Origin of the sequence: Acholeplasma granularum ATCC 19168 (assembly GCF_000526235.1) — a bacterium.
GTDB lineage: Bacteria > Bacillota_I > Bacilli_A > Acholeplasmatales > Acholeplasmataceae > Acholeplasma > Acholeplasma granularum.
This window is the reverse complement of the sequence record NZ_JAFR01000014.1, coordinates 1-57,121: the sequence shown is the minus strand read 5'-3', so window position 1 is coordinate 57,121 and position 57,121 is coordinate 1. Positions and strand designations below refer to the sequence as shown.

Genomic DNA, 57,121 nt, shown 5'->3' with positions numbered 1-57,121 from the left:
CATAATCTGGTGCACTACCTAATTTAGAGTTTGGCCAAACGTGTTCTCTATTACCATATGAGCCAAAACCTGTGTAAATGTTATAGTTTTTACCTTCAAATGAGTCAACTGTTTTAACCTGTTCTGTTGAACCTGTTGCACGACCATTTGATTTAACCATAGTTGTTAAAATAGATTTCATCTCACTTTGAGATTTTCCATTTAAACTTGCGTAATATGTACTATAATCTCCTGGAACAAATACTTCTTCATCCTTAACTCTTACTACAATATCTTTAGTCACTTCATGACCAAATAGATCTTGTGTTCTATAAGTAACTGAATAATTACCAACTTTAGTTACATCTACAGTGTTTTCAGTAATTGTAACTGGAATAGTTATGCCGTCTACATCTTTTGCTGATACGCCATCAAGGAAGTTAGGTAGTGTAGAGCCTGTTACAAGTTCATAATCTTTAGTACCTAAAATAGAAGGTGTTAGATCTTGATAACTTCCAGTACCTGCTTTATATACTGCTAAATCGTCAAATACGATTCTAGCACTATTTTGAGTACCTTGGTTTGCATCTACATATAATCTATAAATACTATTATCTAAATTATTTACTTCAAATGTTTTATTTGTTGCATCTGGGTTTAATAATGGCAGAATATCTAAAACATCTACCCAGTTGGTACCTTGTTTTTGTTGTAATTTAACTTCTTTAACTAAAGCTAGGTCTTTATCACTATATAGTCTTGCCATAAAACTCATTTTTGTAATAACTTCTTTAAAATCAAATTCTACCCATCCAAGTGTTTCAGATGATGAAGTACCTGAAATGATTAGACCTTCGCCGCCTTGGCCAACGTTTGCACGACGTTTTTTAATAGCAAAAGAACTATTTGATATTGAATCAGTTAATACTGAATCTATTGCTGGATCTGAATATCCATGTGATAAATCAGTAGATGGAAATTCAAATTTATATAATGCATTTGTACTTGAACCAAATCCAATAATTCTTAATTGTGCTACTTTTGTTGATGTTTTATTGTTTTCATCTGTTGCTTTATAAGTAATCTCATAACGACCCGCTTTAGTATAATCCACTTTAGAATCATCTAATATAACAGTTAATGCTTTATTATTAATATCTTTTGCAGTAATACCAGTTAATAAATTTACATTTGATTCATCTACTTTGATTTCAACATTTTTAACACCACTAATAATTGGTGAACCATCTGTTGGAACTTCTTCATTAGGTACTTGATTAATACCTAATACAGTTATATTAAAATCTCTATAAAGTTCAACTTCATTAAATACGATTGTTGCTGTAATTGTAACTTCTGTATTTTCTTGTCTTCTATAAATGACCGCTTTATCATCTACAATTGATACAACTGATGGTATATTTGAAGACCACTCAAGTGTTACTGTACTAAATTTATCACTTAAACTACCTAAAGTAATATCCTTTGTTACACTATTTATGCTATCACCAGTTTCATATGTGATATCAATTGATGCAAGTGCTTCGTTTAAAAAGTTTTGATTCTTTGTAAGTTCGTCATCACAAGCTACCAGCGTAAATACTGATATTGCAAAGAGTAGAATACTTATAATTTTTTTCATGTGCTTTTTTACTCCTAGTTATTTTATTGCAACACACCAATATACCTAATAAATTATTATAATGCAAGCGATTCCATATTTTTTGCATAGATTTTACAATTAATTATAAATAACAATAAATAAGCGCTTCTAAAGTTTTTGATTTAGAAGCGCTTATACTCAATATTAATTTAGGTCACCATAAATAGCGTTTTTTACTGCTTTTACTGCGTTTGTAGATAAACTTGCATCCAACATGTAAATTGGTGTATTTTTAATGATATATTCAAAATGTTTTAGTGCACTATCCCAAAGTGCTTCTTCACTTGGTCTGAGTGTGTTTTGCATTAATTGTTTTAATGACTCTTTTTCGTTTAACTTATCTACTTTATCTGTAATACCTTGTTTTAGGAAAACAATTGCTTTTAAAGGTTTTTTATCATTTGTATTCGATGCATATTGTCCACTAAATGGTGTGCCATATACAAAGATACCTTCATTTGTTACCTCAAGCAGTGGCTTATCATCATTTACCCATGAAACATCATCTTTATAAAGATGTTTCCACATTTTAGCGTGTGTTGATTTCCCTGTACCACTTGGTGCGGCAAATAAGATGCAATCGCCTTTATAGTTAATTGCCGAACCGTGTAGTGGAAGAAGGCCATGACGCTGTGCGAGTTCTAAAAAGATCATACCAGTATATACATATTCTGCTGTTGCAGCATCTGTAAATGTATCTTCATCAATCCATATTTCAATATTTTTATAGTCATTATCATATAACATATAAGCTTTAACACCTGATACGGATTTAGAAAATATTCTAAAATTACCTTCTGTTGGCTCTTTTAATTCAAGTGCATAATTTAGTCTTATTGTATGGTCTACTTTTCTTGGTCCTTCATAAAGGTAATGTTCGATATTATTTTTAAAGTAATTATCATATCGATATTCAAATTGAATGACCATGTTTGCTATTAAATAAGTTTTCATGTTTATACCACCATTTCTAAACGTACGATTTGATTATATCAAATTTATTAAAATATATCGCATAATTGTAAGAAATCACATTTAATTTAATTTAATAAAAAGGTATCCTTACCTTAGGATACCTTTTTATTATACTTCTTTAAATTGTGTAAAATCAATTTCTGTTGGTGTTGCACGTCCAAAGACATCAATATCCACCATCATCTTTTCTTGGTCAGCATCTACAGCAGAAACTCTACCAATTTGACCTTCAAAAGCACCAGAGATAATTTGAACATGTTTACCAAGAAGGTGTTCATAATTAGGTTTAGAAATAATGTTTGCTTTTAGAAGAATCGGTCTAATTTCTTCTTCTAATAAAGGTACTGGTTTGGTACCACCACCGCTTGAACCTAAAAATCCAGTTACACGTGGTGTATTTCTAACAACGAACCATGAATCATCTGTTACTAACATTTCAACAAAGACATAACCAGGATAAATTTGTCTAACCTTTTCTTTATCTTTGCCATCTTTATTTTTTTCAATATAAGTCTCTTCTGGGACAATAATCTGGAAGATATAATCTTGCATACCCATAGAGTCAACACGTCTAGTTAAGTCATCTCTTACTGCTTTTTCATATCCGGAGTAAGTTTGAATAACATACCAACGTTTTTTTGGACCTTTAGTTACCATTATAATAAGCCTTCTAGTAATCTTAGTATAATAATATCTAGTGCTGATACAAATGCTGTAACAACAATAACAAATATTAATACACGAGCTGCATTATCTAAAAACTCAATCCATCCAGCCCATGTTATTTTTCTTAACTCCGGAAAAGCTGGTAAGAAAAATGGGTATATAACAAGTGCAAGTCCTAATAATGCAATAACTAGTACTGCCCAAGCAAAGATCATATCATTTGGTGATCCACCTAATACTGGGAAATTACTTGGAATATGAAATCCTTGTACATTTCCAATAATCATGATTGCTAATCCTGCAGTAATTGTTGCGAGAATTCCAAGAATTAAAGATTCACCCTTATATTCTGTGGATAAAATTTCCATTAATTTATTTTTAGGTTGTTGTTCCTTTTTTTTGATTGCCATAAAATCAACTCCTATTTGCTTTCTTTGTGCAATGTATGTTTGTTACATGTTGGACAATATCGATTAAGTTCTAAACGCTCTTTCGATGTTTGTTTATTCTTTGTAGTTGTGTAGTTTCTGCTTAAGCACTCGCTACATACTAAAATTATTTTTTCTCTCATTAAAAAACCACCTTTTTTTAGTGGTTTTTATCATGTGTCATCTTATTTTACAACACATAAACCACCTAAGTCAATGCTAAATTATTATATCATATTTCATCTTTAATTTTTACTTTAATTCGATATATGGCATTTTTTATACTTTTATTAGATTTATTTAAACTTTCAGCAATATAATCTATTGTCTGATGTTGTTTAAAGTACCTGTGATATACCTCTTTTTCAAAAGGTGCCAGATAGATATTATCTTCTTTAATAATTATTATTTCTTCTGTGAATGAGCCTTCAAATAATTCAGGCTTTTCAAATAATATATATTTGGGTGTTTTATTTTTAAGTTGGATGAATCTTCTAAATAAAACAAGTTCAAAATATTTAGTAAATGTTTTATTTCTTGATTCATCAAAGTTATTTATACACTCTAATAAGACGAGGATTGATTCTTGATAAAAATCATCATGATCTTTTTGTTTAATATAGAATTTATGTATATTTTTAAATATAAGTGGGCGATACTTTTGAATGATTAATGCTAAAGCATCATCTGAGCGACTTGTTCTATATAAATAAATTAGCTCATAATCATTCTTATACATAGATCACCTAAACTGTTTCATAAAGTAGTAGCGCGGTTGCTACACTCACATTTAAACTATTTACTTTGCCTTGCATTGGGATGGATACCAACATATCGCAACCTTTTTTAATTAAAGGTCTAAGGCCGTAACCCTCATTACCCATGATAATTAAAATGTTTTCATTTTTTGGTATTTCTTTATAGCTTTTAGTTGCTAGTCCATCAGTACCAATTGCAATAAAGTTATTTTCTTGTAGTTTTAAGATTGTTTGATATAAATTGGATACTAATATTAATTTAACATATTCAATTGCACCTGATGATGTTTTAGCAACAGCACCTGTTAGTGGCACTTGATGTTTCTTACTTAAAATTACACCATCAAAATTAGTTGCTTCAACACTTCTTAAAATTGCACCTAAGTTATGCGGATCTTGAATTTCATCAAGCATTAAAAACTTTTGTATTTTAGAATTGTCTAAAACTGCTTCTAACTCTAAATATTCATAATCTTTAGCTTCAGCAACTACGCCATTATGAACAGCATTTTGAGTAAGGTTATTTAAAAAACCTTTATTTGTTTTTTCAAATTTAATATTGTTTTGAGTTAAAAAATTCATAAATTTAAAATCACTTGATTTTTCATCAATATATAATTTATAAATTTTTCTTTGGTTTAAAATCGCTTCTTTTATGACGTTTTTGCCATAGATAATCATAAGTTTCTCCTTAGTTTTAAGAAAAAGTGCAAGTATGCACTTTTACTTCATTTCTGAGATGACATGTACAATACGTTTAACAATCATTTTTAGCCACTTGGATAGGTTCGTTAAAATATACATGAGTGGATAACTTGAATAAATTAGTACGATAAGTAATAGATTTTGAGGTAAGGTTAAAGGATTTGAATGTGTAACGTTTGTTATTGATAATATTGGTTTAATCTCTAATAGTTCAGGTAATAAGAACACTGCAAACACAGCTAACGATAATACGGTGAAGAATAAAATACTTCTTCTAGCATTTAGTGGTTTAGATACACTATATAAAACCATAAATGATAGTGCTGTTGCAGTTAATGCAATTAGGGTAGATATACCACTATGCTCACCTTGAGCTATGTTTAAATCTAAACCTAATGAATATGCAAGTGCATAAATTATTAAAGCATTAATTAAAACAACAAGGGCACCAGGTAATGCATCTTTAATGATTTTAGCAAGGAAGTTTCCTTGTATTCTTTGATTATTATATTCTAAAGCAATAAAGAAGGATGGAATACCTATAACTAGCATCTCCATAATAAGTAGATGTGATGGTTTTAGTGGGTATAATGCTTCATGACCCATTAAACCTCTAACAATAATTAATACACTTAAAAATAATGTGAAGAATGTTTTTGTTAAGTATAGTTTTGATACTTTTTGAATGTTATTAATAACTCTTCTACCTTCACTAACAACCTTTGGCATGTTTGCAAAGTTTGAGTCCATTAATACTAAGTGGCTAACGTTTCTAGCTGCTTCACTACCAGATGCCATAGCAATGGATGTATCAGCTTCTCTAAGCGCTAATATATCGTTTACGCCATCACCTGTCATTGCAACAACATGACCATTATTTTTCATTGATTCCACTAATAACTTCTTTTGATTTGGACTAACACGTCCAAAGACTGTATATTTATTAGCAATTCGTACAACTTCTTTATCTGACATATTTTCTAGTGATACATAGTTTTCTGCATTATTAATACCAGCACGTTGACTAATTCTAGATACTGTTAATGCATTATCACCTGATATAACTACTACATTCACACCATTATCTTTAAAGTATTGAATAGTATCTGGTGCATCTTGACGAATTGTATCTTCAATCATGATCAAAGCAATAGGTTCTACTTTACCAGTAATTTCTTTACCTTCGATCGGATTATCTGTTCTAGCAACTACTAATACACGGTAACCTTCTTGTGCTTGTTTTTCTACTTCACTTGATATGTTATTATAATCTTCTTTTAAAACAAATTCAGGTGCACCTAGTGCAAATGTACCGTATTTTTCAAATTCTACAGCTGAGTATTTTCTAGCTGAAGAAAAAGGAATGAGTGCTTTATGACGAATACGTTTTTGATTTCCAAATCTTTCGTATAATGCATCACTTGTTAGGTTAGAATCATTTTGTGCATTAAGTATTGCAGAAATGAGTTGTTTTAATGTTAATCCTGGAATTGTTTCATATTCAATAACAGATTTAACAGTCATTGAACCATCTGTAATGGTACCTGTTTTATCTAAACATAGTGTATCAATACGTGCAAGCATCTCAATACAATATAATTCTTGAACTAAGGTGTTATTTTGACCTAGTCTTACAACCCCTACTGCAAGGGCTACAGATGTTAGTAAGAATAATCCTGAAGGAATTAATCCAATAATTGCTCCAGCTGTTCTTTCAACTAATACAGGTTGAATAATTTGATCATAATTACCATTTAACCCTAAAAAGTAAAGACTTGCTGCAATCGGTAAAATTAAAAATCCAATTGTACGAACAATTAATTTTAATGATCTAAAAATATCAGATTTTGGCTTTCTATATTTCTTAGCTTGGTTTGTTAGTTTTTCAATATAGATATCATTACCAATTGCTGTTGCTTGTGCATACACTGAACCTGAAATAACAAATGAACCACTATATAAAGTGTCTCCTGCTTTTTTAACTATTGGATCAGATTCTCCTGTTAAAAGGGATTCATTGACTTCTATTGTTCCTTGACGTACAACGGCATCAACAATAATTTGTTTACCTGCACTTAATTTTAATATATCATCAATTACAACATCAGATATACCTATTTCTTGTTCAAAGGAATCTCTAACAACTAATGCAGTTGGTGCACTTAATAAAGATAGTTTATCAATCATCTTTTTAGCATTTACTTCTTGGATAATCCCAATTGTTGTATTTAATGCAACAATTACGATGGATACAGTTTGTGTAAACTGTGCGCCAGTTATTAATAAAATAATTACAATTCCTAAAATAAGTAGGTTAAAGAAAGTAAAAACGTTGGAAAATATAATACTTCCAATTGTTTTTGTAGAACCTTTATCAGAAAGGTTCACCAAACCTGCTAAATGGCGTTTTTCAACATCATCTGTTGTCAGACCTAATAAAACATCCGGATTATATCTTTCAATTACAATCTCAGATTTTGTCTTTATTCTGCTTGGTGTCTCTGCTTGATTTAAACCTTTTTTGTTATCGCCTATTCCTAGTGGATCACCCTTCATTTGAAGTGGCTCTTCAACAATAACAGTTTGAGGTCCTTTTTTTGATTTAGTTTTTTTAGTTACTTTGTCAGAATCCTCTAAAAGGGCTAACAACTCATTTTGTACGTTTTTTGCCATCTTTTCACCTAACCTTTATGAACTCTATTGCAAGTTTAATCAAATATTTACAACGTGGTTCATCCTTTAAGGATAAGTAGCCTATTAAACTTTCAAAGCCAGTAGCCTGTTGGTATGTTACCATTTCCATTTGTTTTCTGGCATTGTGCGTTCTATTTCTACCTTTTTTATAAGCACTAATTTCATCTTCACTTAATATATTTGTTTCTAAAAAGTGGTTAATAATACTTGCTTGAGATTCATTTGATGCATACTTAACCTTGTTTTTATGTAATTCATTTAACTTTGTAATACCAGATTCAATTAAATATCTTCTAATTTCTAATTCATAATATGCATCGCCTAGGTATGCTAGTACAAGTCCATTCATTAAATAAATCCTTTGTTTAATAAATGACTTCTATATTTATCAGCAAGTGCATAGTTTTTTTCTATTCTTGCTTCATGCCATTTATTGAATATTTGTATATCTTCTGATGTAATTAATTCAAATTTAACTTCTATGCCTAATACAGTAAGTATTTGAATGATTGTGTTAAATGTTTTAACACTAAATGCTTTATTTAACAACTTTATTTGTTCATCGATTAATGATATAACCCTTGGTGTTTTAAAATCATCATTCATATATGTTTTAAAGGTTTGAAGAACTTCTTCATCAAGCGATTTATCTACAATACTTTCCATATGTATGTGAAAATTCCACTTATTAAGTGTATATGATATTTTATCATAAGACTTTTGATATTGTTCAATTAAATCATCGCTAAATTGTATGGGTTGACGGTAATGATGCGCAAGTATCATTAAACGGTAACTGTTCGGATTATAACTTTTTATTAATGTATCAAGTTTAATGTCATTACCTAAAGATTTACTCATTTTTTCATCAGCTAAATCAAGTCTACCTACATGCATCCAAAATTTAGCTAGATGGTGGTGGTTATGTGCCATACTTTGAGCAATTTCATTTTCATGGTGTGGAAATTTAAGGTCAAATCCACCGCCATGAATATCAAGTTCTTGATCAAATAGTTCATGGTTCATAACAACACATTCAGTATGCCATCCTGGACGTCCTTCTTTCCATGGGGATGGGTATTTAATACCTTCTGTTGTAAACTTCCATAAGGCAAAATCATATTCTTTTTCTTTATCTGTTTCATTTTCAATACGAATACTTGATTTTAGATCTTCTAATCTTTGATTAGATAAAATACCATAGTCACTAATTTTATCTACCCTAAAGTACACACCGCTACTTGCAACATATGCAAAACCCTCATCTATGAGTTTTTGAATAAATTCAATCATTTCTTTAATATAATCGGTTGCATGTGGTGTATAGTCAAATGTGTTGGCATTCACCTTATTAACAACCTCTAAAAATCTATTAGTGTATTTACTAGATAGTTCTTTTTCAGAAACATTTTGTTCTTTAGCTCGAGTAATTATTTTATCATCAACATCCGTGATGTTTGATGCATAAGTTACTGAATAATTTAAATAGTTTAAATATCTTTTAACCATGTCAAAAAAGATAACGGGGCGACCATTACCAATATGTATATCATCATATACCGTTGGTCCACATACATACATATTGACATGACCTTTTTTGACTGTTTCAAATGATTCAATTTTGTTTGTAAGTGAATTATATATTTTTAACATAGTATCATTCTTTCTTATTATATGTTTATTATACTAGATTTTAGGCCATTTTCCAACAAATTAGACGATTTCACGTAATGCCTTTAATAAGACCACCATTGCCCAAGTATCTTGTTTACAATAATCTATTAATCCTTGTTTTCTTTGCTCAAACTCTAACTTTTTCATTTTTGGAAAATTACCGTAAACGATGACTGCTTCATCACCATTTTTGACGTCTAAATTTGCATAACTTAGCTCTGGAACAAAAATAGGTAGTACCTTCTTTATTGAAAATGATCCTTGTAAATCTTCATGATAATAGTTAAATCCTTCCTTTTTAGGAATTCCCCAATTATCATATAATTTATGGTGTCCACCTTTAAATACGTACCATAAATCAAATGTTCTATCAATAATGTTATTTAATTTATCACTAAATTCAGGATAAATTTTAGCCAATTCTTTCATTCTTGTACGTTCAAAACTATCGTTCCATGCAATAATTGTTCCTTTATCCTTAATGAGTTCACATAAGTATTTGGTGAGTTCATAACGTTTATCATCATGAGTCGTTGCAAGATAGTAATATGAATCATTATCTTTATGGCTAATACCTGGTTCATGTTCTATGTGTAAGTTAAATTGGAATACGGATTGATCATATGCTTTTTCACCTTTAAAACGCGGTAAAGGTGAACCAAATGTTTCAAAGTCCAAGTGATAAAGCGGATATTCAAACTTACTTAAGATAAGTTTGATACGTTCTTTATCCATATATGTTTTTTTAGTGTTTACAACATCATATTGTATTTTATTTTTTTCTCTAGTTAGCCATGAATAAGGTACATCAAGTACTTCTTTCATATCCATTTTTAATAAATCTTCTGGTTTTTGCTTATCACCTTTATCATCTGTAAATCCATGATGATTTCCAATATATGTAAATATTGAGTTTTTCTTAGGTACATCTTTATAACATATATCATGAAACATGCATTGATGTTTACCTTTTCTAGGACATAAAGGAAAGGGTACAATTTGCATATGGTCTAATCGATATAAAACTTCTTCAACATCTGCTTTAAAGCTTTCTAAAAAGTCTTTAGTTAAATCTGTAACATCAATTAAACGAATCAGATAATTTTCTTTATCAATATCTTTTTCATAGTTGGGTTTATTATCTATATTTGTACCATCAAAGATGTACTGGTGATTTAAAACTGCTAAATAATATTTGATTGGCTTTTTTATGGATTGGGATTTTTCAATAACATATCTTTGGTAGGTAATGTCATAGATATATGCGCCAATTGCATGCATTCTTTTTAAAATATCAGATTTCTTTTTGTGATATTTTTCACCTACATCAAGCCCTAGTGCTTCTCTAGTCATTAATATGCCTTCTGGACTTAATTCAAAAAAGTTATACTTCACTTTTTGATCTGTATAAGTTAAGTCAACAAATTTAGCGGATGTTGTAGCTTTTGCTTCAACTACACGCACTAAGTTATCAGTTTCTTGGTAAGCATCCAAGAAACTGTAAAATTTATAATCTTCAACCGGTGCTTCAAAACGCTTTTGTTCATGTGTATCAAAACTGGCTATAACGGGTGCTTTAAATTTATGTTCTACATAATCAGCAGCTAGCCTTTCCATTTCATTAAAGTAAGGCATCATAACTTCTAATTTAGGATTTTCTTTATTGACTAAATCTTTAATTATTTCTTCTTCATTTTCCTCATCATATTCAACATCCATCATTTGATTATATAATGCTTCTTTTTTAAATTCGTTTTCTTCAGTTAGTAGATCACTTAAATCATCTGTAAAAGATACGGTCGCATCTTTATTACCTTTTTTATATATTTCAAATAAAGGGAAAAATCTAGGACAGTTAATACCCTTAATAAATCTAGTTTTTGATATTTTATTAATTGTATGTTTCATTTACAAATTACGACCTTTCTTTTATATTTATTATACACTAAATTTTTGAAAGAAAAACACGCCTAAACTTTAGGCGTGTTATGGTTTTTATCTATTAATTAGCTTTATAGTTAGATATAACAAATTGAGAATCAATTAAATCATTAACATTTGTAATGACTTCGTAATTTGATAGATCAATTACATTAGAATCAATTGTGATTTGTGCAGTACTTAACACTTTAACTTCTAATAATTTATTTACCCAAGTATATGGATATATTTCAAATGTTGATGCATTTTGCGTACCATTTGTAGTTGTAAGTAAAATCGTACCACTAGCTAATAGTTTTGTTGAGGATGTTGTTGCAGTACCTGAAATTAAGCTTGCATATACTCTATTTAAAGTATCTGATACACTTAGTATGATATTTCCACTATATACTACATTATTTAATCTAGATTTAATCATTGATCCAGCAATACCACCAACATATAATGTATCTAGTTTTTCATCTGGAGTTTCTTCATGTTTGTTATGGTTAATCGTAATACTTGCGTTTGTTACTAACTCTTGTGTATTACGGTCACTTCTGTAACTTCCAAAGATACCACCAACATAAACTAAACCTTTGCTAAGTGCTTGTTTATCTTGATCTACATTTAAATTAATCTCTGTGTCTGTAACAGTTATTTTTTCAATGCCTTTACCTTTGTCTTGTTCAACAAGACCAAGTGCTCCACCAATATATGTACCGGTTGTTGCTTGTTGTTCACCAGTGGCTGTACCATTAACACCGTTTTGAGTAACATCTATTTTAGAATTATTAATTGTGATGTTTGAAAATGTACCTTGAACAGATGCACCAGCTAAACCAACATATAAGTTTCTATTTGTTGTAGATTGATTTAAGTTGTGAACAACTTTTATACTTGAATTGGATATTTCTACATTGTTCATTACAAAGTCATTGTTTGCAACTTTACTTACTAAGATAGAAACATAATGAATTCCAATATAAGGTTTTTCTACATTATCAATATGGATGTTATCTACTTTAAGGTTTTCTATGGTTGCATTTGAAACATAACCAAAGATTGATAGGTATGATTTGTATACATCATTTTCATTTGTTAATTTAATGTTTTTAAGTGTGAAGTTTCCACCATCAAAACTACCTCTAAATGGGGATCCTGAGTTAAATAAAGGTGTAATTGAACTATCTTGAAAATCTATATCATTTTTTAATACATAATGTTTTTGATAATCCATTTTTGTAAACTCTTCTTTAGTAGTTACAGGAATTGGATCATTTTTATAGTCACCTTGTTTTTTTGTTGTTATCGCGTTTTCTTTAAAATATAGTTCAATATCTTTATTATTTTTTGTACCTAATACAGTTATATGATATTTAGTTTCATTTGATAAACCTTCAAATGATACTGTTTTAACTTGACCTTGATCAAGTGAAACCAACTGTTCTTTATAATCTTCACCTTGCTTTTGAATTCTTACTTTAAAATCTCTTGTATCAAGTTCTTTATCTGGGTCTTTAACCTCAACTCTAAAACTTGCTTCAATAGATCTTTCTGTAATAGATGTGATGTATGCTCTAGCATTTGATTGTGGAGTACTCGTACAAGATACTAATAAAAATAATAGAGCTACTGTTACAACTGATAAAACCTTCTTCATTTGGTTTCTCCTTTAAGAATTTGTAGGGTTTGTTTGATTCTTTCTTTAACAATATCTTGACCTAATAATGAAAGTTGAACTGGTAGACTTGGACCGTGAAGTTCCCCTGTTGTTGCCACTCTTAAAGGCATGAATAGTGCTTTACCTTTAATTTGTGTTTGCTTACCTGTTTCTTTAATTACTTGTTCAATTAAACTTGAATCAGTAAAATCTATTGTTTCAATAAGTTCTAGAAACTTATTTAATAACGTTTCATTATCAAAGTCTTTTATTTCATTTAGTACTTCCTTGTTTAAATTGAAATTTTCATGGAAGAATTCATCATAATATTTAGTAATTTCAGCACCATTGTTTAAACGGTCTTTTAAAATTGTTAATAAACTTTCAAACCATAATTCATTTTTTATTTCAACACCTTGATTCATTAAAAATGGTCTTGTAAGATCTTTAAGTTCATCAAGTGTTAGCATCTTGATGTATCTTGAGTTAATATATGCTAACTTTTGTTTATCAAAATAACTTGGTGCTGCACTTAATTTATGTTCATCAAATAAACTAATAAGTTCTTCTTTTGAAAGTATTTCTTCATCATCTTTAGGAGACCACCCAAGTAGACTTAAAAAGTTTAACATCGCCTCAGGAAGGTATCCTAAGTTTTTATAGTCTTCAATAAATTGGATAGTATTGGTATCTCTTTTGCTGAGTTTTTTTCTATCTTCATTTACAATAATTGTCATGTGACCAAATGTTGGGTACTCCCAATTAAACGCATCATATACCATGAGTTGTTTGGGGGTGTTTGTTATATGTTCTTCACCTCTAAATACGTGGGTTATTTCCATATAATGATCATCTATTACAACTGCAAAGTTATATGTTGGAATACCATTGTCTTTTAAAATGATCCAGTCTTCAACATCACTTGATTCAAATTTTAAGGTACCGCGAATGACATCATCAAAACTATATGTTACATTTTCAGGTACTTTAAAACGAATTGCATAATCTTCAGAACCTTCTTTATAGTCTTTGTAGGCAAACCCTTTATCAAGTAGTTCATGTGCATATTTTTTATATAGGTCTAGGCGTTGAAGTTGATTATATGGACCAAAATTACCACCAATATCTGGACCCTCATCCCAATTCATTCCTAACCATTTTAAATTGTTTAATTGTGATTCTATGCCACCTTCAACATTTCTTGCTACATCCGTATCTTCGATACGAATTAAAAATTCGCCACCATAACGGCGTGCAAATAAATAGTTAAATAATGCAGTTCTAGCATTACCAATGTGTAAGTGTCCTGTTGGTGATGGTGCATAACGTGCTCTAACCTTTTTCATGTTTTACCTCATTTCGCAACCTTTATTATAAATTATTTCACATAAATAAACAAGTTTATTTTAGATTATAGGTAGATATACCTATATTTTTTGTTATATTAATTCAATTAAGTAATTATATATATTTTTAGCTTGATTTTAAGGTTAATTATTTATAGAGTTTATCTATGTTAGAAAAATAAAAACTCCTTATAAAAGGAGTTTTTAAATCTAAATTAACGTTTAGAGAATTGTGTTGCACGACGTGCTTTTCTAAGACCGTATTTGTAACGTTCTTTAGCTCTTGGATCACGTGTGACTAAACCTGCAGGTTTTAACACTTTACGTAAATCTTCATCAACTTCCATTAATGCACGTGTAATACCTAAGCGGATTGCTCCAGCTTGTCCAGTAATACCACCACCATTAACGTTTGCTCTAACATCAAATTTACCAACATTTTCAGTTAATTCTAACGGTTGTAACACGTCTAGACGTGTTGCAGCTGATGGAATATAATCTTCAAATGTTCTACCATTGATGATAAATGAACCCTTACCAGGTGTTAGGATAACACGAGCAACAGATGATTTTCTGCGTCCTGTACCTAAGTATTGAACTAAATCTTTTGCCATGTTGTTATACCTCCAAACTTTCTGGTTGTTGTGCTTGATGTTTATGTTCTGGTCCAGCATATACAAATAGCTTTCTAAACATATCTCTACCAAGTGATGTATGTGGAATCATACCTTTAACTGCTTTTTCAACTAAAGCTGTAGGCATTTTTGCCATTAATTCTTTAGCTGGTGTTTCAGTTAAACCTGAATTATAACCTGAATGTTTATAATAGATTTTATCATTCCATTTGTTACCAGTTAATTTAATTTTGTCTGCATTAATAACGATCACATAGTCACCTGTGTCTACATGTGGAGTGTAGGTAGGTTTATGTTTTCCTTTTAATACACTTGCAACCTTAGTTGCTAAACGACCTAAAGTTTTACCTTCAGCATCGACAACATACCACTTACGAGTGATTGTTGATTCATTTGCCATAAATGTTTTCATTTTCTTTAGCTTTCTCCTTATATTTTAAAATCTTATAAGGGCTGTGGAATATAAGTTTTAAAACGTACCGTGAGATATATTATAATAATAGTTATTATTTGTCAAGTGGTTACCCTTAAATATGTGAATATTTTACTTATAAATTTTATTTTATTTTTTTATCTTTTTTATCCTTATAAAGATTTTTATCCGATGCTTCATAAACTTTAGAAAAATCTAGTGGAATTTCTACTTTAGTAATGCCTAGACTAATTTTTAACTTCAAGTTTTCTGGAAGGTTTTCTACAGTTGTTTTTTCTAATCTTTTATTTAAATTATTTATCTTTTCATGTATTTCTTCTAGTTTATATCCATACATATAAACTGCAAATTCATCACCACCAAAGCGGCATATTAATGTATTAGTATCCAGTACTTCTTTTAAGATTCCACTAAATATTTTTAATATTTTATCACCGATTATATGACCACATGAATCGTTAATTAATTTAAAATCGTCAATGTCCATTAATATAAAATAATGTTCTTCATCAGCATTTGATTCTACATTTTTTTCAAACATATCTAGAAAGATTTGACGTCTTAATAAACCCGTTAAATCATCATAATTAGAAACATATTCTAATTTTTTTAAGTACTCTTTTTCCTTTGTTATATCGGTTTTTATTGATAAGTAAAAAACCGGTACATTGTTCATATCTTTTAAAGTAACTATTTTAGTCAACTCAATAAATATTTCACCATTTTTCTTAACATTAATAAATTCTCCAGTCCATGGTTCATATCTTTCAATACTCGATCTCATACTCTTATATGTTTCTTTAGGAGTCTTACCACTACTAAATATTTTAGGGGTTTTACCTATAACCTCAGCTTCTGAGTATCCGGTTAAAGAAAGAGCTTGCGGGTTTGCATAGATGATATTTTTATTCATATCGGTTAATACAATAGCTGTTGGATTTTGATCGAAAACTAAACTTAAGAGTTGTGCACCACTTTGATAATCCAAAGTTTTAGCGATATTTTTATTAATTGATAGTTGATCGTGTATTTGAATTATTAATATCATAGCAATCGTACGTATAGTAAATGAAAATGCTGATAACCACAAGTCACCAAAGGTATTAAATAACATTTCAAATGTGATTGCAGATTCCACGATAAAACGAATTGCTTCAACTATGAATAATAAAACGATTAAGGTGCTTATTTGTTTAGATGCATACACTTTCTTAACATCGATTAATATAACCCTTGATAGTAAAGTTATAGCAACTATATAACCTGTTGCAACTATACCAATTTCATCACCAAAGAAAGTTATTATAAAAGTACCTATAAAGAAGATGATTGCTGTAGCAATCCTTCTTTTATGTTTATAGTCTTTTAATACTTTCATGTAGTTTAAAAAGAATACGCCAATAACTAAAAAAATAGTATATTTCAATACTTTTTGTATGATGAGTGGTGAATTGTACTCAACACTCATCATAAAGCCTAGTGTCACAATTAAATCTAAAAATAGTAATAGATTTAACTGATTGTAGTCAATTCTAACAATGCTTCTTTTATGCGTTCTTATAAAAACTCTTTGGACTGTATAGCCAAATATAATAAGCAAGCTTACAAATATAATCAAATAAATTTCTCCCTAACTTAAATGATATAAGCTCTAAATTTTAAAAACCTATATTTATGTATGAATTATAGCATAAAAGCTCATTTAAACAGTGAAATACTATAATTAAAACAACATCTGAATAATTATGTTAAAATGAACAAAAGGAAGTGAGTTTGTGAAAGTTTTAAATACGAATATTCAAGTTAAGAAGGTTTCAATAGAAAATCATAATCTTAAAGGAAACTTTAAGATGTTACCTATTTATACCAAACAAATCATTAAGGAAGATGACTTAAACTATACACTCATTTTAGGGTTTAGTGTACTAAATAGTAAGGAAAATCCTTTTCCAATTGATATGACTGTTCATTTAGCATCGACATTTACTTTTTCTAATGAATCTAGTGAGGAACAAATCGAAAACTTCATGCAAATTGCTGCAATCCAAATTATTTATCCTCACCTTAGAAGTTTAGTATCAAGTATCACTGCAAGTAGTTATCTTCAGCCACTACTTCTACCACTTATTAATGCTAATTTATTTCAAAATGTATAATATAATAAAAATAAATTTAAAAAATTAGATAAAGAAAGTCAAGACTTGTTTGATTTCTGTTTATTTCTATTTTTGAACAAAATTAAAAAACAGATTTGACATAAAAAAGATACCTTATTCATTTTATGATTGCAATGAGTTGATTTGATTTCATAGGATTTATAATGATTCTATTTTATGTTTCAATGCGTTTAATTCTAATAATTTTATGTAATTATCATACATGAAGACCTCGCTTTCAATGGATTATCAGCTAATCTCATTTTAATCGAGGTCTTCATTTTTTATTCATTTTAAATTGTCCTTTAAAAAATCATGTGGCCCACTACACTATAATTTATATATCTCTTTTAACAGGATATTGGTTATTTTATAACTTCATATTATCAATTATAAACACTAAGATTTATAGTTTGACTACATCCTTTAACGGCTTCTTTAACCATTTTCCTTTAGTAAAATCAGGAATAGATACCGGTGCACTACCAAGTGTAATAGATTCTTCAGATAAAACTGTTACAGCCATCCAAGATGCTGCATCATATACATCAATTGGCATTTGACTTTTATTTACTACCAAAGAATCTGATTTGGAAAATTATGCGATTAGTAAAGCTGATGACAAATCAGACATTGATGTTTCACAATTTAAAGACTTAGATGTTTTATAGATTATGATATAAAAAAAGAGACTAATTAGATTTATGAAGGGTATCCTCCTTTAATAATTAGTCTTATTTTTTATTATATTTTTTCTATTAATACAGCTGTACCAGACATAGATATTGTAATACCACCATTTTCTCTTGTTGTAGTTTCAATATCTACACCAATAAGTGCATTTGCACCATGTCTAATAGCTTTTCTAATAAATCTTTGTTTAACATCTTTTTTTACTTGTTCAATGCGATCTGATATTGCATCAAATCTTTCGCCAGTAAAACCTTTAAACATATCATTAAAGGATGATACGGATGTTGACCAGCTTACACCAAAGGTATTTTCTTCAAATAAAATATCTATATATTTAACTATTTTATAACCTTCTAACGTTGGTGTTGTCGAAATAATAAAATCTTTCAAATAAATTACCCCCCCTTTTTAAGCAATTGTTCGTTTTTTAAAGTTTCCGAATACATTTTTTACAGGTGTAACAATGATAAATGCTTTTGAATCTAAGCGGTTAATTAATTGATGTAATGTTGTAAATTCATAACTTGAAATAATTACTTTGATTAATGTCTTATCCTGTTTAGAATATCCACCTTGTACATTAATTAATGTAACACCACGATATATTTTAGAAATAATATCTGAAACAATTTCTCTTGGGTCATTTGTAATAATTTCTACCATTGTAAACTGATATGCAGTATGTAATTTATCGGTTACGATTGTTGTAATAATGAGTCTAAGTATTGTATAACTAATAACTATTCCAGCGGCTGCCATTGCTTGTGTAACACCTGGTAATACACCTCTAGAGATTAAATCTGGAGCTGTAATTAAACCTCCCAAGAATGCAGTAACAATGTTTAGTACCATAGAAATAAATCCAACACTCTTACCTTTTTTTAAGGATAGATACTGGGCAACTATATCAAGCCCACCTGTAGATGTACCATATTTTAAGGCCCCACCTACACCAACACCAATTAGAATACCACCTAATATCGTTGCAGTTAGTGCTTGAGACTCACTTGAAAGACCTAAATCTAATGACGGTATAAAACCTAACATTGTTGCTTGAATAATGACAGAAATCATTGAATATATTACAAACTTTTTAGATACACCAAACCAACCAAGTAACATAATTGGTATGTTTGATATGATAATAAATGATCCTAAGAATAATCCTTCCCATCCAGAGGTATCCAATCCTAAAGTAAACTTCATAAAATCACGAAGTAATTGTGCAATACCAGGTATACCGCCGGTATACATAGGAATAACACTAGCTTCTAAAAACCATGTGACCCCAATACCATAAATAATGGTAAAAAAGATTACAGCGAAAGTTCTAATAATTTCAGGTTTGATATTCCTTTGAAATTTGGGTGAATTTAACCACTCTTTTATTTTGTTCATTTAAAATTATCCTATAATTTCATTTAATTTTTTTTCTAAGTCAAAGCGTTCAAATAACACTTTGGCTGTACCGATTTGTTGTTCACTATATTGACCAAATTGAATCACACTATCTAATCCTTGATGCTCTATGTTTAATTGCTCAAATATTTTTTTAGCAGTTTCTGGCATATAGCTTTGTAGGAATACTGCTAAAAATCTTATGGTTTCAACTAAATTATATAATACATGACTTAATTTTTCATGCTCATTATTTTTAAAAAGGTTCCATGGTTCAGATATATCGATGTATTTATTTGCTGCACGAGCAACAATCATTAATTCTTCAATTGCATCGCCAACTCTTAAATCATTCATTAATTCTTTAATTTTTGGTAGTAGTTTTTCACACTTTTCTTTTAATGAATAATTAAATGGTTCATCCATTAATACTTTTTTAACTAAACCATTTTGATATTTATTAATCATACCGATTGTACGATTAACTAAGTTACCTAGAGTATTTGCTAAATCCGAGTTGTTTCTTTCTATCATTAACTCATATGTAATATTACCATCTTGAGCGTAAGGTATTTCATGTAATACATAATATCTTAATGCATCCACACCAAAGTGTTGTACAAGTTTATCAGTATATAGTGTATTACCTACAGATTTACTCATTTTATTTTTATCTACTAAAACCCATGGGTGACCAAATATCTTTTTAGGTAGTGGTAAGTCAAGTGCCATTAAAATAGATGGCCAATAAATTGCGTGAAATCTCATAATATCTTTACCAATTAAGTGAAGATCTGCTGGCCAATAATCTTTCATTTCATTTGATTCTTTATTTAAGTTATAGTTGAGTCCAGTAATATAATTGCTTAATGCATCAATCCAAACATAAATTACATGGTTTGGATTCGATTTAACGGGAATACCCCACTTAAATGATGTTCTAGATACACTTAAATCTGGTAATGGTTCTTTTAAGAAATTTTGTAGTACTTCATTTCTTCTTGATTCTGGTTCGATAAATGTAGGATTGTCATTAATATATTTTACTAATCTATCTTGATAGTTACTTAATTTAAAAAAGTAAGTATCCTCACTCATCCAAATAGGAATATCTCCACTTGGACCAACACCATCTACGATATCTGTTTTATTTAAAAATGCTTCATCAGCAATAGAATACCAACCTTCATATTTACCTAAATAAATATCACCTTTTTCAATTAAGCGTTCAAATATATCTTGTACAACTTCTTTATGATATTTATCTGTCGTACGTACAAATTTATCATAAGATACATTCACTAAATCAAAGATACGTTTAATTTCTGATGAGATCATATCTACATAATCAGGTGTGTCTAGATTTTGATTTTTAGCGTTATTTTCTATTTTTTGGCCATGCTCATCAGTACCCGTTTGAAAATATACATCATAACCTTCTAAACGTTTAAAACGGGCAATTGCATCGGCTAAAATGATTTCATAAACGTTTCCAATATGAGGGATTGCTGATGCATAAGCGATTGCTGTTGAAATATAATATTTTTTGTTGTTCATTTTATTTATTTTCCTTTCCATAAAAAAGTCCTTAGACTAAAAATTAAGTCTAAGGACGAATGATTAAATATCCGCGGTACCACCTTAGTTCTGTTAAATATTAAAATTTAACAGCCCTTTAATCTTTTAACGCAAGATTTACGATTTACTCTACATATCGAATAAATTACTTCACTAAGCCATATGTACTGTGTGTTTGTCTTATTTCACCTGATTAAGACTCTCTTTTTTAAACATTAAACAGTACGAACTCTTATTCATCGTATGATGCAATTATATTTATATTATAATATAAAGATTATAATAATGCCACCTAATTATAAATGTATTTATTTTAAACACAATTTAAGTTATTTAGTAAAAAAGAAGTAAGTTAAAAATAAAATTTACTTCTTTATTTTGTATAGTTTATAGATTTCAGATTTATGTACTTTTAAATCTTTAGCAGCTAGTTTAAGTGCTTCTTTTTCATCATTTCCTTGACTTATATAATAATCTACTAACTCTACCGGATCTTTTGAGGTTTCTATTATCGTTAAATCACCTTCAACAATGATGACATATTCTCCTCTAGTATCCAGTTCATGCTCTAAAATTGAATTGATATCTCCTCGGTAAATTGTTTCAAACATTTTAGTTAACTCTCTACCGATGCTTAAGTTTCTATTACCCAATATACTTAAGATTAATTCTAATGTCATTTTAATACGTAAAGGAGACTCATAAATAATTAATGTTTCTTTTCTATTTTCATAATCTTTTAAAACATTTGATGCTTCTTTTTGTTTTCTTGGTAAAAAACCAATGAAAGTAAAAGGTTGTGGGTTAATACCTGATGATGCAAGCCCTGCTAAAACCGCACTAGCACCTGGTATACTTACAACATTAATATTTGCTAGGACGGCACTTTTTACTAATAAAAAGCCTGGGTCATTTACAAGAGGGGTACCTGCATCCGAAACGAGTGCAACCGATTCTCCTTGCTTTAATTTATCAATGATTTCTATTAATCTTTCTTGTTCATTAAATTTTTGATAACTTAACATTGGTGTTTTAATATTATAGTGTTTAAGTAATATACCTGTAACTCTTGTATCTTCGGCTAATATTAAATTAACACTTTCAAGAATAGATACAGCTCTAAAGGTCATATCTGATAAGTTACCAATAGGTGTGCTTACAATATAAAGGGTTGGTTGATTAACTGTAAAACTTACCTGAGTTTTCATTTTTGATAATTCCTTCCTTCGTATATTGAATTCATCTCATCAGAGTAGACACCTTTTTCTTTATATTGAATCAGTGGTGGTAATACAATTAAGTGCGCACTACCTTTAAACTTAGCTTCTATTAGTACTTGATTGGGTTCATGATTTATACTTGGATGAACAAATCTTATTCTTTTAACTTTAAAATCATATTGATTTAAAGTTAAAATGATTTCCTCAAGCCTGTCTGCTTTATGAACCATAAAAAATAATCCACCGTGTTTAATATTTTTCTTAACGCTTAAAATAAGTGTTTCTAAATTTAAGTAAATTTCATGTTTAGCTATTTGCATATCCGTATCTAGACTTTGTTTGGTCTCTTGATTGACTTTAAAGTAGGGTGGATTTGATACAATAATATCTGCTTTTTTCTTATGGTTAAATACCTTTAAATCACTATTAATGACTTCTAATCTATGACTTAAATTGTTATTTAATATGTTTTCTTTTGCTAATAAATATCTTTTTTCTTGTATTTCAACACCTAAAATATGACCATTAAAGCGTTTTGACAAATAAAGCATAATGGCACTATTGCCAGTGCCAAAGTCCATAATTAAATTTGTGTTTTTAGGTATTCTAACAAAGTCACTTAAAATGATTGTATCTAGATTAAAGGCTTTACCTACATCTGATGAAATCATTAAGTCTGTACCAAGTAAATCACGCTTTACCATGTATAATTAACCTTTCAAAATCAATTGAAAATGCATTAAGTGCCAATTGAATGTTTATTGGTAGTCTTAAATCTTTTACTGTTTTATGAATAAGTAATATTAAACTAGACGCTGTATTTGAATTAATTGATTTAACAAGTTCAAGTAAGCTTTCTTTCATAAATTCATATTGAACTTTTTGATTCATATGCAAATGAATAAGATCTAGAATAATCGATGAGATTGTATCTAAAATGAATACTATGTAACTTTTTTCATTAGAAAGTGTTTGAGAAATTTGATTCATTAAATGACTTAAACTTTCACTTGGATTTTTAATCCAATCTTTAAAGTTTTCGATATAGGATTGAGCAAGTAAGTAAGTGGGGTCTGCATAAAGTGCGATTGCCTCATCTAAATCTTTTGTTAGACGACTGATCATGTAGGCATGTTTTTCTTCTATCTCATTATCCATAAGTATTTGAATAAATTCATGACTTTGACCATCTGATAATCTAATAACTTGACTTCTTGAACGAATGGTATCAAGTATTTGACTCATATCATCTACAAGTAAAAAGCCAATTGTTTCATTATCTTTAGGTTCTTCTAAAAATTTAAGTAGTGAGTTTGATGCAGAAAGTGACATAGTTTCTGCATTTTCTATAATATAGACTCTAGGTCCATCAGTTAGTGATGTTTTAGAAAACTCACGTTGGAGATTCAGTATTTGTTCTTTTTTGATACTTAGTCCTTCTTTTTCTATATAAACTAAGTTTGGATGATTCAAATGTTCTAGTTGATGTTCTAAATTAGGATTATCTTGATAGTTTTTAAAGATTAAATATGCTAACTTTTTAACAATACGTTTTTTTGTCACACCTAAAGAGCCACTTAATAAATATAGGTGGGATAATCTATTTTTATCTATAGTTGTTTGAAATTTAGCAATAATATCTTTCATATTCTTTCTAATATGTTTTCTAAAATGATTTTGTAGATTGCATCTATGGTTTGGTTTCCATCAATGACTATAATTCTATCTTCAAACATTTTAGCAACTTCTAAATATCCTTTTCTAACTTCATAATGGAAGTTTTCAGTTTCTAAATCTAATCGGTCAGTTTTATCTTTTCTATTATTTTTAATACGTTTCATACCTAAATTAGGATCAAGATCAATATAAAATGTTATATCTGGTAAATAGTTTAATGCATAACTATTAATTTTACTTATAAAATCCATGCCTAGTTTTCTACCAAATGCTTGGTATGCAAATGATGAATCAATATATCTGTCACATAGAATGATTTTATCTAAGTTTGGAATAATTGTTTCATTTAAGTGTTGTGCTCTACTTGCTGCAAAAAGAAGTGCTTCAGTTTCTTTTGTAATATCTGTATTTGCATTATCTAGTAGTATTTTACGGATTTTTTCTGCAACATGTGAACCACCTGGTTCACGTGTTGTAATAACGTTTAATCCTTTGGATGTTAATTCATTTTTTAATTGTTCTATGAGTGTCGTTTTACCTGTACCTTCGCCACCTTCAAATGTTATAAACATGGTAAAATCCCCCTTTTTATGTGTTATTTATAGTAAATGTGGCTTAAATATAATCCACATGCTGGAGCAGTCGTTGCTGATTTATTTCTATCTTTTGTTTCTAGTAGTATTTTTAATTGATCTTTAGGTTTTTTACCTTGTCCGATAGCAATCACATTACCCATGATAATACGTACCATATATCTTAAGAAATGATTACCATGTATGGTAAATATATAATGTGTTTTGGTTGATTTATAGTCAAAACTATAAATTGTTTTGACTGGTGGTTTATTTTCTTTATTGGGACTAAAACCACTAAAATCATGTGTTCCAATAATTGTTTTTAGTTCATCTTTAACTAGATCTATATTAAAGTTTTTGACATAAACCTCATAATTTCCTGTAAATGCTGTACTTGGTTTTTTAGCTATTTTATAAACATATTTTTTTGATTTAGCATCAAATCTTGCATGAAATGTATCTTTAACTTTTGTAACTTTTAAAAATCTAATATCTAGAGGTAATCTTTTATTAAGAGCATCTACCCAAGCACTACTTTCTAAATTAATATCTGTATCAAAATGAAGCACTTGATATTTAGCATGAACACCCTTATCAGTTCTAGATGCTGCAAATGTAGGTATATTAATTTGTGTCATAAGTCTTAAAGCTTTTTCAACAACTGTTTGAATGCCTGTTTGATTTATTTGTTTTTGATAACCACTATACTGTGTGCCATCATAACTTATTACTGCTTTATAACGCAAAACGCATCACCAACAATCCACTCATAATCATCATAATAAAGATTAAGATGAAGATATCTTTAAATTTAATTTCGTATACATCTAGTTTTGTACGAGGTGCTCCGATAATATAACCTCTAGCTTCCATTGCATTACTTAAATCATCAGCACGGTCAAAACTTACTACAAAAATAGGAATTAATAATGCTATAATCTGACCTATTTTTTGACGTAGCGTACTTTCGTTAAAGTCAGCACCACGTGATGTCTGTGCTTTCATTATTTTTTCTGTTTCCAGTAATAATGTTGGAATTGAACGTAGTGTTAATGAAATCATCATAGAAAATATATATGTTGGTACTTTAATATATCTAAGTGGTTTCATTAAAGATTCTAATCCATCATTTAATTCTATTGTTGATGTTGTAAAGGTTAGTAGCGATGCAATAACCATCACTGCAATAATTCTTAAGAAAATAAACCCACCTCTTAAAAGACCTGAAGGATATACTTTAAAATTATAATCGAAATTTAAGCCCACTGTTGGTATGTATGCTATAACTAAAAATTGAATTACAAATATTAATGTTACATATAGAAAAAACCATGTCGTTCTAAATTTTATTTTAGGTTTTAAATAGTGATATAAAAATGTAAATAAAATTAAAACCGGAATACTTATAATACTTAAAGTCATGGGTGCATCAAGTAATGGTGATTCATTACTTGGTTGAATTGTAAATAATTGAATAATAAACGTAAATGTCATTAAAAATACAATTGTTTTTAAACCTTGAAGTACTTTACCTATACGTATTCCAGATAAGAATACTAAACTCATAGAAAATACAAATAATGCAATCATCCAAATAATATTTTGTGGTTCTAAATTTATAGGCACTAAAAATATTGTAATAATAAGTAATATCATACTCATTATTTTAATTCTTGGATCGAGTCTGTGTAGAATAGAGTTACCTGCTATATATTGACCAATTTTAATATTCATTATAAAACCTCCTTTAAATATTTAAGGAGTTCATCATTTGTTAATACTATTTTTTTTGGAATGCCTATAGTTTCATTTAAATGATTTAAAACTTTCATAGGTGTTGGATAATCTAAGTGAAAGGATTTAAAGTCTTGATGCATAAATAATTCTTCTTTTGAACCATCAAATACAATCTTTCCTTTATCTAAAACAATTATGCGTTTAGCATAAGTTGCTACAATATCCATATCATGACTAATCATAACAATAGATTTGTTTTGTTCTAAATGAATTTTATTAAACATTTCCATCATATCATCTTTGCCTTGAGGATCTAGCCCTCTAGTAGGTTCATCAAGTACTAAAATATGTGGCTTCATAGCTAAAATACCAGCAATAGCAACTCTTCTCATTTGGCCACCTGATATTCTAAATGGAGATTCTGTGTAAAGTGATTCATCAATTCCAACTTCTTTTAAAGCTTCTTTAGCATATGAAAGTGCAAATGGTTTTGTATCTTTAAAGTTTGATGGACCAAAAGCAACATCTTTTAATATATCAACTTCAAATAATTGGTATTCAGGAAATTGAAAAACTAAACCTACCTTTTGGCGTAAATGATTGATTTTAACTTTCTTTTTACTAGGTAGTGTTGTACCTAATATATTAATTTGACCTGAGGTTGGTTGCATTAAAGCATTAAGATGTTGAACAAGTGTGGATTTTCCACTACCTGTTTGACCCACAATTGCTATAAATTCACCTTTTTCATCGATTGTAAGGTTAATGTTATTAATTGCATGGTATTGTTCCTTAAAGCCCTTATATGCGTATCCTACGTTTTTAAATTGTATGTCCATAGTGCATCTACCAATTTTTTATTATTTTTTAAATCATCATCTTTTATAACATCTAAATATATTTGTAAACCGAGTGGAATCGTTAATTTTGATTGTTGTAGTAATTCTTTATTTAAAAATAGTTCTTGAGGTTTACCTTCTGCAAGTAATTCACCATCTTTTAAGATGATGACATAATCACTTAATAATGCGAAATCAAGATCATGAGTAATTGTAATAATTGTTTGATTTCTATCTTCATTAAGTTTTTTAATTAAGTTTGTAACTTCTAATACACCTTCAGGATCTAACATTGAAGTTGATTCATCAAAAATAATTAAATCTTTATGCATTGCAAGTGCACCAGCAATAGCAACTCTTTGTTTTTGTCCACCACTTAATTGGAATGGTTCTTTTTTTAAATAATCTTGCATGCCAACAAGTTTAGCATATGTTTCTACACGTTTGACAATCTCTTCATGAGGTAGTTGCATATTTTCTAATCCAAATGCGATATCATGACGTACTGTGACACCAACAAATTGATTATCTGGGTTTTGGAATACGATACCTACTTTTTTTCTTACCTCATCTACACTAGATTCATTTAATAATATATTATCAATATATATATCACCTGATTCTGCTTTGATTAATCCTACAAGTAATTTAGCAAGGGTAGACTTACCACTTCCATTATGACCTAAAATAGATACCCATGATCCTTTAGGTATCTTAAAAGATAAGTCTTTGATTAATTCTTTAGTTGTATCATATGTAAATTTTAAATTTTTTACGTTTATCAAAATAAAAACTCCTTAAACTGGCTTCTATTTATTATATCATGTAGAAGTTATTTTTTTAGATAAGTTTTACGTTATAATAAGATTATGGGAGGTTAACAATCATATGTTATTTGAATTAACCAATAAAAATTTTGATGAATTTGTAATAAATTCTTCTAATTATGTTTTAGTAGAGTTTTTTTCTCCTACTTGTATGAGTTGTCTATCTTTAGAAACTTTACTAGAAGATATTTCTGATGACTATTATGGTAAATTAAAAGTTTATAAAGCAGATGCAGAAAAACTTGAAGATCTTGCAGATAAATACGACATTTTTTCTTTACCAACAATGTTACTATTTAAAGATGGAAAACTACTTAGAGAACTTCAAGGACTACATAAAATAGAAAAGATTGAGGAATGGTTAGATTTATGATTAATTGTATCGTAATTGGTGTGGGTCCTGCAGGTATTTCAGCAGCTCTTAATTTAAGAAAATTAAATAGAACTGTGATGGTTTTAGGTAAAGATAGTGATCAACTTTCAAACCTAGATGTTATTGATAATCTTTATGGCCAATTACCCATATCAGGAAAAAAATTAATAGTTAAAGGCATTGAACAAGCTAGACACTTAGGTATTGAAGTTAAAAAAGAAATGGTTTTAAATGTTGAAAAGATAGATGATCATTTCTTAGTAACTACAAACAATAATAAATATTTAAGTCAAACGGTCATGCTTGCAACAGGTAAACCACGTGTTGAAATAAATATCCCTGGTTATGATTTATTTAAATCTAAAGGCATTCACCTGTGCGCCACTTGTGATGGGCTTTTTTATAAAAATAAACCGGTTGCTATTATAGGTGATGGGTTATATATGGAACAAGAATTATCTGTACTTGAAAACTATACACGTGATATTAGAATATTTTCAAATAGTACTTTAATTACTTCAAAAAAATATCCTGTAATTACTGATAAAATCATTTCATTTGAAGGGGATAAACGACTTACAAAAATTAATACAGAAAATAATTCTTATGATGTAAGGGGCGTTTTTCTTGCTATTAATTATCCTAGAGCTGTTGAATTATCTTTAAAACTTGGTGTAATTATGGATGATAGTAATATTTTAGTTGATTCCGATATGTCAACAAACATTAATGGATTATTTGCAGGTGGTGATTGTGTGGGTGGACCACTTTATTTTCCTAAAGCAATCAATGACGGATTAAATGCTGCATTAGGTATTTCTAAGTACTTAAAAAATAAAGCATAAACAAGTTTAAATCATAGATACATCAAAAATATTTAATATACTTGATAATAGTTCACTAATTATTTATCCTACATAACATATTAAAAAAACATATCTATATGTCTTAGATATGCCATTTAACAATATAAAGTTTAAAGGGATTGTCTATTTTTTTAGACAATCCCTTTTTATTTTATAGATCTAAATCATCTACTTTATCTAAGTAGGCTTTAATTGGTTCTAAGATTTTATTAATTGTACCTTCTTTAAAAGGGTTAGGAAGATTAGCTTTATTTAGTAATTCAACAAAACTATAAGCACCACCTAATTTACATAGCTCGTAGTATTTATACCAAGTTTCTTTAGCATCCTTTTGATTAATACCCCAGAAATAAAAGGCAATTACTTGAGCAAGTGTATAATCAATATAATAAAAAGGATCTTGGAATATGTGTCCTTGTTTATACCACCATAATCCCTCATTCATCGGATCTTCTTCATCATATATTTTCCATGGTTGATATATTTTTTCAAGTCTATTCCATGTTTGTTTTCTTTCATCTGGGCTCATCGTAGGATTTTTATAGACCTCATGTTGGAAGTGATCAACTAATACACCATAAGGTAAAAATTCAATGCCACCTGATAAATGACTAAACTTATATTTTTCAGTATCTTCTTCAAAGAATAAATGAATATATGGCCATGCTAGAAATTCCATGCTCATTGAATGAATTTCTGCTGATTCATATCCTGGCCAGCGATATTCCGGAATTAATTTTCTAGATGTATAAACTTGAAAAGCGTGTCCTGCTTCATGTGTTAATACATCGACATCTCCAGATGTTCCATTAAAGTTAGCGAAAATAAATGGGGATTCGTATTTTGGAATATATGTACAATATCCACCACCTTCTTTACCTTCTCTACTTTCTAGGTCTAGTAATTCTTTGTCTACCATGTAGTTAAAAAACTCTGATGTTTCAGGACTTAATAAATCATACATAATTTGAGCTTTTGAAACTTGCCAGTTTAAATCACCTTTAGGATTTGGATTTCCAGTTAAGAAGTTTAATCCTAAATCATATGATTTCATATCTTTAATATTTAATCTTCTTGATTTTCTTTGTTCTAACTTTTCTACAAATGGGACTAAATCTTTTAAAACTTGATTTCTATATAACATGACATCATTTGCATCATAATCAACTCTTTTTAATCTGTCATAACCAAGTTGTATAAAGTTTTCATAACCTAACTTTATAGCTATTTGATGGCGGACATTTATAAGGTTATCATAGATTTCATCAAATCCTTTAGAATTGTTTTTATACCATTTGGATACTGTAATTGTTGCTTCTTTTCTTACTTGTCTATTTTTACTTGTTACAAAAGGTTGCATTTGGCTTAGATTATAAATACCACCCTCAAATTCAATTTGAGCACTAGATTTCAACTTAACATATTCTGTTGTAAGTTTATTTTCTTTTTGTAAGAGTTCAATTACTGAATCACTAAAAGTTTTTTTACTTAGTTCTGCCTTTTTAAATAATAGACTACCTAATTTTAATTCAAGTTCTCCTCTATACTGAGACTCTAATAAACTATTTGTAAATTTAATGCTGTAAGAGTCTATTAAAGGCATTGTTTCGTTAAAAAACTCTTTTTCCTGATCATAAAATTCATCTTTTGTATTCATTGAGTGTCTAATGAGGGCAAGTTGAAATGTTGAATCAATTTCATCAATAAAATTATGATAATCATTTACAGCTTTTAATGCTAACTCAAAATTAGCTGCACTTACTAAATCATGAGTAAGTTTTTCTAGGGTACTTTGAATCAATTGGGTATCGGGTCTTTCATACACATATTCGTTAAATTTCATGATTCGTCAACTCCTTTTTTAATTGTCTTTTTATTATAACACTATATATTTATTTTATGAATTAAAATAGATGTCTACATATTCTGGTCTATCTATAAAAGGGTTTCTATTACCTTGATAAGTGTATATGACTTCATTTCTATTCGTTTCAAATTCAGAAACTGGATCACTTTCATGCCATGAAAGTAGTAAAGATAGTATACCCATTTGTGCACCTTCAACTGTATATGCACTATCAAGAATATTATCTTCTTTTAATGTTAATATATCTGGATATCTTACAAGCATATAAAACAGTATACGTGCAACATCACCTTTATATTCATCCCCAGGATAATATGCATCTGTACCAACAAGACCATAAGTTGACGCTTGATCAAAATATCTATTTGATCTAGAACTATTTACACTTGGATTAATTGCTCGTAAGTTATGAACATCACTACCTTGATTTTTTGAAGATCCAGAAACTCTTTGGATTCCTAGTCTAGAGTTTGGCCAAACATGTTCCCTAGCCCAGGTTTTTCCTCCATCCCAATATCTAATGATTTCATGACCAGAGTAAATTCCATCTAGGTGGGTTTTATTATTTCTTGTAACTAAATCACTTTCTTCTAGAATAAATCTTGCTTCATCATAACTAATTAATCTTTGATGTGTATTTTTTAAGATTGATTGTAACTCTAGTTTAAAGGCACTTGATGTTAGTCCATTTAATGTTGCATAATAAGCATTTATACCTTCTATAGATAATACATTAAATGCGGGTGGTTTTAAGCGATTTCTATCTTTTTCAAATGCGAGTTTAATCTTTTCTAAATCTTCATTATTTTCTTCTTTTATGACTTCAACAAGCGATTTCGGAGTTAAACTATCATATATTTTTAAATCATCTATAAATATTTGTTCACCACCTGTTAATTCAGATGTCTTATGAAGTTCTATTCTAATTTTGATAAGTGAATGGTTATTTATTTTATGTTTATACTCTGTAACATCTTTTGAAAGTTCAAATATTTTTTCTTCTAATATGACATCTTTATCATCAAGAATAATTAACTTGATATGGTGGTTTGTTGATTTTGCAACAAATGAAATCATTTCTACATTAGAAAGTGTAAATTGTGTTTCAATGTATGGTGTATTTGTTGTAGATGTATTATTTCTTAGTTGAATACTTTTACTACCAGATATTGGATTTGTTGTTGAGACTGCACCATTTAAAATATGAAATAGTTTATTTTCATCTCCTACAATTTTGGGAGTTGTATTGTTTGAGTAATTTGTTGATGTTGTAAATGATTCGCCTTCAAAATCTGTTTCATATAGACTTTCTGTATAATCATATCTTAATTTGACTTCAAATAATTTATATGTAAGCTCTGTTTCAAAGATTGCTTCTACAATTAGAGTAGAGGTATCTAGTAGTGTATTTTGATATGTACTTAAATTAATTTTATTATCTAAGACAAATATAGGTTCTTCATTGTTTATAGAAACATTATAATAGCTTGCATAATCTAGTTTTACCCATTCTAATGTATCTTCATTAATGGTGTAGTTTTGCTCTATAATGTCTACATATTTTGCATATAAAGTTATGTCTGTCGTAACCGAATTATTAAAATCATATACATTATTAAATTCAGGATCTATATACCAACCATAAAATATTTTATTTTCCTTTACAGGATCTAATGGTTTACCTAGTATAAGACTATCACCAATGATTATAGGTACAATATAAGTATCCGAGTTTGTTTCAAAAGTCACTTGATGATATCCATCTTTTGTATCAAAAACAGTGTATAATTCATAGTCTTTATTAACTAATGTTTCATAATCAAATTCTTCATTATTTGACTTGTCTTTTAATCCAACAAGTATTAGTCCTTGTATTTCATATTCTGGAATAGTTATTTTATTATTTTTTGTAACTTCTTGAGTCTCTACTTCCAAAGTGTGTGAGTTTTGAATCATTACAGTAAATGTTTCTTGTGGAATAAATTTATTTATTAATTCACAGCTCGATAGAATTAATAGTAAGCTTAAGAATATCGTTATATTTATTATTTTTTTCATGTTATCACCTTCTTGTTTTACTCTTATTTTACCATAAGATTCATTTAGATTAATTAAAAGGTAGCCTCAATTGAGGCTACCTTGATTATTGTTTAATGCTATTCTTCTTCATTATTTTTTTCTTGTTGCTTTAAGGCTTTTAACTCTGCTTTTTTCATACGCTTATCAGCCTTTTTTTGAATGGCTTCTGCTTTTTTATCAGCAAGGGCTTGGCTTTTTTGTTCCGCTTCTGCCTGTTTTAATTCACGTTTTTCTTTGTCGTTAAATCCTTTTTGTGTAAGATATACATTTTTACCTAAACGTACCTCATCAGGTGATACGAAATCTAATGTAATATATTGAACTTCATTAGCTGATCTTTTAATAATTTCATTACGATCTTGTATGATTGATACTTTACGAATGCTTTTTGATGCAAAAACAACTTTACCATCAAGTTTTGTTGAAGGTCCATCAATTGCTTTGTAGTTTTCTGTAAGTCCATCTTGATTCATATGCCATGCACTGCCATGTTTGAAAATCAAAGTCTCTCCATTATTTGATTTATAAACAAGTTGTTTTTGATTTGTTTTTGAAGCATTTTTATGAACAACATTTTTTGACTTTGTTTTTTTAAATAATATGATTACTAGAATAAGAATTAGTAATGCTATTAACGCTACAAAAGCCCATTCTAAAATACCATATGTACTAAATTCTAATAGTTTAAATCCATTGGTTAAATCCATAATTATATCCCTCCCTAGGTTTAATTCAAATCTCATCTTATAATTATTATAGCACGAGTGATTTAATTATTGTGTAATTACATAACTATTTCATATTAAAATAAAAACCTTCCAAGGAAGGTTTTATATTAAGTATTAGATGAATTCGATGATTGCCATCGGTGCAGCATCTCCACGACGAGGTACTGTCTTAATGATTCTTGTATAGCCACCTGTACGGTCTTGGTATCTAGGTGCAAGTTCGCTAAATAGTTTTTGAAGAGCATCTTGTCCTTCTTTAACTTCTTCAAGACGAACTGTTTGTGCGGCTTGACGACGTGCTGCTAATGTACCTTTTTTAGCTAATGTAACCATTTTATCTGCAACGCGTTGTACGGATTTAGCTTTTGCTTCTGTAGTCGTAATACGATCATTGATAATTAAATCAGTGACTAAGTCACGTAATAAAGCTTCTCTTTGATCAGTTGTACGACGAAGTCTTGATGGTATTGCCATAATAATTACTCCTTATCTTCGTCTGAATCAAATCCGAATTTTGCTTCTTTTGCTGAAGAGTGTTCGAATTCAAGTCCATGTTCTGCTAGTTTTTCTTTTAATTCTTTAAATGATTTTCTACCTAATGAGCGTAAGCGCATCACTTCTTCTTCAGATAATTTTAATAATTCACCAACGGTTGTGATTCCACTACGTTTAAGTGAGTTAAATAATCTTACAGATAAATCTAATTGTTCGATTTTTGTATCTGATTTTTTGCTTGCTGGTTCTTCTTCAACATCGCGAATAAAGTCATATTCACTTGCTTTTTCTGAAATATCAACAAGTACTTGGAAATGATCCACTAACATCTTAGATGCTAATGCAAGTGCATCTTTTGCTAAGATGGCACCATTTGTTTCGATTTCAATTGTTAATTCATCTAAATCACCACGTATTTTTTCTACATTATAGATAACACGTTCAACTGGTGTATATAATGAGTCAATTGGAATGACATTTAATTCATATTTTGAATATTGTTTGTTTTGATCACTTGGAACATAACCAATGCCACGTCTAACAGTCACTGTCATATTTAACTTAGCACCTTCTGCTAATGTTGCAATATGTAGGTCTTTGTTAACAACTTCAATGCCATCTACTAAATTAAAGTCACCTGCGGTAACACTTGTTGGACCTTCTGCATATAACTCTAATCGTTGTTCATAATGTGGATCTTGTGAATCAACTGAGAATACAACCTTTTTTAAGTTAAGGATAATTCCCATTACATCTTCATATACGCCATTGATGGTTGAAAATTCATGTTCAACTCCGTCAATTTTAACATTAACGATTGCAGCACCTGGTAATGATGATAATAAAACACGTCTAAGTGCATTACCTAAGGTTAAACCATAACCGCGTTCTAATGGTTTTATTAAGAAACGGCCCAAGTTACCTTCTTGAGATATTTCTTCGACAGATGTTGGTTTTTCAAATTTTAAATCTTTCACAAGCTTACCTCCTAAATGGTTTTTTATTAGTTACGTGGACGTTTTGGTGGACGGCACCCGTTGTGTGGAACTGGCGTCACATCTTTAATCGCTGTAATTTCTAATCCTGCTGCTTGTAAGCTTCTAATTGCAGCCTCTCTACCTGGTCCTGGTCCCTTGACGAATACTTCAACACGAGCCATACCATTTTCCATTGCACCTTTAGCAGCTGCTTCGCTAGTTAATTGTGCTGCAAATGGTGTAGATTTTCTTGAACCTTTAATACCTAAAGCACCAGCACTTGACCATGAAATAGCATTACCTGCTGGGTCTGTGATAGTAACGATTGTATTGTTAAAAGTTGTATGAATATGTGCAATACCTGAAGGTATATTTTTTCTTACTCTTCTTTTAGTAGTTTTTCTTTTTTGAGCTGCCATAATTATTTACCTACCTGTTTCTTTCCAGCAATAGCTTTTGGTTTGCCCTTACGTGTACGCGCATTATTTCTAGTGTTTTGTCCACGAACTGGTAATCCTTTACGGTGTCTCATACCACGGTATGAACCAATTTCCATTAAACGTTTAATGTTTAATGTAGATTCTCTACGTAGGTCACCTTCTGTAACGATTTTTGCAATTTCGCTACGGATTGCTGCTAATTGATCTTCATTTAAATCTTTTACACGAACATCTTCTGATACGTTGGCATTTTTAAGTACTTCTACTGCAGTACTTGAACCAATACCATAAATATATTGTAACGAGATTACCACTCGTTTTTGGGTTGGTATATCTACCCCTGCAATTCTTGCCATAGTTTAATCTCCTTAACCTTGTCTCTGATTATGTCTTTTATTTTTCTTATTGATCACGTAAACGCGACCTTTACGGCGCACAATGATGTCATCTGCGCTACGTTTTTTAACTGATGCTTTAACTTTCATTTTAATTGCTCCTTATTTTCTACGGTATGTAATACGACCGCGTGTTAAGTCATATGGTGATAATTCAACTGTGACTTTATCACCAGGTAAAATGCGTATGTTGTGGATACGGATTTTACCAGATACGTGAGCGATAACTGTATGTCCGTTATCAAGCTCTACGATAAACTTTGTATTTGGTAAAATTTCTTTTACCCTTGCTTCTACTTCGATTAAATCTTCTCTTGCCATAATTACTCCTTCACTTTAGTTAATACTTCATAACCATCTTTAGTTACTACAACAGTATGTTCAAAATGTGCACTATAGGACTTGTCTTGTGTAACAGTTGTCCAATTATCTTTTAAGATTCTGACACGTTTAGTTCCAATATTAACCATTGGTTCCACACAAAATGTCATACCTTCTTTTAAAGTGACATTATTATTTTCAACACCATAATTTGGTATAGCTGGTTCCTCATGAAGACTACGACCTATGCCATGACCAGTAAATTCTTCAACAATTCCATAACCATGAGGTTTAATTGTAGATTCAACGGCATGACTAATATCATTAACAGTTGCACCTGGTTTGATTACTGATAACCCATTCCATAGTGCTTGTTCTGTAACCTCAAGTAGCTTAGTAACACTTAAAGGAACTTCTCCTACTGGGAAAGTCCAAGCAGAGTCTGCATGATAGCCTTTATAATTAACACCTAGATCAAGTGATAAAATATCACCTTGTTTCAATGTCTTCTTTTTTGATGGAATACCATGAATCACAACTTCATTCACGGACGCACAAATGGATCCGGGAAATCCTTGGTAATCCTTAAAAGATGGTGTTGCATCATTTTCTAATATGAATTTTTCTGCAAGAATATCAAGCTCATGTGTGGTGACACCAGGCTTTATAAAGGGAATTAAATATTCTCTTGTACGTGCTAAGATGTCACCAGCTGTTCTCATGAGTTCGATTTCTCTAGAACTTTTAATTGTAATCATTTTTGCTCCAGAATTTCTAATACATCGTTTGTAATCACTTCAAGGTCGCGATTACCATCAACATCGACTAACAATCCAGTTTGTGTATAGTACGCAATTAAAGGATATGTTTCTTTATTGTAGACTTCAAGTCTTTTCATGATGGTTTCTTTGCTATCATCTTTTCTTTGAACTAATGTAGCACCATCTTTATCACAAATATTCGGTACTTTAGGTGGGAAGTTATCAATGTGATAAATTGAACCACATACTGGACATGTACGTCTACCGGTAATACGTCTGATAATCACTTCATCTTCGCTTGTAATGTTTAAGACAATATCAATAGGCATTTTGAGTTCATTTAACATAGACTCTAAATATAATGCTTGTTCAGGTGTTCTAGGATAACCATCTAAGATAAATCCATCCTTAACATCACTTTCATTGAATCGTTCTTTAACCATTCCATTTGTTACCTCATCAGGAACTAATTGTCCCTGATCGGTATACTTTTTAGCTTCAATACCTAATTTAGTATTGTTTTTGATGTGGTATCTAAACATATCACCTGTAGAAATATGCGGTATGTTTAACTTGTTTGCTAAAATTTTTGCTTGAGAGCCTTTCCCAGCACCCGGAGGTCCTAGAAAAATCATCCTTGTTTTCATTTTAGAATAAACCTTGATATGTCTCTTGATTTGCTTGCGCTTCTAATTGTTGTGTTGTATCTGCTGCAACCCCAACAACAATTAATAGCCCGGTACCACCTAAGGTTATACTTGATGCTTCTGCACCAACAAAACCAAATACCCAAGCTGTAACAATTGGTAATGCAGCTAATACAACTAAGTATACTGTACCAATAACTGTCACTTTAAATAGTATTCTAGCAATATAATTTTTAGTATCATCTCCTGGTCTTACACCTGGAACATACGCATTAGATTTAGATAAGTTATCTGCAATCTTATGTGGGTTTGTAACCATGAAAGTATAGAAGAATGAAAATGCGATAATTAAAATTAAGTAAATTACAAAACCTAATGGTTCTTGATAGTTAAATATTGCGTTAATCCAAGATGCAACTCCTGAATTTGCTGTATCACCTAAGAAACCAATAATTGAAAGTGGCACTGATAATAAAGTGGATGCGAAGATAACTGGTAATACCCCTGCAGAGTTAATCTTTAATGGGATATTTGAATCACTTCTTGCTTTACCACCTTGACGGTTTGAGTAGTTTATAGGTATTTTTCTTTTTGCAATATTCATGTAAACAACTCCTAATAGAATTGCTACATATAACACTAAGATAAATACATAAGTTACTATATCAAGCCATTGTCCTGTACCAAGATATTTATTTGATAAGGTTGTAATCATAATTGGAATTGATGTTAATACACCAACCGCAATAAGCATAGATGAGCCATTTCCAATACCTTTAGCTGTTATTAAATCAGCTAGCCAAATTGTAAATGCAGAACCTGCAGTTACAACTAAAGCCATATAAAAGTATGTAAAGAATGAATCACTTACACCAACTTGAATTTGTGATCCTCTAACACCGGTACCTAATATTAAGAGTAAGCTTTGTGCAAATGCTAATACAATTGCTAAGTACTTAGTCATACGTTGTGTTTTTTGTTTACCAACGTCGCCTTGTTCTTGCCACTCTTTCATTTGTGGAACTACAGATTGTAGTAATTGAACTGCAATAGATGCAGTGATATATGGGGAAATCCCTAGTGATAACACACTAAAACGTGCCAATGCTTGTCCTGTATAGCTGTTTAGAATGCCCAAGAATCCAGATGACCACCCTGCTTGTGAAGAAATTAAATCGACATTAAACAGAGGAATCGGAATATAACTTGCGACTCTAAATATTAATATAAGTAATAAGGTTATGCCTAATTTAGCCATAACTGAATTATTTGCTAATACATTTTTTATGCGCTGCCACATTTTAGATCACCTCGGTTGTTCCACCAGCTGCTGTAATTGCTTCAATAGCACTGTTTGAGAATTTATTTGCTTTTACAGTTAATTTCTTTTCTAATTTACCGTCAGCTAAAATCTTAACGCCTGATAATGTCTTTGTAATTAATTTTGTCTGTAATAGTAATTCAGGTGTAACGACACTTCCATCTTCGAATACATTTAATTCTTTTGTATTGACGATAGCATATTCTTTTCTTGTGTGATTGTTAAATCCACGTTTTGGAATACGTTGGAAGAAAGGGATTTGTCCCCCTTCAAATCCAGGGCGAGTACCGCCACCAGAACGAGCGAGTTGTCCTTTGTGTCCTTTACCAGAGGTTTTACCTGTACCACTACCTGGTCCACGTCCTAAACGTTTCTTAGCATGTCTAGCACCTGGAACTGGTTTTAAGTTGCTTAATATCATAGGTTATTCCTCCTTACTCTTTCTCAACAATAACTAAATGGCCAATTGTTTTAACCATTCCGTTAATTGCATCATTTTCTACTTTTGTAACACTTTGTCCAATTTTTCTTAAACCGAGTGCGTGCGCAGTTTTTACTTGGTTTGGACGTCTACCAATTAAAGATTTGTTTAATGTAATTTTAATCATATGCTTACACCAAATTTTCTAGTGCAATACCACGTAGTTTTGCAACTGATTCTGGTGTTCTTAATGATTCTAATCCATTGAATGTTGCACGCACAACATTAATTGCAGTTTTTGAACCTAATGATTTAGATAATACGTCATGTACGCCAGCTAAGTCAAAGATTATACGAGCCGCACCACCAGCAATAATACCGGTACCTGGTGCTGCAGGTTTAATTACAATTTTACCACCACCGAATTCACCAACAACTCCATGAGGAATTGTAGATTTAATTAGTGGTACTTCAATTAAATTTTTCTTAGCGTTTTCTACTGCTTTTTTAATAGCTTCAGGAACTTCAGTTGCTTTACCTGTTCCAAAACCAACAGTACCTTGTTTGTTACCAACAACAACTAGTGCTGCAAAACGGAAACGGCGTCCACCTTTAACGACTTTTGTTACACGATTAATAGCTACGACTTGTTCTTCGAAAACTACTTCTTCTCTTTGATCTGTAAAATTTTGTGCCATGATAGACTCCTTTCCTAAAATTCTAAGCCAGCAGCTCTTGCTGCGTCTGCTAATGCCTTAATGCGTCCGTGATATAAATAACCACCACGGTCAAAGACAACTTTTGTGATGCCTAACTTTAATGCTTGTTCAGCAATAACTGTACCAAGCTTAGTTGCACCATCGATGTTTGCACCTAGATTTAATGCTTTTGTATTTGCACTTGTTAATGTGTGTTGTGCGGAATCATCTATAATTTGAACATATAACGCGGTATTGGAACGGAATACATTCAATCTTGGACGTACTGGAGTACCGATGACATGTTTTCTAATTCTTAAATGTCTTTTTAGTCTAGTTTCATTAGAAGATTTTTTATTAATCATATTCTATACTCCTTATTTCGCAGTTTTACCAGCCTTACGAGCAACATATTCGTCAACATAACGAATACCTTTACCCTTATAAGGTTCTGGTTTTCTGTATTCTCTAATTTCTGCAGCAAATTGTCCTACTACAGCTTTATCAATACCATTTACAGTGATTTCTGTATTTTTTGGAACATCTAAAGTAATACCTTGTGGAATTTCTAACTCAATATTGTGTGAGAATCCTAATTGTAATACTAAAGTATTTCCTTGAAGTTGAGCTCTATACCCAACCCCCTTGATTTCTAATTTTTTAGAAAATCCAGTACTTACACCTGTAATCATATTAAATAAGATTGCACGTGATGTACCATGAATTTTTCTTGTAAACATTTCATTGTTTGGTCTTGAAACTTTAAGTTCAGAACCTTCTAATGAGAAGTTTAATACTTCGTTGAATTGTTTTTCAAGTTGTCCTTTAGGTCCTTTAACAGTAATGAAATTTGTTTCACTAATGTCAACGGTAACGTCTGCAGGAACAACGATAACTTTATTGCCTATACGACTCATTTATGTTTTCCTCCTTAATTACCAGACATATGCAAGCACTTCGCCACCAATTTGTTGTTGGCGTGCTTCACGATCTGTTAAAATTCCTTTTGATGTTGAAATAAGTGCAACACCTAAACCATTTAATACTCTGGGTAAATTGTCTAAGCTTGCATAGACACGAAGACCTGGCTTCGATATCCTTTTCAATCCTTTGATGACACGTTCATTACTATCTGAATATTTTAAAGTTACTGTAATTTTTGGGAATTTATCCTTAGAAACTACAAAGTCTTTAATATATCCTTCTTGCTTCATAACATTAAGTATTTCTACTTTAAGTTTTGAAGCAGGAATGTCAACTTTAGGATGACGCGCTTTATTAGCATTGCGGATACGCGTTAATAGGTCCGCAATTGGATCAGTCATAACCATGTTTCTTCCTCCTTACCAGCTTGCTTTTTTAACACCAGGTATTTCGCCTTTGTGTGCTAATTCTCTAAATGTAATACGAGAAATACCAAATTTTCTCATATACGCTCTTGGTCTACCATCTAATGAGTCTCTATTTCTTAATCTAACTGGTGAAGCTTTTCTTGGTAATTGTGATAAAGCTTCATAGTTTCCAGCAGCTTTTAGAGCTCTTCTTTTTTCAGCGTAGATTGCTACAATTTCACGCTGTTTTTTATCTTTTGCGATTTTTGATTTTTTTGCCATAATCTACACCTCACTTCTTAAACGGGAAACCGAATGCATTAAGTAAGCTTTTAGCTTCTTGATCGGTTTGAGCCGTTGTTACAATAATTATATCCATCCCACGTACTTTATTAACTTTGTCAATATTGATTTCTGGGAAGATAATTTGTTCTTTAACACCTAATGTGTAGTTACCGCGACCATCAAACGCATCAGCGGATACACCACGGAAGTCTCTTACACGAGGTAATGCAACAGATACTAATTTTTCTAAGAAGTAATACATTCTGTCACCTCTTAAAGTAACTTTAGCACCAATTGCTTGGCCTTCACGTAGTTTAAAGTTAGAAATAGATTTCTTAGCTTTAGTAATTACAGGTTTTTGACCAGTTAGTAAAGTTAATTCTTCAACTGCTTGGTCAAGTAGTTTTGAGTTTGAAACTGCATCACCCACACCCATGTTTACAACAATCTTTTCTAATCTTGGAGCTTCCATAACTGAACGGTAGTTGAATTCAGAAACTAGTTTTTGAACAATTGTTGTATTATATAGTTCTTTAAATTGTGATCTCATTATTTACCACTAGCTCCTTTCTTTTGTACCGTTGTATTTTTTTCAACTTTAGTAGATTTAACAGCTTTTACTTGTTTTGTTTCTTTAGCTTGTTTAGTAACTTTTGCTGGTTTTTCAGTTTTTGCTACTTTAACTTCGCTTTCTTCTTTTGTTGATTTAACTTTAGCAGGTTTTTGAACCTTGTCTAAAGTTTGTCCGCTCTTTTTAGCATAACGAACTTTTACACCATTTTCAACACGGTGACCAATACGAGTTGGTTCACCAGTTTTTGGATCTTGGATTGCAAGATTACTTAAATGGATTGGTGCTGGTACCTCAACGATACCACCTTTGTCATTAGCAGAAGTTGGTCTTTGATGTTTTTTAACAATGTTAACACCTTCAACGATTGCTGTGTTTTTTGCGTGATTAATTTTAAGTACACGACCAGTTTTTCTAGTCTTGATACCTTTTTTATCAGTTGTAAATTGGTCACCACCAGCAATAATTACAACTGTATCTCCAGTTTTAATATTCATATTGGCTTCCTCCTTACAACACTTCTGGCGCAAGTGAGACGATCTTCATGAAGTTCTTTTCTCTTAGTTCTCTTGCGACAGGTCCAAAGATACGTGTACCTCTTGGATTCATATCATCTTTAATAATAACTGCTGCATTATCATCGAACTTAATGGTTGAACCATCAGCTCTTCTAATGCCATGTTTAGTTCTAACAATTACGGCTTGGACTACATCACCTTTTTTAACTGTTCCAGTTGGAGTTGCTTTCTTAACTGTTACTGTAACGATGTCTCCAATGTTTGCATAACGACGACGCGTACCACCTAAAACTCTAATAACTAGAACTTCACGTGCTCCGGAATTGTCAGCAATTGTAATTCTTGATTCTTGCTGTAGCATATGTCCTTCGTCCTTTCTTAAACAATCACCGCTGATTCAACAACTTTAACTAAAACGAATTTTTTAGTTTTAGATAGTGGTCTAGATTCAGCAATGGTTACAGTATCTCCAATTTTTGCAACATTATTTTCATCATGTGCATGGAACTTCTTTGAAACCTTTACAGGTTTTCCATAAATACGGTGAACTCTATGTGATTCAACTTTTACAGTAATGGTTTTATCCATTTTATCGGATACAACTTTTCCAGTATAAGTTTTTTTACTTTTAGCTATGTTTTGCATGGTTATATCCTTTCTTACTCGCCTCGCTCAGAAATGATTGTTTTCATTTGAGCGATTGTTTTTTTAACAGTTCTTAGACGAGCTGTATTTTCTAATTGACCAACAGCGTGCTGAAAGCGTAAATTGAATAATTCAGCTTTTAATTCAGCTATTTTGTTAGTGATTTCTTTTGAATCTAAATTTCTGATATCAGCTGCTTTCACGCTTCTTCACCTCTCTTGACAATTTTAGTTTTAATCGGTAATTTGTGTGATGCTTTACGAAGAGCTTCTCTTGCAATTACATCACTTACACCGTTAATTTCGAACATGATTTTGCCTTCTTTTACGACTGCAACCCATGAATCTGGAGCTCCTTTACCGGAACCCATACGTACTTCCATTGGTTTTTTAGTTTTTGCTAAGTGTGGGAAGATATTGATCCAAACTTTACCTAAACGTTTCATTTCACGAGTCATCGCGATACGAGCCGCTTCGATTTGACGGTTTGTAATCCAAGCACCTTCTTTAGCCACTAATGCAAAATCACCATTAATAATTTCGTTTCTACCTTTCGCTTTTCCTTCATAGGAAACACGATGAGGACGACGGTATTTTGTTCTTTTTGGCATTAACATTGTAATTAGTCCTCCTTGTTATTTCTATTGTTTCTTTGTGGTCTTTGACCTGCTCCAGCGTTAGCACCTTCACGTGGTGTACGAGGACGACGGTTTTTTTGACCTTTTCTTGGTTGACCAGCTTCAAATGGTTTTCTTGTGTCTAGAATAGATTGTCCTGGTAATACCTCACCATGATAAATCCATACTTTAATACCTAAAATACCATAAGTTGTTTTAGCTTCTGCTGTTGCATAGTCTACGTCTGCTCTTAATGTATGAAGTGGAACGCGACCTTCTGAGTAGCCTTCGCTTCTAGCCATTTCAGCTCCACCTAAACGTCCAGAGATTAAAGTTCTAACACCTTTAGCACCAGATTTAAGCGCACGTTGAATAGCCATTTTTTGTACACGTCTGAAAGATGCTCTGTTTTCTAGTTGTTCAGCAATGCTTTGTGCAACTAGAATAGCGACTTTTTCAGGACGTCTAACTTCAATAATATTTAAGATGACTTCTTTTTTAGTTAAGTATTCTAAAGTAGAAACTGCTTTGTTTTTAGTTGCTGCTTCTTTACCTAATGCAATACCAGGTTTAGAAACATATAACTTAATTGTGATTCTTTCTTTATTTTTAGCTTTAACGCGTTCGATTTCAACTTGTGATACGCCCGCTTTGTTAAATTCTTTGTTTAGGAATTCTCTAATTAAAGCATCTTCTTTAACAAGTGCCGGTACATCTTTTTGATCAGCATACCATTTAGATTCCCAAGTACGGATAATACCTAGTCTCAAACCATTTGGATTTGTTTTTTGTCCCATGCTTTAATTACTCCCTTTCTGCTACAACCACTGTGATGTGTGATGTGCGTTTTCTAATTAAATGACCGCTACCTTTTGCACGTGGTCTCATTCTTTTCATTGTAATGGATTCGTTTGCATATACTTCTTTAACGTATAGTGTATCTGCATTTAAATTTAGGTTATGTGTTGCGTTTGCTACTGCTGAGTTTAAAACTTTAGCAATAACAGGTGATGCTCCACGTGGTGTAAACATTAGAATAGCTTCTGCTTCTTTAACGTTTTTTCCACGAATTAAGTCGACAACAAGGCGAACTTTTCTAGGAGCGATTCTAATGGTTTTTCCAATTGCTTTAGCTTCCATGTTATCTCTCCTATCTCTTTACTTTCTTGTCTTCTTTTTTGTGTCCACGGAATGTACGTGTTGGAGCGAATTCGCCCAATTTATGTCCAACCATGTCCTCTGTGATGTATACAGGTACGTGTTCGCGACCATTGTATACTGCGATCGTAAAACCAATAAATTCAGGGAAAATCGTTGAACGACGGCTCCATGTTTGGATTACTTTTTTATCATTTGATTTAACTTGTTTTGCGACCTTATCTAATAATGATTGATCAGCGAAAGGTCCTTTTTTAAGTGAACGTGCCATGATTACCCTCCTTATCCGTTTCTACGTCTTACGATCATGCTTGAAGACGCTTTTTTAGTATCACGTGTTTTAATACCACGAGCTTTTTTACCCCATGGGGTCATTTGTTGTTTTCTACCGATTGGTTGTTTACCTTCACCACCACCGTGTGGGTGATCATTCGGGTTCATAACTGATCCACGTACAGTTGGACGTACACCTAAGTGACGTGTTCTACCAGCTTTACCGATACGAACAAGTTCGTGTGATTCGTTACCTACTTCACCAATTGTTGCTTTACATGTTCCTAAGATACGACGAACTTCACCAGATTGTAGACGAACTAATACATATTTTTCTTCGCGTCCTAAAATTTGAGCTGAAGTACCAGCACTTCTAGCGATTTGTCCACCACGTCCAGGTTTTAACTCAACGTTATGTACAACACTACCTACTGGAATAGTCATAACTGGTAATGCGTTACCAACTTTGATGTCTACACCTTCTCCGGAAACAATTGTGTTTCCAACTACTAAACCTTTAGGTGCTAAGATATATCTTTTTTCACCATCTAAGTAAGTAATTAATGCAATATTTGCTGTTCTATTTGGATCATATTCGATTGATGTTACTTTTCCTGGAATATTATCTTTATCTCGTTTAAAGTCAATGATACGATATTTTCTTTTTGCTCCACCACCGATGTGTCTAACAGTAAGTTTTCCTTGGTTGTTACGACCACCAGTTTTTGAAATTGGCGCAAGCAGTGACTTTTCAGGAGTAGATGTTGTAATTTCATCGAAAGTAAGAACACTCATATTACGACGACCATTGGTCGTTCTTTTATAAATTTTAACTGCCATAAGTTAATTCTCCTATATCTTTCACTATTGATTAAACTGCGAATGCAGCAATCTTTTGTCCTTCAGCAAGTTGGACAATTGCTTTTTTGTATCCTGGCTTTAAACCTTCGTATTTACCAACTTTTTTACGTTTTGGCAACACAGTAATGGTATTTACCTGAATCACTTTAACTTCAAATACTGCCTCAACTGCTTTTTTGATTTCTACTTTGTTTGCAGTTTTTGGAACTTTGAAGGTATATCTATTATTTTCTTCGACTAATTTCATTGATTGCTCAGTGATAATCGGAGCGCGTAATAGTTCATAATATTTTGTTTCTACGACTTTAGCCATTATCCTAATACCTCCTCGTAGTATTGAAGTGCATCTTGTGTTAACACAACGTTGTTAAATTTAAGTAATTCATAAACTGATGTTTGACTTACTTCTTTAACAAGTGCGTTAGGTAAGTTATTTGATGCTAATAACAAGTTCTTTTCAATTTTTGTAACTAGAACAAGTGTATTACGTTCTAATTTTAAGTTTTTGATGATTTCGATAAATAACTTTGTTTTAGGCTCGTTAACTGTAATGTTATCTACTAAAACTAAATTATTTTCTAATACATGATGTGAAAGTGCACTTCTTAATGCTAATTGTTTTACCTTTTGGTTAACTTTCACAGCATAGCTTCTTGGGATTGGTCCGAAAACTACCCCACCGCCTCTCCATTGTGGAGAACGGATTGAACCTTGACGTGCACGACCTGTACCTTTTTGTCTCCATGGTTTTTTACCACCACCACGTACTTCAGCACGTGTTTTTGTTTTAGCTGTACCTTGTCTTAATGCAGCGCGTTGTGCATTAACTACGTCATAGATTACTTGTTGATTTGGTGTAATTCCGAAGATTGCATCATTTAAAGCAACTTCAGATAGTTTTTCACCAGCTTGATTGAATAAATTTAATGTTGGCATAGTTATTCTCCTTAGTTACCTTTCTTAATTGCAGTTCTTACAATTACATATCCTTTTTTAGGTCCTGGTACTGAACCAGAAACTAATAACAGGTTGTTTTCAGTATCCACAGCAACAACTTTTAAGTTTTGAACTGTTACTTGTTCATTACCCATTTGTCCAGGTAAGTTTTTACCCTTCATGTTACCTTTAATTGCACCAAGTGAACCAACACCTCTATGATAACGTGATCCGTGTGTCATAGGTCCTCTTGATTGATTGTGGCGCTTGATAGCACCTTGGAAACCTTTACCTTTTGATGTACCTGTTACGTCTACATCTTCTCCTGCTTGGAAAATATCAGCTTTAATTTCATTTCCTACTTCTAAAGCTAATAGTTCATTGTTAAGCGCATCAAATCGAATTTCTTTAACGAAGCGCTTAGGTGCAGTATTTGCTTTTTTCACGTGCCCTAATTCAGGCTTGTTACTTAATTTTTCACGTTTGGATTCAAATCCAACTTGAGTTGCTACGTATCCGTCAGTTTCAACAGTTTTTTGTTGTAACACTACGTTACCTTCAACATCAATAACCGTGACTGGAACTAAAACACCATTTTCATCGAAAATTTGTGTCATTCCAATTTTCTTACCTAAGATTCCTTTGGCCATTGTCTTTCCTCTTTCTTTTTATTTTCTAGCCTTTAACATCTAAATTATTTTTTCAGAACGATGTCAATTCCTGATGGTAAATCAATTCTCATTAAAGCATCGATTGTTTTTGAGTTTGGATCTAAGATTTGAATTAATCTTTTGTGTGTTCTTCTTTCGAATTGTTCACGGCTGTCTTTGTTTACATGTGGACTTCTTAACACTGTAAAGATTTCTTTCTTTGTTGGTAGTGGAATTGGACCTTGTACTTCTACCCCAGTCTTTTCAACACTTTCAACAATTTTCTTAGCAGCTTGATCAATTAATCTGTGATCGTATGCTTTTAAACTGATTTTAATAATATCTTTTGCCATTTTATTTCTCCTTTCGCCTATAATCCTTGCATAGACTTTACTCCCTGAAAATACTCGACACACCGACAACGGCTATCCGTGTATCAACAACCTTCCAGATCAACGCTTTACTTGTATGTACGCAAGCCTTATTATTATATAAAAAAAGAGTTTTTAATGCAACCCTTTTTCTAACTTTGTTTTGTTTTTTGTATAAAAACCCATCATTTTTACATATTTTTTATTTATTACGTTTTTTGTTGTATTGATCTATTATCTTATCATAGTAATTAATCAAACGATGGTCAACAGTAAAGCGTTTAAAGCCTTTAATAACAAGCGCATTAAACACTTTAGGATCATTTATGTCTTCACCTATTAAGTATGTATCACGTTTTTTTCTTTTAACTACATAATTTAGATAAGTTAATTCTTTAAGATGCTCTTTATCTAAAATGTCATCAATTTTTAATGCATCTGCTGTTTGATATGTATCAAGCATAATGAGGTCAAATTTATTAAAGTCCTCAAGATGTTGAAATACTTCTAAGTTATCTACATTCATTCCAACATCAATTAATTTTCCATATTTTTCTTTATATAGATGTTGAATTCTTAATTTGATGTACTTAAAGTCTGAATTGTTTAATAGGTTGGGACAACTAATTATAATATTTTCATTTTGGATACTAAAGGCATGTTCTAATTCTTGTTCATAAATAGTTGAATGATTTAAAATACTTGTTGGTGTCAAATATGAAGATTCATTGAGACTAAAATAAAGTTCTAGTAATTTTAACTTTGGTAATGTAATTATGATTTTAGTGTTTGGATAAGTTTTATAAAGTTTAGTATAAAACTCTTTACGATTATTCGTATCTAATAAACCATCTGTTAGTATGTATGATTTTTCTGTTTGTACAATAATATAGTCTATATTTAAATTCTGGTAGTTTTCAATATCTGCTAAGTTATTAATTTTTGCACCTAACTTGAATGTATTTCTTTCGATTTTATTTTTTTGTATATCTAAACTATAATATTTAGAATTTAAATCTAGCTGTTCTAAACTATATTGGTTACCTATAATAAATTCATTATTAGTAACTAGATACTTTATGGATAGACTATCTAAAATATCTACACCTAATCCATCTAATTTTTCTTCTACTATAAGATATTTAACTTCTTTAGGTAAATCAAATAAATCTTTAGTGTGAAATCCTTTAAGTTTTAAGATGACTGGTTGATTATTAATTACTATACTAAATGCAGTTTGATTATATAATCGTGTGAGTATATCTGACATATAAAGTAATATCTTATCTGATGCTTGTTTATTTTCCTTAATTCTTCTTAATACATCATCAATTATCTCTTCTAAATCTGTAAAAACCTCTAATGCTTCAATTAAGTCTTTAATTGAAAGATACATAATATCAACCAAGTAATTAAGCTCTATTAAACTATCAAAACGCAATAAGCCTTGTTCATGCTGCGTTTTGAGTATATTAGACTTTTTATCTATAAGTGTTTGATAATGATTGATAACCACACTATGATTAGCTCTTTGAATTGAAATGTGTTCCGACAAATCAATTTCCATAAACGGATATGTTTTTCTCATGTTTGTTAAATCCCCTTTTTCTGTATTTATATGAGTTTATAAAAACTATGAACGATTATAGAAAATTTAGCCGAAAGTTGCAAACAAAAATAAGAAAACCCAAAGGTTTTCTTATTAATTGTCTATACAACAGGTTTTTTAAAGTTAATTTGTGATTATTAACACAATGTTTAATATTTTTCTTTGAAATATAACATGATGTTTTCAAGTGATTTCATAAGCACTTCATCATCATCTATATTTAAATCGTTAAATACAGAACTAATCATATCATCATGAAATTTTTCATGTATGATTAAAATATTTTCCGCTTCAGGAGTTAATTTTAAATAGACTTTTCGGCGATCAATTTCATCCGAGTATCTAAATACCATTTTCTTTCTAACAAGTATGTTAATTGATGTAGTAAGTGTTCCTAGAGTTACTCTTAACTTTTTAGCCACCTCACCCATTGTAGGTACTTCTGTGTTTTTAATAGCCTCTAATACATGCACTTCAGTCATAGATAAATTAACACCATTATCTTTTAGTGTTTGCTCTTCAATACGTAAAATATGGTTAAATACATCTACAAGTAGTGTATTAATTATTTCTTTAGCCGAGCCCATTTAAATCCTCCTTAAATTTCAAAATATCCTAATCCTAGTGTACCTGGACCTGCATGTGCTCCAACGACTGGAGTAAGTGGCATAAGTGTGATTTTCGCATCAGGTCTTTCTGTTTTTATTTCCTCTTCTAATTGTTTTGCTTTGTCTAAATTAGTTGTGTATGCAATATAGAATTCAACGTTTTTATTCTTTGTTTCTTCTAAAATGATTTCTATTATGCGTTTTTGAGCTTTTGTTGTAGTTCTAATTTTCTCATAGGGCTTTAATGAACCATCATCCATTATTTTAAGGAGTGGCTTGATTTTTAGTAGTGTACCAATAAGTCCTGCTGCTGCAGATAATCTACCATTTTTTACTAAATATTTAAGTGTATCTACTAAAACGTATATTTGAACTTTTTCTCTTAAGTTATTTAATGTTTCAACAATTGTTTGAACATCTTTACCTTCTTTGACCAATTCAAGTGCTTTTCTAGCAAGAACAAACTCACCAAATGAAACACTTTTAGAGTCTATTACCTCTACATTTAATCCATCTATTAAGTCTTTAGCAAGGATTGCACCTTGATATGTACCACTTAACTTAGAGGAAATTGAAATAATAATTAAATCTGTGTAGCCTTTTGATTTAATTGATTCATATAGTTCTTGAAATTTACCTGTTGAAACTTGTGATGTATGTATATCTGCATTCGGATTATCCAACATCATTTGATAAAACTGTTCTGATTTAATTTCTGTATGGTCAATATATTCTTTTCCATCAAAAAATACAGTTAATCTTACAACTTCCATTTGAGCTTTTTCAGGTAGGTAGTCAGCACCTGATGTTGATAGTGTAGCAATAGCTATTTTCTTCATTTATTTATTCTCCCATAAAATACTTTGATATTCAAAATATATCTATAGTATTTTAACATATATTAAATGATTTGCCTATATTTATTCTGAATATTGTAATTTTTTAGTAATTATATGACCAAATTATCTAAATAATAAAGAATTAATGCCTGTGTACCTTTGTTTTCATGATTATTTTCTACTAATTTTTCAAGCATATTTCTAACAGTTGTTGTAACTTCTAAGTGTTTAATACTAGATTCAATTGCTAAATTTAAGTCTTTTAAAAAATGTTTGATATAAAATCCTGGCTCATAATCTTTATTTATTATTTTTAATCCGTTGGTTTTCATTTGATTACTAGAAGCACTTCCACCCATAAAAATTTGATGTGCTAAGTTAAGATCTAGGTTTAAAGTTTGAGCGTAATATAAAGATTCTACAACACCTGCAAGTGCACCTGCAATAGCAATCTGATTGGATAATTTTGTGCGTTGTCCATTACCTGCTTTACCCATATAAAGAAGTGTTGAACTAAAACTTTCAAGGAGTGGTTTAACTTTTAAAAAAGATGTTTCATCTCCACCAACCATTGTTGATAATGTTCCATTAATAGCACCTACTTCTCCACCAGTAACAGGTGCATCCAACATTGATAATTCTTTAGTTAATGCCATTTCATATAAGTGATTTGCTAATCCTGGTGATGATGTTGTCATATCGACGATAATTGTGTTCTTATTTGCATATTTAAAAACTTCAAGTGATACTTGCTCAACATCTTTAGGATAACCTACTATCATAAAAATAACATCCTTATTAGAGGAAACTTCCTCAATTGATTTAGCCACTTTAGCATACATGCTTAATTGTTCTGCTTTTTCTTGTGTACGGTTATATACTGTGACATCATATCCTTTTTCTGATAGATGTTTAACCATGGGACTTCCCATAATTCCTGTTCCAATAAATCCTATTTTCATATAATCATCCTTCTTATTGATATTTGACAGTTCTATTATAACAAATTATAAAACTATATTCTAAACTTACCAAAAACTTCCATATAAATAAAAAAAGTCTAATAATAGACTTGTTTAATTACTTGTAGTGGTGGCTCCAGGCGGAATCGAACCGCCGACACGAGGCTCTTCAGGCCACTGCTCTACCGACTGAGCTACAGAGCCACAACATGGCGGTCCGGACGGGATTTGAACCCGCGATCTCCTGCGTGACAGGCAGGCATGTTAACCCCTACACCACCGGACCATTAAATTTTAAAATTGGTTGCGGGAGATGGATTTGAACCATCGACCTTCGGGTTATGAGCCCGACGAGCTACCAGACTGCTCTATCCCGCGATATTATATCTATTATACCATAAAAGTAGTGGCGGAGGAAGAGGGATTTGAACCCCCGCGGCTTTTACACCCTGTCGGTTTTCAAGACCGATCCCTTCAGCCTCTTGGGTATTCCTCCACTTTGATTGATTAAATAAGTAAAACTGGTGGACCCGGTTGGACTCGAACCAACGACCGACCGGTTATGAGCCGGTAGCTCTAACCAACTGAGCTACGGGTCCCTTACTGGTAGCGGCGGGGGGACTTGAACCCTCGACCTTGCGGGTATGAACCGCACGCTCTAGCCAGCTGAGCTACACCGCCATATATTGGTTAGGCACTTTTTTGATTAAACTGGTGGAGCTTAGCGGGATCGAACCGCTGACCTCCTGCGTGCAAGGCAGGCGCTCTCCCAGCTGAGCTAAAGCCCCAACATGTTTATAATTTATTAAGTATGGTGCCCGGGGTCGGACTTGAACCGACATGGCTGTTATGCCACAGGATTTTAAGTCCTGCGTGTCTACCGATTTCACCACCCGGGCAGGTGGTTTTATTAAAATAGTGGTGTCCCGTGATGGACTCGAACCATCGACACCTTGATTAAAAGTCAAGTGCTCTACCACCTGAGCTAACGGGACACGCATGGTGCCGAAAACAGGAATTGAACCCGCAACCTACTGATTACAAATCAGTTGCTCTACCGATTGAGCTATTTCGGCTTATTTAATGGTGGAGGATGACGGGCTTGAACCGCCGACCCCCTGCTTGTAAGGCAGGTGCTCTCCCAACTGAGCTAATCCTCCATATAAATGATAAATATAATTGAGAATAATGCCTGGCAACGTCCTATTTTCGCTATTTGTATTAACTATCGTCGGCGCTAAGGTGCTTAACTTCTGTGTTCGGGATGGGAACAGGTGGAACCACCTTGCCATCGTCACCAGACATATTACTCTCAAAACTAGATAAATGATTTTCTCTGAAAAGAATGTGATGCGAATCATCACGATAGGTTAAGTCCTCGACCTATTAGTACCAGTCAGCTAAATACATCACTGTACTTACACACCTGGCCTATCAACCTCATCGTCTTTGAGGGGTCTTACTAATTGGGAAATCTCATCTTAAGGGGGGCTTCACGCTTAGATGCTTTCAGCGTTTATCCCTTCCGCACATAGCTACCCAGCTGTAGTACTGGCGTACTAACTGGTGCACCAGGGGTGCGTCCATTCCGGTCTTCTCATACTAGGAACAGCTCCCTTCAAATTTCCAACGCCCACGATAGATAGAGACCGAACTGTCTCACGACGTTCTGAACCCAGCTCGCGTGCCGCTTTAATGGGCGAACAGCCCAACCCTTGGAACCTACTCCAGCTCCAGGATGCGACGAGCCGACATCGAGGTGCCAAACCGCTTCGTCGCTGTGAACGCTTGGAAGCGATAAGCCTGTTATCCCCAGGGTAACTTTTATCCGTTGAGTCACGGCCCTTCCATTCGGTACCGTAAGATCACTATGTCCGACTTTCGTCCCTGCTCGACTTGTTGGTCTCGCAGTCAAGCTACCTTCTGCCATTGCACTCTATAGAATGATTTCCAACCATTCTGAGGTAACCTTCGAGCGCCTCCGTTACTCTTTGGGAGGCGACCGCCCCAGTCAAACTGCCCACCAGACACTGTCCTTTAGATTACACATCTAGAAGTTAGAAACTAAGTGCACGAAGGGTGGTATCCCAACGTCCGCTCCGACAATACTAGCGTACTATCTTCTTCGCGTCCCACCTATCCTGTACATCTTACACCCAGTTTCAATATCAAGTTACAGTGAAGCTCCATGGGGTCTTTTCGTCTAATCGCGGGTAGCCGGCGTTTTCACCGGCAGCTTGATTTCACCGAGTCTGTTGTTGAGACAGTGCCCAAATCGTTACGCTTTTCGTGCAGGACGGAACTTACCCGCCAAGGAATTTCGCTACCTTAGGACCGTTATAGTTACGGCCGCCGTTTACTGGGACTTCAATTCAATGCTTTGGGTTGCCCCTGACATCTCCTCTTAATCTTCCAGCACCGGGCAAGCGTCAGCCTCTATACTTCACCTTACGGTTTTGCAGAGACCTGTGTTTTTGCTAAACAGTCGCTTGGGCCTTTTCTCTGCGACTCCTCGTTTTCATAAGGAGTCCCCCTTTTCCCGAAGTTACGGGGTCAATTTGCCGAGTTCCTTAACAACAGTTTTCTCGCGCGTCTTAATATATTCTACTCACCCACCTGTGTCGGTTTACGGTACGGGCAGTTTAATGATTATCCCTAGAAGCTTTTCTTGAAAGCATGAACTCGTACGTCTTTATATCAGTTCTCAGCCTTTATAGCACCCGGATTTACCTAAGTACTAGCCTCGAAGCCTTCTCACCCAATCCATTTAGGGCGGACGCCTATCCTTCTTTGTCACTCCATCAGTCATTACACTGGTACTAGAATCTCTACTAGTTATCCATCGGCTACGCTCTTCAGCCTCACCTTAGGCCCCGACTTACCCAGGGCGGACGAACCTTCCCCTGGAAACCTTGGGTTTATGACGGACAGGATTCTCACCTGTCTTTTCGTTACTTACACCGGCATTCTCACTTCCTAACGCTCCACTAGTCCTCACGATCTAGCTTCTCCGCTGTTAGGAACGCTCCCCTACCACTTAAAATATTCTTTACTTTAAATCCGCAGCTTCGGTAATATGCTTAGCCCCGGTACATTTTCGGCGCAGAGTCACTCGACCAGTGAGCTTTTACGCACTCTTTAAAGGATGGCTGCTTCTAAGCCAACCTCCTGGCTGTTTGTGCATCTCTACTTCCTTTTCCACTTAGCATATATTTTGGGACCTTATCTGGCGGTCTGGGCTCTTTCCCTTTTGACCACGAACCTTATCACCCGTAGTCTGACTGCCAACTTACTTTACCGACATTCGTAGTTTGATTGAGATCAGTACCCCGAGGTGGGGCCATCACACATTCAGTGCTCTACCTTCGATAAACCTTTTTCGTTGACGCTATCCCTAAAGATATTTCGGGGAGAACCAGCTATCTCTGAGTTCGATTGGAATTTCTCCCCTAGCCACAAGTCATCCGAGCCTTTTTCAACAGGCGGCGGTTCGGTCCTCCATAAGGTACTACCCTTACTTCAACCTGCTCATGGCTAGATCACCCAGTTTCGGGTCTACATCACACAACTTAGTCGCCCTATTCAGACTCGCTTTCGCTTCGGCTCCGGACCTTCATCCTTAACCTTGCTATGTAACGTAACTCGCCGGTTCATTCTACAAAAGGCATGCCATCACCCATTAACGGGCTCTGACTAATTGTAAGCACACAGTTTCAGGTTCTCTTTCACTCCCCTCCCGGGGTTCTTTTCACCTTTCCATCACTGTACTGGTTCACTATCGGTCACCAAGTAGTATTTAGCCTTAGGAGATGGTCCTCCTATCTTCAAACGGGATTCCACGTGTCCCGCCCTACTTTCTGATACCATGGATTATATAATTTCGACTACAGGGTTCTCACCTTCTTCGACCGATTTTCCCACATCGTTCATCTATTATATAATTTTGTAACCTTAGGTATCTGGCTCCTCCGCGTTCGCTCGTCGCTACTTACAGAATCGTTATTACTTTCTTTTCCTGTGGGTACTTAGATATTTCAGTTCCCCACGTATCGCCTCTAACACGTGTGTTAGATAACATGTCTTCCACATGCTGGGTTCCCCCATTCGGACATCTCGGAATCGTCGCTTACTTACAGCTTCCCCGAGCATTTCGGTGTTAGTTCCGTCCTTCATCGCCTCTTGGTGCCAAGGCATCCACTGTGTGCCCTTTGTTCCTTAACCTTGTTTCTTTTCAGACATCATTTATCTACTTTTCAAAGA

67 protein-coding genes, 11 tRNA genes, 2 rRNA genes and 1 pseudogene (1 of these 81 cut by a window edge) are annotated in these 57,121 nt (G+C 32.0%); 3 read left to right on the top strand and 78 right to left on the bottom strand.

From position 1 onward, the window contains the following. From G324_RS07795 to G324_RS0106785, 16 genes are all read right to left on the bottom strand, one after another. On the bottom strand, positions 1-1,621 hold the 5' portion of the coding sequence (locus G324_RS07795; RefSeq protein WP_025725631.1) for an endonuclease. It extends 341 nt beyond the left edge of the window; 1,621 of the gene's 1,962 nt are visible here — the first part of the coding sequence; its start codon is at positions 1,619-1,621; the stop codon falls past the left edge of the window. A gap of 165 nt (positions 1,622-1,786) precedes the next feature. Then, positions 1,787-2,596 (bottom strand): hypothetical protein, encoded by an 810-nt coding sequence (locus G324_RS07790; RefSeq protein ID WP_025725630.1) that lies wholly within the window; start codon positions 2,594-2,596, stop codon positions 1,787-1,789. Positions 2,597-2,725: 129 nt separating this feature from the next. Continuing rightward, positions 2,726-3,274, bottom strand: a complete 549-nt coding sequence (gene nusG / locus G324_RS0106845; RefSeq protein WP_025725629.1) for a transcription termination/antitermination protein NusG — start codon at positions 3,272-3,274, stop codon at positions 2,726-2,728. Next, positions 3,274-3,693, bottom strand: a complete 420-nt coding sequence (locus tag G324_RS0106840; RefSeq protein ID WP_025725628.1) for a preprotein translocase subunit SecE — start codon at positions 3,691-3,693, stop codon at positions 3,274-3,276. The genes nusG and G324_RS0106840 overlap by 1 nt, the downstream gene beginning before the upstream one ends. 11 nt (positions 3,694-3,704) lie before the next feature. After that, positions 3,705-3,854, bottom strand: a complete 150-nt coding sequence (rpmG, locus tag G324_RS07905; protein WP_084027206.1) for a 50S ribosomal protein L33 — start codon at positions 3,852-3,854, stop codon at positions 3,705-3,707. A gap of 89 nt (positions 3,855-3,943) precedes the next feature. Beyond that, a complete protein-coding gene (locus tag G324_RS0106835) occupies positions 3,944-4,450 on the bottom strand; it encodes a sigma factor (RefSeq protein ID WP_162146978.1) in 507 nt (168 codons plus the stop codon). A gap of 7 nt (positions 4,451-4,457) precedes the next feature. Then, complete coding sequence (gene rlmB, locus G324_RS0106830; protein WP_025725626.1) at positions 4,458-5,150, bottom strand: 23S rRNA (guanosine(2251)-2'-O)-methyltransferase RlmB; 693 nt, start codon at positions 5,148-5,150, stop codon at positions 4,458-4,460. Between the two features lie 42 nt (positions 5,151-5,192). Further along, positions 5,193-7,847 (bottom strand): HAD-IC family P-type ATPase, encoded by a 2,655-nt coding sequence (locus tag G324_RS0106825; RefSeq protein WP_051457547.1) that lies wholly within the window; start codon positions 7,845-7,847, stop codon positions 5,193-5,195. Between the two features lie 4 nt (positions 7,848-7,851). After that, on the bottom strand, positions 7,852-8,217 hold the full coding sequence (locus G324_RS0106820; protein ID WP_162146977.1) for a Mini-ribonuclease 3: 366 nt from the start codon (positions 8,215-8,217) through the stop codon (positions 7,852-7,854). Then, positions 8,217-9,521 carry a cysteine--tRNA ligase gene (gene cysS, locus G324_RS0106815; protein WP_025725623.1) on the bottom strand — a complete coding sequence of 435 codons (1,305 nt, stop codon included), beginning with the start codon at positions 9,519-9,521 and terminating at the stop codon, positions 8,217-8,219. Before cysS ends, G324_RS0106820 begins: the two co-directional genes overlap by 1 nt. A 60-nt stretch (positions 9,522-9,581) precedes the next feature. Next, positions 9,582-11,450: a DUF2779 domain-containing protein gene (locus tag G324_RS0106810; protein ID WP_025725622.1), complete on the bottom strand. Its 1,869-nt coding sequence runs from the start codon at positions 11,448-11,450 to the stop codon at positions 9,582-9,584. A 94-nt stretch (positions 11,451-11,544) separates the two neighbouring features. Beyond that, the gene (locus G324_RS0106805) at positions 11,545-13,125 is read right to left on the bottom strand and encodes a hypothetical protein (RefSeq protein ID WP_025725621.1); all 1,581 of its coding nucleotides are present in this window, start codon (positions 13,123-13,125) and stop codon (positions 11,545-11,547) included. Then, positions 13,122-14,471 (bottom strand): glutamate--tRNA ligase, encoded by a 1,350-nt coding sequence (gltX, locus tag G324_RS0106800; protein WP_162146976.1) that lies wholly within the window; start codon positions 14,469-14,471, stop codon positions 13,122-13,124. Before gltX ends, G324_RS0106805 begins: the two co-directional genes overlap by 4 nt. A 215-nt stretch (positions 14,472-14,686) precedes the next feature. Continuing rightward, positions 14,687-15,085 (bottom strand): 30S ribosomal protein S9, encoded by a 399-nt coding sequence (gene rpsI, locus G324_RS0106795; protein WP_025725619.1) that lies wholly within the window; start codon positions 15,083-15,085, stop codon positions 14,687-14,689. 4 nt (positions 15,086-15,089) lie between these two features. Then, positions 15,090-15,518, bottom strand: coding sequence for a 50S ribosomal protein L13 (gene rplM / locus G324_RS0106790; RefSeq protein WP_025725618.1), 429 nt, complete (start codon positions 15,516-15,518; stop codon positions 15,090-15,092). 145 nt (positions 15,519-15,663) lie between these two features. Then, positions 15,664-17,157 carry a sensor domain-containing diguanylate cyclase gene (locus G324_RS0106785; RefSeq protein ID WP_025725617.1) on the bottom strand — a complete coding sequence of 498 codons (1,494 nt, stop codon included), beginning with the start codon at positions 17,155-17,157 and terminating at the stop codon, positions 15,664-15,666. 157 nt (positions 17,158-17,314) lie between these two features. On the opposite strand from G324_RS0106785, the gene G324_RS0106780 reads away from it, so the two are divergent. Further along, positions 17,315-17,695 (top strand): protein-export chaperone SecB, encoded by a 381-nt coding sequence (locus G324_RS0106780; RefSeq protein ID WP_025725616.1) that lies wholly within the window; start codon positions 17,315-17,317, stop codon positions 17,693-17,695. 406 nt (positions 17,696-18,101) lie between these two features. Here the strand turns inward: G324_RS0106780 and G324_RS08065 are convergent, their stop codons facing one another. The 12 genes from G324_RS08065 to G324_RS0106720 all read right to left on the bottom strand — a co-directional run bounded on the left by G324_RS08065 (position 18,102) and on the right by G324_RS0106720 (position 28,197). Continuing rightward, positions 18,102-18,254, bottom strand: a complete 153-nt coding sequence (locus G324_RS08065; RefSeq protein WP_210994126.1) for a hypothetical protein — start codon at positions 18,252-18,254, stop codon at positions 18,102-18,104. 185 nt (positions 18,255-18,439) lie between these two features. Next, complete coding sequence (locus tag G324_RS0106770; protein WP_025725614.1) at positions 18,440-18,778, bottom strand: YbjQ family protein; 339 nt, start codon at positions 18,776-18,778, stop codon at positions 18,440-18,442. An 18-nt stretch (positions 18,779-18,796) separates the two neighbouring features. Further along, the gene (locus tag G324_RS07785; protein WP_025725613.1) at positions 18,797-19,786 is read right to left on the bottom strand and encodes a YitT family protein; all 990 of its coding nucleotides are present in this window, start codon (positions 19,784-19,786) and stop codon (positions 18,797-18,799) included. Between the two features lie 6 nt (positions 19,787-19,792). After that, positions 19,793-21,364 (bottom strand): methionine--tRNA ligase, encoded by a 1,572-nt coding sequence (gene metG, locus G324_RS0106760; RefSeq protein ID WP_084027199.1) that lies wholly within the window; start codon positions 21,362-21,364, stop codon positions 19,793-19,795. Positions 21,365-21,729: 365 nt separating this feature from the next. Continuing rightward, a complete protein-coding gene (gene rsmI / locus G324_RS0106755; RefSeq protein ID WP_025725611.1) occupies positions 21,730-22,572 on the bottom strand; it encodes a 16S rRNA (cytidine(1402)-2'-O)-methyltransferase in 843 nt (280 codons plus the stop codon). Beyond that, a complete protein-coding gene (locus G324_RS0106750; RefSeq protein WP_162146975.1) occupies positions 22,569-23,288 on the bottom strand; it encodes a tRNA1(Val) (adenine(37)-N6)-methyltransferase in 720 nt (239 codons plus the stop codon). The genes rsmI and G324_RS0106750 overlap by 4 nt, the downstream gene beginning before the upstream one ends. Then, positions 23,275-24,231: a hypothetical protein gene (locus G324_RS0106745; RefSeq protein ID WP_162146974.1), complete on the bottom strand. Its 957-nt coding sequence runs from the start codon at positions 24,229-24,231 to the stop codon at positions 23,275-23,277. Before G324_RS0106745 ends, G324_RS0106750 begins: the two co-directional genes overlap by 14 nt. After that, positions 24,228-24,833: a dTMP kinase gene (gene tmk, locus G324_RS0106740; protein ID WP_162146973.1), complete on the bottom strand. Its 606-nt coding sequence runs from the start codon at positions 24,831-24,833 to the stop codon at positions 24,228-24,230. Before tmk ends, G324_RS0106745 begins: the two co-directional genes overlap by 4 nt. A gap of 23 nt (positions 24,834-24,856) precedes the next feature. Then, entirely contained in the window at positions 24,857-25,582 is a 726-nt protein-coding gene (gene truA, locus G324_RS0106735; protein ID WP_025725607.1) for a tRNA pseudouridine(38-40) synthase TruA, read from the bottom strand. Beyond that, positions 25,572-26,570, bottom strand: a complete 999-nt coding sequence (locus G324_RS07780) for an energy-coupling factor transporter transmembrane component T family protein (RefSeq protein ID WP_025725606.1) — start codon at positions 26,568-26,570, stop codon at positions 25,572-25,574. The genes truA and G324_RS07780 overlap by 11 nt, the downstream gene beginning before the upstream one ends. Further along, the gene (locus tag G324_RS0106725) at positions 26,570-27,412 is read right to left on the bottom strand and encodes an energy-coupling factor transporter ATPase (RefSeq protein ID WP_025725605.1); all 843 of its coding nucleotides are present in this window, start codon (positions 27,410-27,412) and stop codon (positions 26,570-26,572) included. The genes G324_RS07780 and G324_RS0106725 overlap by 1 nt, the downstream gene beginning before the upstream one ends. Continuing rightward, positions 27,388-28,197, bottom strand: a complete 810-nt coding sequence (locus G324_RS0106720) for an energy-coupling factor transporter ATPase (protein ID WP_025725604.1) — start codon at positions 28,195-28,197, stop codon at positions 27,388-27,390. Before G324_RS0106720 ends, G324_RS0106725 begins: the two co-directional genes overlap by 25 nt. Before the next feature lie 103 nt (positions 28,198-28,300). Between G324_RS0106720 and G324_RS0106715 the strand changes: the two genes are divergently transcribed. Beyond that, a complete protein-coding gene (locus tag G324_RS0106715) occupies positions 28,301-28,612 on the top strand; it encodes a thioredoxin family protein (RefSeq protein WP_162146972.1) in 312 nt (103 codons plus the stop codon). Further along, a complete protein-coding gene (locus G324_RS0106710; protein WP_025725602.1) occupies positions 28,609-29,457 on the top strand; it encodes an NAD(P)/FAD-dependent oxidoreductase in 849 nt (282 codons plus the stop codon). The genes G324_RS0106715 and G324_RS0106710 overlap by 4 nt, the downstream gene beginning before the upstream one ends. 172 nt (positions 29,458-29,629) lie before the next feature. On the opposite strand, the gene G324_RS0106705 is transcribed toward G324_RS0106710, so the two are convergent. From G324_RS0106705 to G324_RS0106460, 50 genes and pseudogenes are all read right to left on the bottom strand, one after another. Then, the gene (locus tag G324_RS0106705) at positions 29,630-31,321 is read right to left on the bottom strand and encodes a M3 family oligoendopeptidase (protein ID WP_025725601.1); all 1,692 of its coding nucleotides are present in this window, start codon (positions 31,319-31,321) and stop codon (positions 29,630-29,632) included. 54 nt (positions 31,322-31,375) lie between these two features. Next, positions 31,376-33,403 carry an endonuclease gene (locus G324_RS07775; RefSeq protein ID WP_025725600.1) on the bottom strand — a complete coding sequence of 676 codons (2,028 nt, stop codon included), beginning with the start codon at positions 33,401-33,403 and terminating at the stop codon, positions 31,376-31,378. A 98-nt stretch (positions 33,404-33,501) separates the two neighbouring features. Continuing rightward, a complete protein-coding gene (locus G324_RS0106695) occupies positions 33,502-34,131 on the bottom strand; it encodes a hypothetical protein (RefSeq protein ID WP_025725599.1) in 630 nt (209 codons plus the stop codon). Between the two features lie 135 nt (positions 34,132-34,266). Beyond that, positions 34,267-34,626: a 50S ribosomal protein L17 gene (rplQ, locus tag G324_RS0106690; RefSeq protein ID WP_025725598.1), complete on the bottom strand. Its 360-nt coding sequence runs from the start codon at positions 34,624-34,626 to the stop codon at positions 34,267-34,269. 5 nt (positions 34,627-34,631) lie between these two features. Next, on the bottom strand, positions 34,632-35,624 hold the full coding sequence (locus G324_RS0106685; protein WP_025725597.1) for a DNA-directed RNA polymerase subunit alpha: 993 nt from the start codon (positions 35,622-35,624) through the stop codon (positions 34,632-34,634). A 26-nt stretch (positions 35,625-35,650) separates the two neighbouring features. Further along, entirely contained in the window at positions 35,651-36,046 is a 396-nt protein-coding gene (gene rpsK / locus G324_RS0106680; RefSeq protein WP_210994127.1) for a 30S ribosomal protein S11, read from the bottom strand. Further along, positions 36,046-36,420, bottom strand: a complete 375-nt coding sequence (gene rpsM / locus G324_RS0106675; protein WP_025725595.1) for a 30S ribosomal protein S13 — start codon at positions 36,418-36,420, stop codon at positions 36,046-36,048. The genes rpsK and rpsM overlap by 1 nt, the downstream gene beginning before the upstream one ends. Before the next feature lie 12 nt (positions 36,421-36,432). Next, complete coding sequence (gene rpmJ / locus G324_RS0106670; protein ID WP_025725594.1) at positions 36,433-36,549, bottom strand: 50S ribosomal protein L36; 117 nt, start codon at positions 36,547-36,549, stop codon at positions 36,433-36,435. Positions 36,550-36,561: 12 nt separating this feature from the next. Continuing rightward, a complete protein-coding gene (gene infA / locus G324_RS0106665) occupies positions 36,562-36,780 on the bottom strand; it encodes a translation initiation factor IF-1 (RefSeq protein WP_025725593.1) in 219 nt (72 codons plus the stop codon). A 2-nt stretch (positions 36,781-36,782) separates the two neighbouring features. Continuing rightward, complete coding sequence (gene map, locus G324_RS0106660; RefSeq protein ID WP_025725592.1) at positions 36,783-37,538, bottom strand: type I methionyl aminopeptidase; 756 nt, start codon at positions 37,536-37,538, stop codon at positions 36,783-36,785. Beyond that, positions 37,535-38,188, bottom strand: a complete 654-nt coding sequence (locus tag G324_RS0106655) for an adenylate kinase (RefSeq protein WP_162146971.1) — start codon at positions 38,186-38,188, stop codon at positions 37,535-37,537. Before G324_RS0106655 ends, map begins: the two co-directional genes overlap by 4 nt. A 1-nt stretch (position 38,189) precedes the next feature. Continuing rightward, positions 38,190-39,488: a preprotein translocase subunit SecY gene (secY, locus tag G324_RS0106650; RefSeq protein WP_025725590.1), complete on the bottom strand. Its 1,299-nt coding sequence runs from the start codon at positions 39,486-39,488 to the stop codon at positions 38,190-38,192. Between the two features lies 1 nt (position 39,489). After that, complete coding sequence (gene rplO, locus G324_RS0106645) at positions 39,490-39,930, bottom strand: 50S ribosomal protein L15 (RefSeq protein ID WP_025725589.1); 441 nt, start codon at positions 39,928-39,930, stop codon at positions 39,490-39,492. 13 nt (positions 39,931-39,943) lie between these two features. Further along, complete coding sequence (gene rpmD, locus G324_RS0106640) at positions 39,944-40,117, bottom strand: 50S ribosomal protein L30 (RefSeq protein ID WP_025725588.1); 174 nt, start codon at positions 40,115-40,117, stop codon at positions 39,944-39,946. 4 nt (positions 40,118-40,121) lie between these two features. Then, on the bottom strand, positions 40,122-40,628 hold the full coding sequence (rpsE, locus tag G324_RS0106635) for a 30S ribosomal protein S5 (protein WP_025725587.1): 507 nt from the start codon (positions 40,626-40,628) through the stop codon (positions 40,122-40,124). 14 nt (positions 40,629-40,642) lie between these two features. Next, positions 40,643-40,993, bottom strand: a complete 351-nt coding sequence (rplR, locus tag G324_RS0106630; protein WP_025725586.1) for a 50S ribosomal protein L18 — start codon at positions 40,991-40,993, stop codon at positions 40,643-40,645. A 12-nt stretch (positions 40,994-41,005) separates the two neighbouring features. Then, positions 41,006-41,545, bottom strand: a complete 540-nt coding sequence (rplF, locus tag G324_RS0106625; RefSeq protein ID WP_025725585.1) for a 50S ribosomal protein L6 — start codon at positions 41,543-41,545, stop codon at positions 41,006-41,008. An 18-nt stretch (positions 41,546-41,563) separates the two neighbouring features. Then, on the bottom strand, positions 41,564-41,959 hold the full coding sequence (gene rpsH, locus G324_RS0106620) for a 30S ribosomal protein S8 (RefSeq protein WP_025725584.1): 396 nt from the start codon (positions 41,957-41,959) through the stop codon (positions 41,564-41,566). Between the two features lie 12 nt (positions 41,960-41,971). Further along, positions 41,972-42,241 carry a 30S ribosomal protein S14 gene (gene rpsN, locus G324_RS0106615; RefSeq protein WP_025725583.1) on the bottom strand — a complete coding sequence of 90 codons (270 nt, stop codon included), beginning with the start codon at positions 42,239-42,241 and terminating at the stop codon, positions 41,972-41,974. 10 nt (positions 42,242-42,251) lie between these two features. After that, positions 42,252-42,794 carry a 50S ribosomal protein L5 gene (gene rplE, locus G324_RS0106610; RefSeq protein WP_162146970.1) on the bottom strand — a complete coding sequence of 181 codons (543 nt, stop codon included), beginning with the start codon at positions 42,792-42,794 and terminating at the stop codon, positions 42,252-42,254. A gap of 179 nt (positions 42,795-42,973) precedes the next feature. Then, positions 42,974-43,312, bottom strand: a pseudogene (gene rplX, locus G324_RS08120) (50S ribosomal protein L24); the annotation flags it as partial. A 13-nt stretch (positions 43,313-43,325) separates the two neighbouring features. Then, positions 43,326-43,694: a 50S ribosomal protein L14 gene (gene rplN, locus G324_RS0106600; RefSeq protein ID WP_025725580.1), complete on the bottom strand. Its 369-nt coding sequence runs from the start codon at positions 43,692-43,694 to the stop codon at positions 43,326-43,328. A 17-nt stretch (positions 43,695-43,711) separates the two neighbouring features. Then, positions 43,712-43,978, bottom strand: a complete 267-nt coding sequence (rpsQ, locus tag G324_RS0106595; protein ID WP_025725579.1) for a 30S ribosomal protein S17 — start codon at positions 43,976-43,978, stop codon at positions 43,712-43,714. Positions 43,979-43,992: 14 nt separating this feature from the next. Further along, positions 43,993-44,181: a 50S ribosomal protein L29 gene (rpmC, locus tag G324_RS0106590; RefSeq protein WP_025725578.1), complete on the bottom strand. Its 189-nt coding sequence runs from the start codon at positions 44,179-44,181 to the stop codon at positions 43,993-43,995. Beyond that, complete coding sequence (gene rplP / locus G324_RS0106585; protein ID WP_162146969.1) at positions 44,178-44,594, bottom strand: 50S ribosomal protein L16; 417 nt, start codon at positions 44,592-44,594, stop codon at positions 44,178-44,180. Before rplP ends, rpmC begins: the two co-directional genes overlap by 4 nt. 5 nt (positions 44,595-44,599) lie before the next feature. Next, positions 44,600-45,391 (bottom strand): 30S ribosomal protein S3, encoded by a 792-nt coding sequence (gene rpsC, locus G324_RS0106580; RefSeq protein ID WP_025725576.1) that lies wholly within the window; start codon positions 45,389-45,391, stop codon positions 44,600-44,602. Between the two features lie 7 nt (positions 45,392-45,398). Continuing rightward, positions 45,399-45,734 (bottom strand): 50S ribosomal protein L22, encoded by a 336-nt coding sequence (gene rplV / locus G324_RS0106575; RefSeq protein ID WP_025725575.1) that lies wholly within the window; start codon positions 45,732-45,734, stop codon positions 45,399-45,401. Positions 45,735-45,744: 10 nt separating this feature from the next. Continuing rightward, a complete protein-coding gene (gene rpsS / locus G324_RS0106570; protein WP_025725574.1) occupies positions 45,745-46,023 on the bottom strand; it encodes a 30S ribosomal protein S19 in 279 nt (92 codons plus the stop codon). Positions 46,024-46,034: 11 nt separating this feature from the next. Continuing rightward, the gene (rplB, locus tag G324_RS0106565) at positions 46,035-46,865 is read right to left on the bottom strand and encodes a 50S ribosomal protein L2 (protein WP_025725573.1); all 831 of its coding nucleotides are present in this window, start codon (positions 46,863-46,865) and stop codon (positions 46,035-46,037) included. A gap of 31 nt (positions 46,866-46,896) precedes the next feature. After that, positions 46,897-47,199, bottom strand: coding sequence for a 50S ribosomal protein L23 (gene rplW, locus G324_RS0106560; RefSeq protein ID WP_025725572.1), 303 nt, complete (start codon positions 47,197-47,199; stop codon positions 46,897-46,899). Further along, positions 47,199-47,822: a 50S ribosomal protein L4 gene (gene rplD / locus G324_RS0106555; protein ID WP_025725571.1), complete on the bottom strand. Its 624-nt coding sequence runs from the start codon at positions 47,820-47,822 to the stop codon at positions 47,199-47,201. Before rplD ends, rplW begins: the two co-directional genes overlap by 1 nt. Before the next feature lie 11 nt (positions 47,823-47,833). Beyond that, positions 47,834-48,472: a 50S ribosomal protein L3 gene (rplC, locus tag G324_RS0106550; protein WP_025725570.1), complete on the bottom strand. Its 639-nt coding sequence runs from the start codon at positions 48,470-48,472 to the stop codon at positions 47,834-47,836. A gap of 44 nt (positions 48,473-48,516) precedes the next feature. Continuing rightward, a complete protein-coding gene (gene rpsJ / locus G324_RS0106545) occupies positions 48,517-48,825 on the bottom strand; it encodes a 30S ribosomal protein S10 (RefSeq protein ID WP_025725569.1) in 309 nt (102 codons plus the stop codon). A gap of 220 nt (positions 48,826-49,045) precedes the next feature. Continuing rightward, positions 49,046-50,431 carry a hypothetical protein gene (locus G324_RS0106540; protein ID WP_025725568.1) on the bottom strand — a complete coding sequence of 462 codons (1,386 nt, stop codon included), beginning with the start codon at positions 50,429-50,431 and terminating at the stop codon, positions 49,046-49,048. Positions 50,432-50,601: 170 nt separating this feature from the next. Then, positions 50,602-51,039 (bottom strand): MarR family winged helix-turn-helix transcriptional regulator, encoded by a 438-nt coding sequence (locus G324_RS0106535; protein ID WP_025725567.1) that lies wholly within the window; start codon positions 51,037-51,039, stop codon positions 50,602-50,604. A gap of 11 nt (positions 51,040-51,050) precedes the next feature. Further along, complete coding sequence (locus tag G324_RS0106530; protein ID WP_025725566.1) at positions 51,051-51,899, bottom strand: DegV family protein; 849 nt, start codon at positions 51,897-51,899, stop codon at positions 51,051-51,053. Positions 51,900-52,009: 110 nt separating this feature from the next. Continuing rightward, positions 52,010-52,861 carry an NAD(P)-dependent oxidoreductase gene (locus tag G324_RS0106525; RefSeq protein ID WP_025725565.1) on the bottom strand — a complete coding sequence of 284 codons (852 nt, stop codon included), beginning with the start codon at positions 52,859-52,861 and terminating at the stop codon, positions 52,010-52,012. A gap of 128 nt (positions 52,862-52,989) precedes the next feature. Further along, positions 52,990-53,065, bottom strand: a tRNA-Phe gene (locus tag G324_RS0106520). A gap of 6 nt (positions 53,066-53,071) precedes the next feature. Then, positions 53,072-53,147 (bottom strand) — tRNA-Asp (locus tag G324_RS0106515). A 15-nt stretch (positions 53,148-53,162) separates the two neighbouring features. Then, a tRNA-Met gene (locus G324_RS0106510) sits at positions 53,163-53,239 on the bottom strand. Positions 53,240-53,268: 29 nt separating this feature from the next. After that, positions 53,269-53,357: transfer RNA gene (locus G324_RS0106505), tRNA-Ser, on the bottom strand. A 26-nt stretch (positions 53,358-53,383) separates the two neighbouring features. Then, positions 53,384-53,460: transfer RNA gene (locus G324_RS0106500), tRNA-Ile, on the bottom strand. A 5-nt stretch (positions 53,461-53,465) separates the two neighbouring features. Next, positions 53,466-53,542 (bottom strand) — tRNA-Met (locus G324_RS0106495). 31 nt (positions 53,543-53,573) lie between these two features. After that, a tRNA-Ala gene (locus G324_RS0106490) sits at positions 53,574-53,649 on the bottom strand. A 24-nt stretch (positions 53,650-53,673) separates the two neighbouring features. After that, positions 53,674-53,760, bottom strand: a tRNA-Leu gene (locus G324_RS0106485). Between the two features lie 20 nt (positions 53,761-53,780). Further along, positions 53,781-53,856: transfer RNA gene (locus G324_RS0106480), tRNA-Lys, on the bottom strand. 5 nt (positions 53,857-53,861) lie between these two features. Then, positions 53,862-53,937: transfer RNA gene (locus tag G324_RS0106475), tRNA-Thr, on the bottom strand. Positions 53,938-53,945: 8 nt separating this feature from the next. Beyond that, positions 53,946-54,021: transfer RNA gene (locus G324_RS0106470), tRNA-Val, on the bottom strand. A gap of 30 nt (positions 54,022-54,051) precedes the next feature. Next, positions 54,052-54,163, bottom strand: a 5S ribosomal RNA gene (gene rrf / locus G324_RS0106465). A 64-nt stretch (positions 54,164-54,227) separates the two neighbouring features. Next, positions 54,228-57,082: ribosomal RNA gene (locus G324_RS0106460) — 23S ribosomal RNA — on the bottom strand. Between the last annotated feature and the right edge of the window lie 39 nt (positions 57,083-57,121).

Excerpts from the sequence above, each read along its gene's own strand:
- rplD (WP_025725571.1), bottom strand. The coding sequence starts at position 47,822 with ATGCCAACATTAAATTTATTCAATCAAGCTGGTGAAAAACTATCTGAA.
- rplV (WP_025725575.1), bottom strand. The coding sequence starts at position 45,734 with ATGGAAGCTAAAGCAATTGGAAAAACCATTAGAATCGCTCCTAGAAAA.
- metG (WP_084027199.1), bottom strand. The coding sequence starts at position 21,364 with ATGGAAAGGAAAATAAATAAAATGAACAACAAAAAATATTATATTTCA.
- G324_RS0106810 (WP_025725622.1), bottom strand. The coding sequence starts at position 11,450 with ATGAAACATACAATTAATAAAATATCAAAAACTAGATTTATTAAGGGT.
- G324_RS0106535 (WP_025725567.1), bottom strand. The coding sequence starts at position 51,039 with ATGGGCTCGGCTAAAGAAATAATTAATACACTACTTGTAGATGTATTT.
- rplP (WP_162146969.1), bottom strand. The coding sequence starts at position 44,594 with ATGTTAATGCCAAAAAGAACAAAATACCGTCGTCCTCATCGTGTTTCC.
- G324_RS0106750 (WP_162146975.1), bottom strand. The coding sequence starts at position 23,288 with ATGGTAAAGCGTGATTTACTTGGTACAGACTTAATGATTTCATCAGAT.
- rpsE (WP_025725587.1), bottom strand. The coding sequence starts at position 40,628 with ATGGCACAAAATTTTACAGATCAAAGAGAAGAAGTAGTTTTCGAAGAA.
- rpsQ (WP_025725579.1), bottom strand. The coding sequence starts at position 43,978 with ATGCAAAACATAGCTAAAAGTAAAAAAACTTATACTGGAAAAGTTGTA.
- G324_RS0106530 (WP_025725566.1), bottom strand. The coding sequence starts at position 51,899 with ATGAAGAAAATAGCTATTGCTACACTATCAACATCAGGTGCTGACTAC.
- rpsS (WP_025725574.1), bottom strand. The coding sequence starts at position 46,023 with ATGGCACGTTCACTTAAAAAAGGACCTTTCGCTGATCAATCATTATTA.
- G324_RS07790 (WP_025725630.1), bottom strand. The coding sequence starts at position 2,596 with ATGAAAACTTATTTAATAGCAAACATGGTCATTCAATTTGAATATCGA.
- rpsH (WP_025725584.1), bottom strand. The coding sequence starts at position 41,959 with ATGGTTATGACTGATCCAATTGCGGACCTATTAACGCGTATCCGCAAT.
- G324_RS0106825 (WP_051457547.1), bottom strand. The coding sequence starts at position 7,847 with ATGGCAAAAAACGTACAAAATGAGTTGTTAGCCCTTTTAGAGGATTCT.
- G324_RS08065 (WP_210994126.1), bottom strand. The coding sequence starts at position 18,254 with ATGCCAATTGATGTATATGATGCAGCATCTTGGATGGCTGTAACAGTT.
- rpsC (WP_025725576.1), bottom strand. The coding sequence starts at position 45,391 with ATGGGACAAAAAACAAATCCAAATGGTTTGAGACTAGGTATTATCCGT.
- rplE (WP_162146970.1), bottom strand. The coding sequence starts at position 42,794 with ATGAGATCACAATTTAAAGAACTATATAATACAACAATTGTTCAAAAA.
- map (WP_025725592.1), bottom strand. The coding sequence starts at position 37,538 with ATGATTACAATTAAAAGTTCTAGAGAAATCGAACTCATGAGAACAGCT.
- G324_RS0106715 (WP_162146972.1), top strand. The coding sequence starts at position 28,301 with ATGTTATTTGAATTAACCAATAAAAATTTTGATGAATTTGTAATAAAT.
- infA (WP_025725593.1), bottom strand. The coding sequence starts at position 36,780 with ATGGCAAGAGAAGATTTAATCGAAGTAGAAGCAAGGGTAAAAGAAATT.
- rplB (WP_025725573.1), bottom strand. The coding sequence starts at position 46,865 with ATGGCAGTTAAAATTTATAAAAGAACGACCAATGGTCGTCGTAATATG.
- cysS (WP_025725623.1), bottom strand. The coding sequence starts at position 9,521 with ATGTTAAAAATATATAATTCACTTACAAACAAAATTGAATCATTTGAA.
- tmk (WP_162146973.1), bottom strand. The coding sequence starts at position 24,833 with ATGTTTATAACATTTGAAGGTGGCGAAGGTACAGGTAAAACGACACTC.
- G324_RS0106695 (WP_025725599.1), bottom strand. The coding sequence starts at position 34,131 with ATGGATTTAACCAATGGATTTAAACTATTAGAATTTAGTACATATGGT.
- G324_RS0106705 (WP_025725601.1), bottom strand. The coding sequence starts at position 31,321 with ATGAAATTTAACGAATATGTGTATGAAAGACCCGATACCCAATTGATT.
- secY (WP_025725590.1), bottom strand. The coding sequence starts at position 39,488 with ATGTGGCAGCGCATAAAAAATGTATTAGCAAATAATTCAGTTATGGCT.
- G324_RS0106725 (WP_025725605.1), bottom strand. The coding sequence starts at position 27,412 with ATGGACATACAATTTAAAAACGTAGGATACGCATATAAGGGCTTTAAG.
- gltX (WP_162146976.1), bottom strand. The coding sequence starts at position 14,471 with ATGAAAAAGGTTAGAGCACGTTATGCACCATCACCAACAGGACACTTA.
- G324_RS07775 (WP_025725600.1), bottom strand. The coding sequence starts at position 33,403 with ATGAAAAAAATAATAAATATAACGATATTCTTAAGCTTACTATTAATT.
- G324_RS0106525 (WP_025725565.1), bottom strand. The coding sequence starts at position 52,861 with ATGAAAATAGGATTTATTGGAACAGGAATTATGGGAAGTCCCATGGTT.
- G324_RS0106540 (WP_025725568.1), bottom strand. The coding sequence starts at position 50,431 with ATGAGAAAAACATATCCGTTTATGGAAATTGATTTGTCGGAACACATT.
- rsmI (WP_025725611.1), bottom strand. The coding sequence starts at position 22,572 with ATGAAAACTCAGGTAAGTTTTACAGTTAATCAACCAACCCTTTATATT.
- G324_RS0106840 (WP_025725628.1), bottom strand. The coding sequence starts at position 3,693 with ATGGCAATCAAAAAAAAGGAACAACAACCTAAAAATAAATTAATGGAA.
- G324_RS0106655 (WP_162146971.1), bottom strand. The coding sequence starts at position 38,188 with ATGAAAACAAGGATGATTTTTCTAGGACCTCCGGGTGCTGGGAAAGGC.
- rplO (WP_025725589.1), bottom strand. The coding sequence starts at position 39,930 with ATGATATTAAGCAACTTAAAACCAGTTCCAGGTGCTAGACATGCTAAG.
- rpmJ (WP_025725594.1), bottom strand. The coding sequence starts at position 36,549 with ATGAAAGTTAAAGCATCAGTTAAAAAACGTAGCGCAGATGACATCATT.
- rpsM (WP_025725595.1), bottom strand. The coding sequence starts at position 36,420 with ATGGCAAGAATTGCAGGGGTAGATATACCAACCCAAAAACGAGTGGTA.
- rplF (WP_025725585.1), bottom strand. The coding sequence starts at position 41,545 with ATGAGTCGTATAGGCAATAAAGTTATCGTTGTTCCTGCAGACGTTACC.
- rplQ (WP_025725598.1), bottom strand. The coding sequence starts at position 34,626 with ATGGCAATACCATCAAGACTTCGTCGTACAACTGATCAAAGAGAAGCT.
- rplN (WP_025725580.1), bottom strand. The coding sequence starts at position 43,694 with ATGCTACAGCAAGAATCAAGAATTACAATTGCTGACAATTCCGGAGCA.
- rpsN (WP_025725583.1), bottom strand. The coding sequence starts at position 42,241 with ATGGCAAAAAAATCAAAAATCGCAAAAGATAAAAAACAGCGTGAAATT.
- G324_RS07780 (WP_025725606.1), bottom strand. The coding sequence starts at position 26,570 with ATGAATATTAAAATTGGTCAATATATAGCAGGTAACTCTATTCTACAC.
- rplM (WP_025725618.1), bottom strand. The coding sequence starts at position 15,518 with ATGAAAACATTTATGGCAAATGAATCAACAATCACTCGTAAGTGGTAT.
- rlmB (WP_025725626.1), bottom strand. The coding sequence starts at position 5,150 with ATGATTATCTATGGCAAAAACGTCATAAAAGAAGCGATTTTAAACCAA.
- G324_RS07785 (WP_025725613.1), bottom strand. The coding sequence starts at position 19,786 with ATGAACAAAATAAAAGAGTGGTTAAATTCACCCAAATTTCAAAGGAAT.
- rpmD (WP_025725588.1), bottom strand. The coding sequence starts at position 40,117 with ATGATTAAAATTACATTAAACAAATCTTTAATTGGTAGACGTCCAAAC.
- rplW (WP_025725572.1), bottom strand. The coding sequence starts at position 47,199 with ATGGCTAAAGTCGTAGAAACAAAATATTATGAACTATTACGCGCTCCG.
- rplR (WP_025725586.1), bottom strand. The coding sequence starts at position 40,993 with ATGATTAATAAAAAATCTTCTAATGAAACTAGACTAAAAAGACATTTA.
- G324_RS0106835 (WP_162146978.1), bottom strand. The coding sequence starts at position 4,450 with ATGTATAAGAATGATTATGAGCTAATTTATTTATATAGAACAAGTCGC.
- rpsJ (WP_025725569.1), bottom strand. The coding sequence starts at position 48,825 with ATGGCAAAAGATATTATTAAAATCAGTTTAAAAGCATACGATCACAGA.
- rpmG (WP_084027206.1), bottom strand. The coding sequence starts at position 3,854 with ATGAGAGAAAAAATAATTTTAGTATGTAGCGAGTGCTTAAGCAGAAAC.
- rpsI (WP_025725619.1), bottom strand. The coding sequence starts at position 15,085 with ATGGCAAAAGATTTAGTTCAATACTTAGGTACAGGACGCAGAAAATCA.
- G324_RS0106710 (WP_025725602.1), top strand. The coding sequence starts at position 28,609 with ATGATTAATTGTATCGTAATTGGTGTGGGTCCTGCAGGTATTTCAGCA.
- nusG (WP_025725629.1), bottom strand. The coding sequence starts at position 3,274 with ATGGTAACTAAAGGTCCAAAAAAACGTTGGTATGTTATTCAAACTTAC.
- rplC (WP_025725570.1), bottom strand. The coding sequence starts at position 48,472 with ATGGCCAAAGGAATCTTAGGTAAGAAAATTGGAATGACACAAATTTTC.
- G324_RS0106805 (WP_025725621.1), bottom strand. The coding sequence starts at position 13,125 with ATGAAGAAGGTTTTATCAGTTGTAACAGTAGCTCTATTATTTTTATTA.
- G324_RS0106820 (WP_162146977.1), bottom strand. The coding sequence starts at position 8,217 with ATGAATGGACTTGTACTAGCATACCTAGGCGATGCATATTATGAATTA.
- G324_RS0106745 (WP_162146974.1), bottom strand. The coding sequence starts at position 24,231 with ATGAAAGATATTATTGCTAAATTTCAAACAACTATAGATAAAAATAGA.